General features: G+C 43.5%; 57 protein-coding genes (2 of these 57 only partly in view). 42 read left to right on the plus strand and 15 right to left on the minus strand.

Annotated elements, in window-relative coordinates; translation table 11 throughout:
• Both ACIQXV_RS07750 and ACIQXV_RS07755 read left to right on the plus strand, forming a co-directional pair.
• Window positions 1–1259, plus strand: partial view of an alpha-mannosidase gene (locus ACIQXV_RS07750; protein WP_402957528.1) — the final stretch only. Its footprint begins 1873 nt before the window's first position; the window shows 1259 of its 3132 coding nt (coding positions 1874–3132); the start codon falls outside the window, past its left edge; the stop codon is at window positions 1257–1259.
• 97 nt (window positions 1260–1356) lie between these two features.
• Window positions 1357–2100 carry a basic secretory protein-like protein gene (locus ACIQXV_RS07755; RefSeq protein WP_402957530.1) on the plus strand — a complete coding sequence of 248 codons (744 nt, stop codon included), beginning with the start codon at window positions 1357–1359 and terminating at the stop codon, window positions 2098–2100.
• A 50-nt stretch (window positions 2101–2150) separates the two neighbouring features.
• Here the strand turns inward: ACIQXV_RS07755 and ACIQXV_RS07760 are convergent, their stop codons facing one another.
• The gene (locus tag ACIQXV_RS07760) at window positions 2151–2450 is read right to left on the minus strand and encodes a hypothetical protein (protein WP_402957532.1); all 300 of its coding nucleotides are present in this window, start codon (window positions 2448–2450) and stop codon (window positions 2151–2153) included.
• A gap of 139 nt (window positions 2451–2589) precedes the next feature.
• Between ACIQXV_RS07760 and ACIQXV_RS07765 the strand changes: the two genes are divergently transcribed.
• The 6 genes from ACIQXV_RS07765 (at window position 2590) to ACIQXV_RS07790 (ending at window position 9961) form a co-directional block, all read left to right on the plus strand.
• Window positions 2590–4080, plus strand: a complete 1491-nt coding sequence (locus ACIQXV_RS07765) for a mechanosensitive ion channel (protein WP_402957534.1) — start codon at window positions 2590–2592, stop codon at window positions 4078–4080.
• Window positions 4081–4190: 110 nt separating this feature from the next.
• On the plus strand, window positions 4191–5504 hold the full coding sequence (locus tag ACIQXV_RS07770) for a hemolysin family protein (protein ID WP_402957535.1): 1314 nt from the start codon (window positions 4191–4193) through the stop codon (window positions 5502–5504).
• 329 nt (window positions 5505–5833) lie between these two features.
• Window positions 5834–7411: a spore germination protein gene (locus ACIQXV_RS07775; RefSeq protein ID WP_402957537.1), complete on the plus strand. Its 1578-nt coding sequence runs from the start codon at window positions 5834–5836 to the stop codon at window positions 7409–7411.
• Between the two features lie 5 nt (window positions 7412–7416).
• Window positions 7417–8604, plus strand: coding sequence for a Ger(x)C family spore germination protein (locus ACIQXV_RS07780; RefSeq protein ID WP_402957539.1), 1188 nt, complete (start codon window positions 7417–7419; stop codon window positions 8602–8604).
• A complete protein-coding gene (locus tag ACIQXV_RS07785; RefSeq protein WP_402957541.1) occupies window positions 8601–8822 on the plus strand; it encodes a hypothetical protein in 222 nt (73 codons plus the stop codon). The genes ACIQXV_RS07780 and ACIQXV_RS07785 overlap by 4 nt, the downstream gene beginning before the upstream one ends.
• A 32-nt stretch (window positions 8823–8854) precedes the next feature.
• Entirely contained in the window at window positions 8855–9961 is a 1107-nt protein-coding gene (locus ACIQXV_RS07790) for a GerAB/ArcD/ProY family transporter (protein ID WP_402957543.1), read from the plus strand.
• Between the two features lie 50 nt (window positions 9962–10011).
• On the opposite strand, the gene ACIQXV_RS07795 is transcribed toward ACIQXV_RS07790, so the two are convergent.
• Window positions 10012–10731: a hypothetical protein gene (locus ACIQXV_RS07795; protein WP_402957545.1), complete on the minus strand. Its 720-nt coding sequence runs from the start codon at window positions 10729–10731 to the stop codon at window positions 10012–10014.
• 47 nt (window positions 10732–10778) lie between these two features.
• On the minus strand, window positions 10779–11045 hold the full coding sequence (locus tag ACIQXV_RS07800; protein ID WP_402957547.1) for a hypothetical protein: 267 nt from the start codon (window positions 11043–11045) through the stop codon (window positions 10779–10781).
• A gap of 106 nt (window positions 11046–11151) precedes the next feature.
• Between ACIQXV_RS07800 and ACIQXV_RS07805 the strand changes: the two genes are divergently transcribed.
• Together ACIQXV_RS07805 and ACIQXV_RS07810 are read left to right on the plus strand one after the other, a co-directional pair.
• Window positions 11152–12081, plus strand: a complete 930-nt coding sequence (locus ACIQXV_RS07805; protein WP_402957549.1) for a magnesium transporter CorA family protein — start codon at window positions 11152–11154, stop codon at window positions 12079–12081.
• Window positions 12082–12256: 175 nt separating this feature from the next.
• A complete protein-coding gene (locus tag ACIQXV_RS07810; RefSeq protein WP_402957551.1) occupies window positions 12257–12649 on the plus strand; it encodes a hypothetical protein in 393 nt (130 codons plus the stop codon).
• A gap of 287 nt (window positions 12650–12936) precedes the next feature.
• Here ACIQXV_RS07810 and ACIQXV_RS07815 read toward each other — a convergent pair whose 3' ends face one another.
• Window positions 12937–13392: an SRPBCC family protein gene (locus ACIQXV_RS07815; protein WP_402957553.1), complete on the minus strand. Its 456-nt coding sequence runs from the start codon at window positions 13390–13392 to the stop codon at window positions 12937–12939.
• A gap of 285 nt (window positions 13393–13677) precedes the next feature.
• On the opposite strand from ACIQXV_RS07815, the gene ACIQXV_RS07820 reads away from it, so the two are divergent.
• The 5 genes from ACIQXV_RS07820 to ACIQXV_RS07840 all read left to right on the plus strand — a co-directional run bounded on the left by ACIQXV_RS07820 (window position 13678) and on the right by ACIQXV_RS07840 (window position 19684).
• Window positions 13678–14913: an MDR family MFS transporter gene (locus tag ACIQXV_RS07820; protein ID WP_402957555.1), complete on the plus strand. Its 1236-nt coding sequence runs from the start codon at window positions 13678–13680 to the stop codon at window positions 14911–14913.
• Window positions 14914–15113: 200 nt separating this feature from the next.
• Window positions 15114–15437 carry an ArsR/SmtB family transcription factor gene (locus tag ACIQXV_RS07825; protein ID WP_402957557.1) on the plus strand — a complete coding sequence of 108 codons (324 nt, stop codon included), beginning with the start codon at window positions 15114–15116 and terminating at the stop codon, window positions 15435–15437.
• Window positions 15438–15440: 3 nt separating this feature from the next.
• Window positions 15441–15830, plus strand: coding sequence for an SRPBCC family protein (locus ACIQXV_RS07830; RefSeq protein ID WP_402957558.1), 390 nt, complete (start codon window positions 15441–15443; stop codon window positions 15828–15830).
• 100 nt (window positions 15831–15930) lie between these two features.
• Complete coding sequence (locus tag ACIQXV_RS07835) at window positions 15931–16398, plus strand: phage tail protein (protein ID WP_402957560.1); 468 nt, start codon at window positions 15931–15933, stop codon at window positions 16396–16398.
• 115 nt (window positions 16399–16513) lie between these two features.
• Window positions 16514–19684, plus strand: coding sequence for an ATP-binding cassette domain-containing protein (locus tag ACIQXV_RS07840; protein ID WP_402957561.1), 3171 nt, complete (start codon window positions 16514–16516; stop codon window positions 19682–19684).
• Between the two features lie 75 nt (window positions 19685–19759).
• Here the strand turns inward: ACIQXV_RS07840 and ACIQXV_RS07845 are convergent, their stop codons facing one another.
• On the minus strand, window positions 19760–19912 hold the full coding sequence (locus ACIQXV_RS07845; protein ID WP_402957563.1) for a hypothetical protein: 153 nt from the start codon (window positions 19910–19912) through the stop codon (window positions 19760–19762).
• 271 nt (window positions 19913–20183) lie between these two features.
• On the opposite strand from ACIQXV_RS07845, the gene ACIQXV_RS07850 reads away from it, so the two are divergent.
• The 5 genes from ACIQXV_RS07850 to ACIQXV_RS07870 all read left to right on the plus strand — a co-directional run bounded on the left by ACIQXV_RS07850 (window position 20184) and on the right by ACIQXV_RS07870 (window position 23173).
• Window positions 20184–20516 (plus strand): anti-sigma factor antagonist, encoded by a 333-nt coding sequence (locus ACIQXV_RS07850; protein ID WP_402957565.1) that lies wholly within the window; start codon window positions 20184–20186, stop codon window positions 20514–20516.
• Window positions 20513–21007 (plus strand): anti-sigma B factor RsbW, encoded by a 495-nt coding sequence (gene rsbW / locus ACIQXV_RS07855; RefSeq protein WP_402957567.1) that lies wholly within the window; start codon window positions 20513–20515, stop codon window positions 21005–21007. Before ACIQXV_RS07850 ends, rsbW begins: the two co-directional genes overlap by 4 nt.
• Window positions 20961–21752, plus strand: a complete 792-nt coding sequence (sigB, locus tag ACIQXV_RS07860) for an RNA polymerase sigma factor SigB (RefSeq protein ID WP_402957569.1) — start codon at window positions 20961–20963, stop codon at window positions 21750–21752. The genes rsbW and sigB overlap by 47 nt, the downstream gene beginning before the upstream one ends.
• A 50-nt stretch (window positions 21753–21802) precedes the next feature.
• Window positions 21803–22939: a PP2C family protein-serine/threonine phosphatase gene (locus tag ACIQXV_RS07865; RefSeq protein ID WP_402957728.1), complete on the plus strand. Its 1137-nt coding sequence runs from the start codon at window positions 21803–21805 to the stop codon at window positions 22937–22939.
• Between the two features lie 87 nt (window positions 22940–23026).
• Complete coding sequence (locus ACIQXV_RS07870) at window positions 23027–23173, plus strand: hypothetical protein (RefSeq protein ID WP_402957571.1); 147 nt, start codon at window positions 23027–23029, stop codon at window positions 23171–23173.
• A 52-nt stretch (window positions 23174–23225) separates the two neighbouring features.
• On the opposite strand, the gene ACIQXV_RS07875 is transcribed toward ACIQXV_RS07870, so the two are convergent.
• Complete coding sequence (locus tag ACIQXV_RS07875) at window positions 23226–23681, minus strand: Dps family protein (RefSeq protein ID WP_402957573.1); 456 nt, start codon at window positions 23679–23681, stop codon at window positions 23226–23228.
• Between the two features lie 202 nt (window positions 23682–23883).
• Here ACIQXV_RS07875 and ACIQXV_RS07880 point away from each other — a divergent pair, with 202 nt between their 5' ends.
• From ACIQXV_RS07880 to cls, 3 genes are all read left to right on the plus strand, one after another.
• On the plus strand, window positions 23884–26652 hold the full coding sequence (locus ACIQXV_RS07880) for a CHASE3 domain-containing protein (RefSeq protein WP_402957575.1): 2769 nt from the start codon (window positions 23884–23886) through the stop codon (window positions 26650–26652).
• Between the two features lie 4 nt (window positions 26653–26656).
• Window positions 26657–27499, plus strand: coding sequence for a CheR family methyltransferase (locus ACIQXV_RS07885; protein ID WP_402957730.1), 843 nt, complete (start codon window positions 26657–26659; stop codon window positions 27497–27499).
• A gap of 77 nt (window positions 27500–27576) precedes the next feature.
• Window positions 27577–29079: a cardiolipin synthase gene (gene cls, locus ACIQXV_RS07890; protein WP_402957577.1), complete on the plus strand. Its 1503-nt coding sequence runs from the start codon at window positions 27577–27579 to the stop codon at window positions 29077–29079.
• Window positions 29080–29172: 93 nt separating this feature from the next.
• Here the strand turns inward: cls and ACIQXV_RS07895 are convergent, their stop codons facing one another.
• Together ACIQXV_RS07895 and ACIQXV_RS07900 are read right to left on the minus strand one after the other, a co-directional pair.
• Window positions 29173–29427 (minus strand): GlsB/YeaQ/YmgE family stress response membrane protein, encoded by a 255-nt coding sequence (locus ACIQXV_RS07895; protein ID WP_402957579.1) that lies wholly within the window; start codon window positions 29425–29427, stop codon window positions 29173–29175.
• Window positions 29428–29496: 69 nt separating this feature from the next.
• Window positions 29497–29835 (minus strand): IDEAL domain-containing protein, encoded by a 339-nt coding sequence (locus ACIQXV_RS07900; RefSeq protein ID WP_402957581.1) that lies wholly within the window; start codon window positions 29833–29835, stop codon window positions 29497–29499.
• Between the two features lie 126 nt (window positions 29836–29961).
• Here ACIQXV_RS07900 and ACIQXV_RS07905 point away from each other — a divergent pair, with 126 nt between their 5' ends.
• The 7 genes from ACIQXV_RS07905 (at window position 29962) to ACIQXV_RS07935 (ending at window position 38662) form a co-directional block, all read left to right on the plus strand.
• Window positions 29962–30288 (plus strand): YflT domain-containing protein, encoded by a 327-nt coding sequence (locus tag ACIQXV_RS07905; RefSeq protein ID WP_402957583.1) that lies wholly within the window; start codon window positions 29962–29964, stop codon window positions 30286–30288.
• A 458-nt stretch (window positions 30289–30746) separates the two neighbouring features.
• Window positions 30747–30983 carry a DUF1146 family protein gene (locus ACIQXV_RS07910; RefSeq protein WP_402957584.1) on the plus strand — a complete coding sequence of 79 codons (237 nt, stop codon included), beginning with the start codon at window positions 30747–30749 and terminating at the stop codon, window positions 30981–30983.
• A 293-nt stretch (window positions 30984–31276) separates the two neighbouring features.
• On the plus strand, window positions 31277–32167 hold the full coding sequence (locus tag ACIQXV_RS07915) for a YwmB family TATA-box binding protein (protein WP_402957585.1): 891 nt from the start codon (window positions 31277–31279) through the stop codon (window positions 32165–32167).
• A gap of 32 nt (window positions 32168–32199) precedes the next feature.
• Window positions 32200–33510: a UDP-N-acetylglucosamine 1-carboxyvinyltransferase gene (gene murA / locus ACIQXV_RS07920; protein ID WP_402957587.1), complete on the plus strand. Its 1311-nt coding sequence runs from the start codon at window positions 32200–32202 to the stop codon at window positions 33508–33510.
• A 368-nt stretch (window positions 33511–33878) separates the two neighbouring features.
• On the plus strand, window positions 33879–34925 hold the full coding sequence (spoIID, locus tag ACIQXV_RS07925; protein ID WP_402957588.1) for a stage II sporulation protein D: 1047 nt from the start codon (window positions 33879–33881) through the stop codon (window positions 34923–34925).
• A gap of 620 nt (window positions 34926–35545) precedes the next feature.
• Window positions 35546–36382, plus strand: a complete 837-nt coding sequence (gene spoIIQ / locus ACIQXV_RS07930; RefSeq protein ID WP_402957590.1) for a stage II sporulation protein SpoIIQ — start codon at window positions 35546–35548, stop codon at window positions 36380–36382.
• Between the two features lie 237 nt (window positions 36383–36619).
• Window positions 36620–38662, plus strand: a complete 2043-nt coding sequence (locus ACIQXV_RS07935; protein ID WP_402957592.1) for a penicillin-binding transpeptidase domain-containing protein — start codon at window positions 36620–36622, stop codon at window positions 38660–38662.
• Window positions 38663–39027: 365 nt separating this feature from the next.
• Here the strand turns inward: ACIQXV_RS07935 and ACIQXV_RS07940 are convergent, their stop codons facing one another.
• A complete protein-coding gene (locus ACIQXV_RS07940; RefSeq protein WP_402957594.1) occupies window positions 39028–39354 on the minus strand; it encodes an MGMT family protein in 327 nt (108 codons plus the stop codon).
• A gap of 647 nt (window positions 39355–40001) precedes the next feature.
• Here ACIQXV_RS07940 and spoIIID point away from each other — a divergent pair.
• The 5 genes from spoIIID (at window position 40002) to ACIQXV_RS07965 (ending at window position 43267) form a co-directional block, all read left to right on the plus strand.
• Window positions 40002–40274: a sporulation transcriptional regulator SpoIIID gene (gene spoIIID / locus ACIQXV_RS07945; protein ID WP_402957596.1), complete on the plus strand. Its 273-nt coding sequence runs from the start codon at window positions 40002–40004 to the stop codon at window positions 40272–40274.
• A gap of 241 nt (window positions 40275–40515) precedes the next feature.
• Window positions 40516–41517 carry a rod shape-determining protein gene (mreB, locus tag ACIQXV_RS07950; RefSeq protein WP_402957598.1) on the plus strand — a complete coding sequence of 334 codons (1002 nt, stop codon included), beginning with the start codon at window positions 40516–40518 and terminating at the stop codon, window positions 41515–41517.
• Window positions 41518–41849: 332 nt separating this feature from the next.
• Window positions 41850–42173: a DNA-directed RNA polymerase subunit beta gene (locus tag ACIQXV_RS07955; protein WP_402957600.1), complete on the plus strand. Its 324-nt coding sequence runs from the start codon at window positions 41850–41852 to the stop codon at window positions 42171–42173.
• 91 nt (window positions 42174–42264) lie between these two features.
• A complete protein-coding gene (gene fabZ, locus ACIQXV_RS07960; protein ID WP_402957602.1) occupies window positions 42265–42699 on the plus strand; it encodes a 3-hydroxyacyl-ACP dehydratase FabZ in 435 nt (144 codons plus the stop codon).
• Window positions 42700–42910: 211 nt separating this feature from the next.
• Window positions 42911–43267: a hypothetical protein gene (locus ACIQXV_RS07965; protein ID WP_402957604.1), complete on the plus strand. Its 357-nt coding sequence runs from the start codon at window positions 42911–42913 to the stop codon at window positions 43265–43267.
• Between the two features lie 171 nt (window positions 43268–43438).
• Here ACIQXV_RS07965 and ACIQXV_RS07970 read toward each other — a convergent pair whose 3' ends face one another.
• Together ACIQXV_RS07970 and ACIQXV_RS07975 are read right to left on the minus strand one after the other, a co-directional pair.
• Window positions 43439–43702: a hypothetical protein gene (locus ACIQXV_RS07970; protein ID WP_402957732.1), complete on the minus strand. Its 264-nt coding sequence runs from the start codon at window positions 43700–43702 to the stop codon at window positions 43439–43441.
• 224 nt (window positions 43703–43926) lie between these two features.
• Window positions 43927–44358 (minus strand): YwpF-like family protein, encoded by a 432-nt coding sequence (locus tag ACIQXV_RS07975; RefSeq protein WP_402957606.1) that lies wholly within the window; start codon window positions 44356–44358, stop codon window positions 43927–43929.
• A 243-nt stretch (window positions 44359–44601) separates the two neighbouring features.
• On the opposite strand from ACIQXV_RS07975, the gene ssb reads away from it, so the two are divergent.
• Together ssb and ACIQXV_RS07985 are read left to right on the plus strand one after the other, a co-directional pair.
• Entirely contained in the window at window positions 44602–44973 is a 372-nt protein-coding gene (gene ssb / locus ACIQXV_RS07980; RefSeq protein WP_402957608.1) for a single-stranded DNA-binding protein, read from the plus strand.
• The gene (locus tag ACIQXV_RS07985; protein ID WP_402957610.1) at window positions 44963–45190 is read left to right on the plus strand and encodes a hypothetical protein; all 228 of its coding nucleotides are present in this window, start codon (window positions 44963–44965) and stop codon (window positions 45188–45190) included. The genes ssb and ACIQXV_RS07985 overlap by 11 nt, the downstream gene beginning before the upstream one ends.
• A 306-nt stretch (window positions 45191–45496) precedes the next feature.
• On the opposite strand, the gene ACIQXV_RS07990 is transcribed toward ACIQXV_RS07985, so the two are convergent.
• Entirely contained in the window at window positions 45497–45616 is a 120-nt protein-coding gene (locus ACIQXV_RS07990; RefSeq protein WP_402957612.1) for a helix-turn-helix domain-containing protein, read from the minus strand.
• Between the two features lie 279 nt (window positions 45617–45895).
• On the opposite strand from ACIQXV_RS07990, the gene ACIQXV_RS07995 reads away from it, so the two are divergent.
• From ACIQXV_RS07995 to ACIQXV_RS08010, 4 genes are all read left to right on the plus strand, one after another.
• The gene (locus tag ACIQXV_RS07995) at window positions 45896–46303 is read left to right on the plus strand and encodes a hypothetical protein (protein WP_402957614.1); all 408 of its coding nucleotides are present in this window, start codon (window positions 45896–45898) and stop codon (window positions 46301–46303) included.
• A 295-nt stretch (window positions 46304–46598) separates the two neighbouring features.
• The gene (locus ACIQXV_RS08000) at window positions 46599–47720 is read left to right on the plus strand and encodes a 3D domain-containing protein (protein ID WP_402957616.1); all 1122 of its coding nucleotides are present in this window, start codon (window positions 46599–46601) and stop codon (window positions 47718–47720) included.
• 218 nt (window positions 47721–47938) lie between these two features.
• Complete coding sequence (locus ACIQXV_RS08005; protein WP_402957618.1) at window positions 47939–48715, plus strand: class I SAM-dependent methyltransferase; 777 nt, start codon at window positions 47939–47941, stop codon at window positions 48713–48715.
• Window positions 48716–48824: 109 nt separating this feature from the next.
• A complete protein-coding gene (locus ACIQXV_RS08010; RefSeq protein WP_402957620.1) occupies window positions 48825–49892 on the plus strand; it encodes a hypothetical protein in 1068 nt (355 codons plus the stop codon).
• A gap of 247 nt (window positions 49893–50139) precedes the next feature.
• Here the strand turns inward: ACIQXV_RS08010 and ACIQXV_RS08015 are convergent, their stop codons facing one another.
• The gene (locus tag ACIQXV_RS08015; RefSeq protein WP_402957735.1) at window positions 50140–53217 is read right to left on the minus strand and encodes a DEAD/DEAH box helicase; all 3078 of its coding nucleotides are present in this window, start codon (window positions 53215–53217) and stop codon (window positions 50140–50142) included.
• 674 nt (window positions 53218–53891) lie between these two features.
• A complete protein-coding gene (locus tag ACIQXV_RS08020) occupies window positions 53892–56801 on the minus strand; it encodes an Ig-like domain-containing protein (RefSeq protein WP_402957622.1) in 2910 nt (969 codons plus the stop codon).
• A gap of 384 nt (window positions 56802–57185) precedes the next feature.
• Here ACIQXV_RS08020 and ACIQXV_RS08025 point away from each other — a divergent pair, with 384 nt between their 5' ends.
• Window positions 57186–57311 carry a hypothetical protein gene (locus tag ACIQXV_RS08025; protein ID WP_402957624.1) on the plus strand — a complete coding sequence of 42 codons (126 nt, stop codon included), beginning with the start codon at window positions 57186–57188 and terminating at the stop codon, window positions 57309–57311.
• Window positions 57312–57430: 119 nt separating this feature from the next.
• Here the strand turns inward: ACIQXV_RS08025 and ACIQXV_RS08030 are convergent, their stop codons facing one another.
• Window positions 57431–57671 carry the end of an SWIM zinc finger family protein gene (locus tag ACIQXV_RS08030; RefSeq protein WP_402957626.1) on the minus strand. Its footprint extends 1391 nt past the window's final position, so 241 of the gene's 1632 nt are visible here — the last part of the coding sequence; the start codon falls outside the window, past its right edge — the gene reads right to left on this strand; it ends in the stop codon at window positions 57431–57433.

Raw genomic sequence — 57671 nt, forward strand, 5'->3', positions numbered from 1 at the left:
CCGTGATAAACGGGGCCTCGTGGGAGCGGAATGACTTGGTTAAAATTCCTGTTGCCCCGGATTGCGAAAATGGGGTATGGCGTGGATCAAAGGGCGAAATATTGCTGGCCGAAAAGTCAGGTGATACCTGGCTAGTACAAACGAAGGTTCCGGGAACAGGGTTTACTTCCATTAACTTTGTGCCTAAGGCAGGGGATCGTGTACAAGATTCTGTATTCCGTATAGAAAACAATCAAATGATCACCCCTTATTATGAAATCGAGTGGAATGATTGCGGCCAATTATCCAGAATATATGACATTGAGGCAAAACGAGAGATTTTAAAAGGTAATATGTGCGGAAATGTCCTGCAGATATTTGAGGATAAGCCATTAAGATGGGATGCATGGGATATCGATATTTTTTATCAGGAAAAAATGAAAGAGATTTCTAGGTTGAAACATTTAGAGGTTTCTGAAATTAATTCCATTCGCGCGGTGATCCATTTTACTTGGGAATATAATCAATCCATAATCAATCAAGATATGATTGTTTATGCACACAGCAGGAGGATAGATTTTGAAACGAAGGTAGATTGGCATGAAAAACATCAATTACTGAAGGTGGCCTTTCCGGTTGAAATTCGTTCCAATGAGGCTACCTATGATATTCAGTTTGGGAATGTCAAAAGACCCACGCATTGGAATACGAGCTGGGACTATGCCAGATTTGAAACGGTTGGACACCAATGGGCGGATTTATCCGAACAAGGATATGGCATCAGTTTATTAAATGATTGTAAATACGGATACGATATCAAGGATTCAACGATCAGATTGTCCTTATTAAGAGCCTCCACCTACCCTGATCACTCTCAAGATCAAGGGGAACATACATTTACGTATTCACTGCTTCCGCATCAGGGGGATTGGATAGAAGGATCCACCGTTCAAGAAGCTTGGGATTTAAATCAGCCGCTGTCTTTCTTCCAAGGAAAAATCACGGATGAAGGTCTAAGTTTGTTCAAGATATCAGCAGATCATGTCATGGTGGATGCTATAAAAAAAGCTGAGGATTGTAAGCAAGTTATCCTGAGGTTACATGAATTCACGGGTCAACGTGGGGTAGTAGAAATAGATAGTCATGTTCACATTTCCTCATGGCAGGAAACAGACTTAATGGAAAGACCGATTGGGTTAGTAGAAGAGGCAGGAAAAATATCATTCCAGATAAAACCTTACGAAATTAAAACATTTCTTGTGGATTTGAAGAGGAAGTAATGGAGTTGAGTGTAAAAAAGAATGGGAAGACAACATTCATGAGAAGTGAACACTTTCGATTGAATTTTTGCTTAAAAAAATGAAGGAGGAAATGGGAATGAAAAAAGTGGTTACTAGTTTAGTTTGTACTGGGTTCTTATTAAGCGGGCTAGGTGGTTATGATAGTGTTAATGCAAGTGAAGTTGCCTATGAAACTCATAATCTTACCAAAACTACTACAAAATATGAGAAGCGGGGTTACCTGCTGGATGTAATCAATGGAACAGACGATCCAGTGCTGGATCCAATTATTGATGAATTTGTCAACCTATATTTTAAGGCTTACCCAAAATTAACCAAAAAATATGCACTCAATCCTAAAGAACACCTGAAAAATGTAACGTTAGAGTTTGACCCCTCTTATACTGGAGTTGCCTATGCTGATAATGGGAAGATTGTCGTAAGTCCCAATTGGATTCTAACACACCCTGATGATGTTGCACTTTTTACACACGAATTAACACATATTGCCCAAGCCTATCCAAGATATGATGATGAGACATGGTGGGTTACAGAGGGAATTGCTGATTATACGCGATATGTATACGGACCTCATAACGGAAGCTGGAGATTGCCAGAGGAAGTAAAAGGAACCGATAACTATAATAGCGGATACCGGGTCACGGCGCGTTTCTTTTTATGGCTTAATCAGCAAAAGAACCACTCCACAGTAGATATTATTAATCGGGAAATGCAGCATAATACGTTCGATCTTGATGTGTTTAAGAAAATAACCGGCAAAACAATAGATGAACTTTGGGCCGAATACCGTGCAAATCCTGATGTAAGAACACATTATTAATAGGAAGAACAAATGCCATCCAGAGAATGGATGGCATTTGTTCTATTCTATTAAGGCTGATCGACTTCATCCTTCTTTTCACCATCACTGACGCCGTTATCCTGATCGACGCCATCACCGATTCCTTCCTTTTTCAATTTTTCCTCAACATTATTCTTGGCATCTTCAATATTATCCTTAGCTTCCTTAAAGGTGTCGTTCGCTTCCTTCTTTGTATCAGTATCAACCGCATCTTTTTGCTCGCCATCATTGACACCATTATCCTGGTCGACCCCATCGCCGCAGCCGGCCAAACCGCCAAATGTTAGAATCGCCGCCAATCCGCCTGTTAAAAGTGTTTTCTTAGTCATCCTTGTCTCCTCCTTTTGTGATTCGAACTGATGATTGTATTCCCAGTGAACAAGGCAATGAAACATTATTCTGAAAATGTTTGAAACCATCCGGGCGGGGTACTACATTAACCAAATTACCGAAAAGGAGAGATGTTACATGACCGTAAAAAATATGATGGCCGGGTGGTACATATATACCGACCGAATTCCCCACGTGCTATTAGCGTTTCTCATCTTATTAATTGGATGGCTGGCGGCAAAAGCAATAGGCAAGGCAGTCGAAAAGGCTTTAACGAAAACAAACCTCGATAACAAGCTGTTTTCTAATTTTGGAAAAAGAAAATACGCTTCAGAAGTGATTATCGGAAAAATGGTTTACTATCTGTTATTGGTTGTCGTCTGGATTATTTTTTTCAATATGCTTCACCTCAGCCTAATTGCCGAACCACTGGTAATAATGGTGTCGACATTGACCGCAGCGATTCCTAATCTCTTAAAAGCAGCTCTCATTCTACTATTTGCTTGGGTCGCTGCCTATCTCGTCCGGATGCTCTTAAACAAAGTTCATGTAGAGCGCCTGCTTGTAAAATGGAACATGACCAATAGTGAAGCAGATGCTGCAGGCAAGGTGAACAGCATTGCTCAAGCGGCTTTCTATCTTGTGCTCCTGTTATTTTTACCAGCGGTATTGGGGGCGTTGCAGCTCGAAGGAATCTCAGAGCCATTCACACATGTGGTATCTACCATGCTAAGCCTGATTCCGAAGTTGTTTGCCGCCGCGCTGATTGTGTTCATCGGCTGGCTGATTGCGAAAATCGTCCGTGATATTTTAACAAACTTTTTAAAAAGCATCGGGACGGATCGGTTTGGAGAACGATTTGGCTTGATGAAAACTGCCGATGGAACAAGCCTGTCAATGATCATCGGAAATATTGCGTTTATTCTCATTTTAATTCCAACCATCATAACTGCCTTGGAAAAATTAGATTTAAAAGGCATTTCGGAGCCGGCGATTGCGATGCTCCATCAAATCGTAACCTTAATTCCAAACATCGTCGCTGCCGTCCTGCTGATTTTACTGGGAATCTGGCTTGGAAAATGGGTTGAAAAAGTCGTCGCACAAATGCTTTGGCGTTTACGATTCGATAACGTTTTTCACCACATGGGAATCGGCTCATTAACGCCGGAACAATCAAAGTACACGTTGTCGCAGCTAGTAGGCTTGCTGGCGAAAATCGTCGTGGTGTTGCTATTTACGGCGGAAGCCTTACAAATTGTACATTTAGACTTCTTAGTTACATTGGCAACAGGGGTTATTGCATATCTGCCAATGCTGTTAGCGGCACTAGTCATCTTAGGGATCGGCTTATATTTAGGCCATTTAGTTGAACGGGTGCTACAAAACATCCTCAAACAGCGCTACTCCCGTACCCTTGCAGAGATCGCAAAATATGCAATTTTTGCGATAACGCTTTTCATGGCATTGGACCAACTGGGTGTAGCCCATTCCATCGTAAATGCTGCCTTTATTCTCGTCCTAGGCGGGTTGGCGCTGGCATTTGGCCTGGCATTCGGCCTCGGCGGTAAAGAGTTCGCCGCCAAATATTTAGGGAAGCTGGACGATAAATTGGATGAGGAGAAATTGTAAACTGCTGCCTGCCACAGTCCGAGATCCATTGGATGATGGAAATGAATAAACAAGACAATCCGAAATCCCCATCGATTTCGGATTGTTATTTTTAGAAGGGAGGTTGTTTGATGCTTCTGATCAATGTATTTACGATTGCACTGCTGATTATATTAACGGGTTTCTTTGTCGCGATCGAATTTGCCATCGTCAAGGTACGGACATCCCGGATTGACCAATTGATTGCGGAAGGGAAGAAGAACGCCCTCGCGGCGAAAAGGGTCGTTACCCACCTTGATGAATACTTATCAGCCTGCCAACTTGGAATCACGGTGACGGCATTGGGACTTGGCTGGCTGGGGGAGCCTACGGTTGAGAGACTGTTCCACCCATTGCTGGCGGCTTTGAAATTGAATGAAGCTGTGACCGGTTTTTTTTCCTTTGTTCTTGCCTTTGCCGTCGTCACGTTTATCCACGTGGTCGCAGGGGAATTGGCGCCTAAAACAGTGGCCATCCAAAAAGCAGAGGTGATTACACTGCTGTTCGCCAAACCAATCATCTTTTTTTACAAAATCATGTATCCATTTATTTGGGCATTAAACAGTTCTGCCCGTTTGCTCACTGGCCTGTTTGGTTTAAAGCCGGCGTCCGAACATGAATTAGCGCATTCGGAAGAGGAATTACGGATTCTCCTGTCAGAAAGCCTCCAAAGCGGCGAAATTAATCAGAATGAATGGAAATATGTCAATAATATTTTTGAATTTGACGAGCGTGTAGCAAAAGAGGTCATGGTGCCGCGGACGGAAATGGTCTGCATCAAGGTTGACGATACCCTTGCTGAGGTGGTTCAAACGATGAGGGCGGAAAAATTTACCCGTTATCCGGTTATGGAGGGGGATAAAGATCATATTATTGGCGTAATGAACGTGAAAATGTTTATAACGGCTAAAATCATGAATCAAGGCCTTTATCAAAATTGGAAAATAAAATCCTATATTCAGCCTGTGATTCGCGTCATCGAAACGATCCCGATCCATGACTTATTGATCAGGATGCAAATGGAACGCACCCATATGGCGATTCTGCTGGATGAATATGGCGGGACCTCCGGTTTGGTGACGGTCGAAGATATCATCGAAGAGATTGTCGGCGAGGTGCGGGACGAATTTGATGCAGATGAAGTTCCTGATATTCGCAAGGTTTCCGGTGGGGCGATGGCGGCGGGAAAGCACTATATTGTTGATGCTAAAGTGGCAATTTCTGAAGTAAATCAGTTGATCGGTACCCACCTTACCGCTTTAGATGTCGATACGATTGGCGGCTGGTTCCTGACCCAAAACACTGCGGCCGAATTGGGTGCGGTAGTGGATGCGGAAGGATATTCGTTTCAAGTTCACGAAGCGGATGGCTATCACATTATGTATTTGGAGATTAAAAAGAATTGAAACAAGGAATCAAAGAGCCGGAATGGGATAGAGAAATCGATATAACAAAAGTTGACCTTACTCAGGTAGATGCGGTGGTTGCCGACAATAGCTATTCAAAAAGAGCTTGATGTACTGATTACTGTTTGTCAAGAAAGTTAACGCATTTTATTAAGATAAAAAAATACAAGTTATTCCACAATCGGGCGCAATCCTAGAATAAGAATTGTGCTCTTTTTTCGGTAAAGTGCCAGTTGGTGTAGATATTTACCAACGTATTGGAGCAATCGCATAATCATCATTGGATGTGCAAAGAATAGTCGTAAAACCATACCAAGGGGAACCAGTTGATGAAATTTATGGGGAATGGGAAAAAGAAATTTGATTTTCAAACTATACAAATGAATGAGTCGTTGCATGCATTACCTGAAATCCCTTTAGATCCGGAGTTAAATAAAAATATCGACATATTAAAATCAGCTTATAAAGATTGCTCTGATGTGGTATTTCGTGAATTTCGTATCGGCAGCAGTGTCAATGCCGCTCTTGTTTACATTGATGGTCTTTCGAATACGGAAGAAGTCGACCAGCATGTGCTAATGCCGCTTATCCGGAAGAAAGACCTTGATTGTGATGCGGTATTTGAGAGCACGAAAGAGGAAATATCCATTTCGGATCTTAAGGAAATTTATTCTATTCCTGATGTCTTTAAACATATTTCCATTGGTAACCCGATTATTCTGATTGAAAAACAAACAAAGGGAATTTCGATTGGGCTGCCCAAGTGGGAAAAGCGCAGTATTATGGAACCAGAGGCGGAATCAGTCATTCGCGGTCCTAGAGAGGGTTTTATTGAAACATTAAGAGTAAATACCTCCCTTTTACGCAGGAAAATTCGTCATCCATTATTAAAAATGAAACAAATGACTATTGGCCGTTATACAGAAACACAAGTCATCGTTGCATATATTGAAGGAATTGCTGACAGCACTCTAGTTAATGAAGTGACCAGCAGGCTAAAGCGCATCAAGATTGATGGTATTTTAGAAAGCGGATATATTGAAGAAATGATCATTGATTACCCGTTTTCTCCATTCGCACAGGTTTTACAAACGGAACGTCCGGATGTAGCTGCAGCCTGTCTGTTGGAAGGGCGTGTTGTGATCTTGATTGACGGCACCCCTATCACGCTCATTGCGCCATGTACGTTTGCCACTCTCTTACAGGCACCAGAAGATTATTATAATCAGTTTTACATCAGTATCTTTATCCGTTGGCTGCGCTATGTATTCTTTTTCATTGCCTTGCTTGGACCATCAGCGTATGTGGCGATCTTAACGTTTCATCAAGAAATGCTACCAACCTCGCTGCTCTTAACAATCGCTGAAAACCGTGAACAAATTCCTTTTCCAGCATTGGTTGAAGCGTTTATCATGGAAATCACGTTTGAGGCCTTGCGGGAAGCAGGTGTGAGATTGCCAAAACAAGTGGGTGCTGCTGTTAGCATTGTCGGGGCCCTGGTCATTGGACAAGCCGCAACTGCGGCAGGATTGGTTTCATCACCGATGGTCATGGTGGTCGCAATTACGGGAGTCGCCTCGTTTTTAATGCCAAGATATGCGACCGGCATATCGATTCGAATCCTGCGCTTTCCGATCATGATTTTAGCGGGAATATTAGGATTATTAGGCGTTATGGTCGGAATTACCGCTATTGTCGCACATTTGTGTACCCTAAAATCCTTTGGTGTACCCTATTTCAATTCGACGGCACCGCTCAAGCTTCACAATTTGAAGGATGTCTTGATTCGAGCCCCTTGGTGGGCAATGGATACGCGTCCTGACTTTTTTTCACAAGATTCGAGTTTATTAAGTCGTCAGTCCAGTAACCAAAAGCCTGGTCCAAGTAAAGGTGGCGACGGAAGTTGAGTTGTATGAGTGGATCTGTTAAGAAAACCTTTACTTTCATCTTTCTATTATGCTTGACTTCGTTTTTCCTTACAGGATGTTGGGACCGAGCCGAAGTGAATGATTTAGCGCTCATTTTGGCAGCCGGTATTGATAAGGGTAAAAAAAATAATATCGAACTCTCAGCTCAAATATATATCCCGGGCGCCTCCCAAGGAGGACAACAATCTGGGATGTCTAGCGGAAGCAGCAGTGGCCAGTCATTTGTCAGGTCAGCTGAAGGGGAAACCATTGCGGATGCGATGGCACGACTCCAGGAAGAACTCACGCGGGAAATTTTCTGGGGGCAAAACGAGGTGCTTATTATTGGCGAAAAGTTAGCAGAGGAAGGGATAAGTGACCAAATTGATTTTTGGATGCGGCACTCGGAACCTCGTATACGTGCCGACGTGTTTGTGTCGAAAGGAAGGTCCAAGACTGCTTTGAAGGCAATGCCGGAATTGGAAAGAAATACCTCCAAACAACTTCGCAAAATGGTCAAAACACATATAGGTGTGAAAGTAACGGTGAAGGATTTGTCGCAGATGCTATCAGGTGAATCTAATGCCGCTATACTCCCTTGGGTCGAAAACCTGGACCCATCCCAGATGGATTCAAAAAAGGCCATTCCCATCATTAGTGGGTCCGCTATTTTCAAAGAAGGAAAAATGGTAGGAAGATTAGATGATAAAGAAACACGGGGGATTCTTTGGCCAAGAAATGAGATTCATTCAGGTGTGATTACGATTTCTTTTAAAAACGAAAAAGGCTACATCTCCTTCAATCTATTAAGAAGCAATAATGAATTGATACCTTCCATAAAGAATGGCAAATGGAGCATGCGCATGAAAACAAACGTAGATCTGGAAGTCATTCAAAATACGACAACACTCAATTTATTCGATCCCAAGGTCATAAAAAAGGCCGAGCAGAAAGTTGCTTTTGAAATTGAACAAAGAGAACGGTTAGCTTTTTCAATCGTACAGAAAAAATTAAAGGCGGATACTTTCGGATTTGCAGATGAATTCCAGAGGAAATATCCGCAAATTTGGAAACGACAAAAAGAGGATTGGAATGAAATTTTCCCAAAAGTGTCCATTTCGTTTAAAACGAAGGTAAATCTCGAACGAACCGGTTTGGCCACTGAAAAACGTAAAAGAGGTGTTGAACAATGAAGATTGGAGGAATAGCAGGGATCACGATTATTCTAGTGTTGATCTTCTTCTCCGAATGGCCTAGGGTGAAGAAAAATAAGGGGAAAATGAAATGGACCTTTATTTCGTTGATGGTAGTTAATTGGGTTCTCGCTGTTTTACTTGTTATGTTTCCAGAAATGCCCGGACCTGGCCAATTAATTGATTTCATCTATAAGTCATTTGAACCGTTTTGGTAAATAGACTCCTGTTAGTAAAGGAATGAACCATCATGATTGAAAAAGGCAGAATCTCGTACTTGCAGTTAGCACTCATTATGTATGCGACCGTCGTGGCAACGGCCATTCTTTACATTCCATATGTCACAGCACAGCATGCAAAGCGCGATTTGTGGCTGTCTCCGATATGGGGTGCTTTGAGCGGCTTTCTTATCGTTATAATCATTGTGAAGCTCTCTAGGCTTTTTCCGGGGAAAACGCTAATCGAATATGGTGAACTTATTCTAGGCAGGACCATGGGCAAAATCATTGCGTTTATTTACTTGTTTTTTCTATTACATGATACGGCGATCGCCTTTAGGGAATACGGTGAGTTCATTGAAAGTGCTTTTTTGCATAAAACACCTATACTTTTTGTTACCGGAAGTATTGCCCTTTCTTGCGCGATTGCTGTTCATGGGGGGATTGAAACGATTGGACGATGTGCTATGATTTTTTTGCCGATTGTTTTGGCCCTTTACATCCTGATTTATGTTTTTCTCATTCCTGACTTGAATGTAAAAAATATTTTCCCCATCATGCAAGATGGGGTGATGCCCTCCATTAAAGGTTCCCTTGCACCACACGCCTGGTTGAGTCAATTTTCATTGATGTCGTTCCTCATACCTTTATTAAGGAAACAACAAAAGGTCATGAAATGGGGAATGTTTTCGGTCATTGCCAGTGTCTTAACCATGGTATTTATAAATCTTGGAAATCTTTTTTTATTTGGTGGAATTATTTCCAACATCCATTTCCCTGTATTTGAGGCGGCAAGGTTTATAAGTATCGGATCCTTTTTTGAACATATTGAGTCAATCGTCATCGCCGTTTGGGTTCTTGGTGGTTTCGTACAGCTTTCTGTCTTTTTTTATATGCTTGTGCTTGGTACTTCACAATGGCTGACACTGCCCAGTTATAAACCGTTTGTCTTACCAATTGGTTTTTTAATTATTCTATTTTCGGTCTGGTCCATCCCCTCGTTTGCGGACATGATTCGAGGAATGGGTACAACTGTGCCCTTTTATTTCTTAACGGTTCAGCTGCTCATTCCAATTTTACTCCTTTGTATTGCGCTAATAAGGAGAAAATGGGCAAATGAACACCTTAAAAAGCGATGACATCGCTCGCCATCGCTTTTGGTTCGTGTGCATTAAAATAATGGGTCCAACTACGGTATTTTCTCCGCTGCTGGCTGCAGCTTTTTTTGTTTTTTCTCCATTAGCTGAATATCATGCACAAACGTTGTGGAAATGACTTTTTCTACACCAAACAACAAGATCTGATCGCCTTCCTGGATGGAGGTGTCATAGATTTGTTTCACAATCCGCACTTCACCGCGCTGGATAAACAAAGCGACAAATTCCAGGTCGTCGTGATCCCCAGCAGCCTCATTTAACGTACGATTAGCAAGCTGTGAATCTTGATAAATACGCAAATCGACTAATGTATCTTCTATATTTTTCAAAAAAACATCCCTTATTGGCATGTCAGCAAGCTCGATCTTTTGCGTCACTTTTCCTGTAAAAACACGCTCTAGCAGCCGCTGTAAGCCCTCTAGCTTCAAAATGCCCAAAATAATGACAATGATGGCTGCCACCAGCAAAATTTCCTTCGTCCGCAGACCGCTTGAGAGGAACTCACTAATAGAGGAGATGATCACGGCGAGGGAAAAGGCACCAAACAGAATGAGGAAGCTGGCCAGCCGCCGGCGAACCGGGTGGCCTAAAATCAGCTCGGATTCTCCGGTCGTAAAGCCAACTCCGGTCATCATCGAAATGACCTGAAACCGGGAAACTTCCACTTTAAGCCCCGTTAAGCGAAATAAGATGACAAAGATTTCAATAACAGCCCAAATGATGACCGAGTAGATGAACAAAAATAGCAGCATTTTTTCACCTCTTCACAAAAATAGTTGGGGCATGATCGCCCCAACCATTACTGCATTTTCTCATTATAAAATTGAACGGAATACCCTGCGCCTTCGCTGACCATGTTGTTGTCTTCTAAATCGTGCGGGTGGGGATGGCCGCCTTTTTCAATCGGGAGTTCCTCGCTTTTTTCAAAAACAGTCGGTTTCACTTTCCGTTTCAAGTCTCTTAAAAAACTTTCCGCCTTGATGCGATTCGGTTTATTGGATAACCACAATGCTGCCGATGCGCCAACTCCTACAGCCAACAGGGTATTCATACTTAAAACTCTCATCACAATCCCTCCTTAACACCATAAGTACCCTCTAAATAGAATTATGAAACGTTTCATTTCAATTTTTTTGGGGGAAGTAGCTAGTAAACAATAGGGAGAGATTGCTATGGAAAAATTAATCGGTTCGAACAAGTGGAAATGGGTGGAGCTGCACCCAAATGAAATTGACCGCGTGAAACAAGCAGTCGAGCGGGAGGACGATACAAATGCCTGGGTGGAGCAGGTTTGGGAGAATAAAAACAATTGCCTGCGGGTGGATTGCTTGGAGAATGGGGAAAAGGTCGTAAAAGGCTCGATAATTTATAAACAAAATTTCTCAAAGGAAAAGGATAATAAGATCTTTCACTTTTATTTGACAACTGACAAATTGATTACCATAAACCTTGAATTGCAAACGGAGCCGCAAGTGCTTTTTCGGCAATTACAACAGACGAGAAATGCCGTGGGTGGCTTTTTATTTTTCCTCGGTGAGCTGATGAATGAGATGTTAGTGGAGATTGATCAGTTTGAGGAGGCGCTGAAAACCTTGATTTGGAGTGTGCGGAAGCGCAATGAAACACAGATTCTGGAGCTTGTTTATACACGAAGGCATGAACTTTTGGTTTGTAAAAATCTCCTGATTCCCATCAATGAAGTCAAGATGGCGATTGAGGAAGTCAATCTGCATAAGAGCAGCAGCGAAGACATTTTTTTCTGTACTTGCAAGCGGATTGAACGGGCGATGGTGCTGTTGAATGAGTATGAGCATGAGCTCGATTCGATGATTAATTTAGAGGAAGTCATCTCCTCTCATCGAGGAAACGAGATCATGAAAACCTTGACGGTGATGACGACGATTTTTACCCCGGTTATGGCCTTTGGGGCGTTATGGGGGATGAATTTCAAGCATATGCCGGAGATTGAGTGGCGGTTCGGCTATATTTTTTCCATTCTACTTATCATTATTTCTACGGTGCTTTTATATGGCTATTTAAAAATTAAAGGCTGGACAGGCGACCTTTTAAAGGGGAAAAAGAAAGGTTCATTTTTCGAATAGAGGTTTTAGACTCCTGATTTGGTGGTACAACACTATCAAGGTTACAAACTAGTTAACCTGACTTAAGAATCCAGCTTGAATCGGAAGAGGGTGGTGTAAATATGTGGTTGCAGGTTCGGTAAACCCGTCGGGATGAAAGACAGCAATCTTGAAAAATAAAAAGGAGGAAAAGGACATGGCTAAAAATGTTGCGGATCAGAAGGATATGGAAGAACAGTTAAAAAAGGAAGCACCATTTTCTAAGAAGAACGAACACCAAGGTGATGGAGATCAGCAACAGGATGGACACAGATACGGTGACAATATTTCTGAGCAGGGTGATGATGCCCTTCAGGAAAAATACAGGGATGGCACTTCCATGCAAGGTGATATAGAGCTTCAACAACAGGAAGAGGGCGCGGCGATAAATCATGATGATGAGCTGCAACAAAAGTATGGACATCGAGACGAAGCTTCCCCTTCGATGAAGGACAATCGAGAATTTCAACAAAGAGGGGACATGAATCGTAATAAAGACCAGCATGACGAGGAACACGAGTCACGCGATAATCAGCGGCAAATGAGGTAACAAAGTAGCTTGGATAAAAAAAACAAACAACAACGCCCAGAGGACTATTAGCTCTCTGGGCGTTGGTTGTTTTTTTAATGTGGGAGGTTGAACTGCCATATTTTACTGTTTGTTTTGTGAACTGAGCTATCATTTTGTGATAATTAAGTCTTTCTTCCATAAATCTAATAGTTTTTTTACAATCTTCGTATGTCATTCCCATTGATATCCTCAACTCCTGCAACCCTTTAACGAGTGAACATTCTACTTCTTATTGTCCTTCCAAGACTGGTTGAATGCCATATGCTCTATTCGGTGTTTTCCGCAATTCTCTTTAGTTCTGTTGCTCGAGAAATGATAAATTGCCTCATATATTTTTCCAAAAACAATTTGTCAGCCATCACACCAAGCAGGCCCAAAGGGGACTTATATTCAAATGTATCTATCATTTTGGTTCCGCCTGCTTCTGCTGCAAATTGATGTGTATGGGTGAAGGAATGGAAGGCTCCTTTTATCATAATATCTACAAATTCATTTGGCATTTCCATATGAGTCACTTTTGCTGTCAATCTTTGTTTAATGCCAAAATGAATGGCTTCCCAAGTAACCGTATCCCCTTCTTCCAATAACCCTTTCAGAACCCCATCGACAGCTTTTTCTTTTGTCTTAGCAGTAGTTTTAGTATGTATATCAACGTTTCTGGCAAGGTCAAAGCAAACATTTAGAGGAGCTTGTATAAATAGTTCGTGTTTAATAATGGGCATATACAAATCACTTCACTACTATTAGGATACAATACAAATTCGCTACTATATAATAAAATCCTTCTCTGATATGTGCACAAAAAAAGACGCCACCATTAGGAGCGTCTTTATCATATTGGAACAAATGTTCGTTTTGTAGGACAATTAAAATAAACGGGTCTATACTCGACCTTCATAATATTAGTATAAACTATTCGTAATTATAAGTCTATAATTTTCCAAGAAAATGCATTATATTTTGTATACCCGGCCGGGGAACAAGCGTAGTGAAAAAGGGGAAATTTTATGCAAATACGTTTATGGGATAGCAATTTGAAAGTGCGGTTAATTGGCGAAGGTCTTTTTAACATGCTGTTTTGGATGTACTTTCCGTTTATCACGGTTTATTTTAGTGGGGCGTTGGGCAATCGAATTGCCGGTATCTTGATGACAATCCCGCCGATTTTCAGCATGATTGGCAGTCTGCTCGGAGGGGCGTTAACGGACAAGTTAGGCCGGCGGCCCGTGATGTTAATGGGTGCTTCGCTCCAGACGTTGATGTTTGTGATGTTTGCCGTGTCGCCGTCCCCGTGGATGGATTACGCCGCATTTATCGGTATTGGGCTGGGTGGCGCCATCTACCGGCCGGCAAGCTCCGCAATGGTGGCTGACCTGGTGCCGGCAGAAAACCTTCGCCAGGTATTCGCCACCTTTACGACGGCCAATAACATTGGTGCCGTGCTGGGGCCGGCACTGGGAGCGATTTTCTTTTTCCATTACCGGCAAGAGTTGTTGTGGACCTGTGCGTTGGTCTTGCTCGTCTATTTTGTCGCCATTTATTTCATGGTTCATGAAACGTTGCCGCAGACGGCGAAACATTCATCTATAAAAATTACCCGTGTGTTGAAGGAACAGTGGAAGGGCTATGGGATTATTTTTCGTGATAAAGTGTTTTTGGTGTACATTTTAGCGGGCATCTGTGCGCTCATCCCGATTATGCAGTTGGATCTCTATTTGCCGGTATACGTGATCAATCATGTCCCCGCCCAGGCGCTATTCACATGGAATGGTGCTCCCATTATGCTATCGAGTAAAGAGGTATTTGGCTGGCTTGTGGGATTTAACGGTCTTTTGTTTGTCCTGTTTATTTTGCCCGTTACAAAATGGTTCGGCAAATGGAAAGAGCGGAATGTATTTATTCTATCCTCGCTACTGGCCGGATTCGGCACATTCTTCGTCGGATTGAACACGAATATATGGTACTTGTTTTTCGTTACAATCATCTTCACTTTTGGTGAAATGGTTCGCTCGCCAGTGACACAGAGCTTCATCAGCCGCTATGCCCCGGCACATGCAAGAGGGCAGTACATGGGGGCCGACAGTTTGCAGTACACGATCGGGAAATTTTTGGCGCCAATGATGGTTTTCCTGGCAAGCTGGGTGCCGCCTATGGGGATATTCAGTATCATTTTGGTATTCGCATTCATCAGTATCGGGTTGTACATTCAGTTATTTAGAATGTATGCGGAGCATCCGGGATGACGGTTCTCGTGTTTAAAATAACGGGGCGAATGAGGCCACAAGAACCGTCCCCGTGGTTTTTTGAGGACAAATGAATAGAATGGTTGCCTTATGACTAAAATGAAATTTGACAGGATACCAAATGGTGTCGTATGCTAAAAAGCAGATGAGACACCATTAAGTGTCCTATATGAATCGCGAAGATCAGGAGGAGAGTGATATTGAACGGGACAAAACCAATCAGAGATGTTTATGACGCGATTGCCGATCCAACTCGGCGTAAACTGCTTCGTTTGTTGGCCGATGCCGAAGAATTGCCTCTCAATGAGTTAACGGTTCATTTTCAAATGGGGCGTACGGCAGTTTCGAAGCATTTGGCGATCCTGAAAGAGGCTGGTCTCGTAACCAACCGCAAGGTCGGCAGGGAAACACGTTATCGGCTGAATGCAGCACCACTGAAAGAAATTGAGGATTGGGTATCCTTTTACAGGAAATTTTGGAATGAAAGAGTGTTACTTTTAAAAAATTTATTAGAGGAGGAATAAATAATGGCAGATGTATCATTAGATTTTCAGTTTACAAGTTCAATCAATAAGGTGTGGGACGCATTAACAGATTCGGATACGCTTGCAAAATGGATCATGGAAAATGACTTTAAACCAATCGTAGGACATAAATGTCAATTCCGAAATCCTCAGTGGAATTTAATCGTAGATTGTGAAGTATTAGTAGTGGAAGAGCCTAATTCGTTATCTTACACATGGGTTGGTGGTCCGATAAACACTACAGTCACATGGACATTGAAGGAAGAGGATGGAACCACCACCTTACATCTTGAACAAACAGGATTCGAAAAAGAAGATCAAGCGTTCAATGGTGCAAAATATGGTTGGGCGAATATGGCCGGAGAACTTAAAAAAGTGTTAGGGGAAATGTAAGACCAAATGCAACGGATGAGATGGGGCTGCGAAACAGCCTAGTTTCTGGTGAAGTGTCGATTCCTGCTGTTGGAAATAATGAAAAATAAGGAGGGCGAAAATGTCCTATATCGTTGATTTTAAAAATGTGTCTACGGTTGGTTTAGAGTCTTCACCTGTTGCAGAAGCGCTTGCTGGTTTACGTGCTAATGAAGCCCGTTACTTTATGAACAAATACAAGCATGAATTTACGGTTGTACCAGCTAGCGAGTCCAGCGAGACCCTTGATTATGTGAACCGAATTTTGAAAGAAGAACGTGATATTGAGTTTGCGGCAAAACCTTTAGAAACGTCGCGTTTTCAAGTGGAAAATATCAAAATTGCCTACGTCTTTTATGAGGATGGTCTTTCGGTCAACGTCATGTATACAGTTGATGATCCTAAGCCGAAGCGAGCTGTTGGTTTTAAGCTTTCTGAGGGGATGGAGGTACCAAAGGAGTTAGAAGGGAAGTTTAAGTTTGCTAGGCAGAAGTCTAAACTAGCTGGAACCATTCGAGGCTCGTATTTTGTCATTAAAGGAGAATATTAAGTAAACGGCTCAGTAAGGGACTGAGCCGTTTGTTTTTTCAAAAATCACATGACAAATTCATTTGAAGTTGTGCTAACATGGCAATACTAGATTTAGAGAATGGGGAGGATATCAGATGAAAATAAATCAATTAATTGCTAACAATATTAACCGTTTAGATGCCGTCTTGCCGGAAAATCAGTCGTTAGGCATTGCCGGTTTGTCCGGATCTGGGAAAACAACTTTTTGCCAGACCATTGGTGAAGAGTCTAAGAAACGTCTCGTTTCATTATTGCCTAAGGCTGATTATCAGTATTTATTTCCTAACATAATGGAAACCAATTTTAGTGCGATCAAGATGGAAGAAATGCCACTTGTACTTTTTCTAGGAAGATCATCCATTTCTTCTAATCCACGTTCAACAATTGGCACGCATACTGGCGTGTTTACCGAAATTCGTGTTACTCTTGCTGAAAAATTTAATCTTTCTCCAGAAGTTTTTTCTTTTAATAATCCGTTGGGCTGGTGTCCAGATTGTAAAGGCCGCGGAACTACTAAAAATGTCGAATGTAAAAAGTGTAGGGGCAAGCGCTATAATCAAGAAATTGAACAATATAAATTCGAATTATTTGATCAACCACAGAGTATTTCCGATATTAACAACTTGAGCATTGAAACCATTTTTTCACTAGCAGAAGTTTTAAACATTAGTGAAGGTAAACAACAAATTCTAAAAAATATAATCAATATGAATATTGGTTACTTAACATTAAATCGAATTATGGGTACATTGTCTGGTGGAGAATTAACGCGACTTTACCTCGCAGAATTCATGGCTGTAAGTGAAAATACGGTCATTATCATTGATGAAATATCAGTCGGTATTGATCACGAAACATTACTGAAAATTTTAGAGCAAATTAAACAATTAGGCTATAAGAATCAAATATGGCTTATTGACCATTCTGACACAGTGCTCGATACAACGGATGAACAAGTATTCTTTGGACCTGGCAGTGGTAAATATGGCGGAAAAATCGTGGATGAATCACCGCGCCCACAACCAGTATACTCAAAACAGAATGAGGAAGAGCCAACAGATTCCTATCATTTTCATGATTTATACTGCCGTAATATTCAAATGGCTGAAATTAACATACCAAAAAATAGACTTGTAACCATTACCGGAGAGTCTGGATGTGGTAAATCAACACTTGTCAACGAATGTATGGCCCAAGATTTTCAGAACCGGTACAAAAAAGATAAACTCGTTATGGTTGGACAAGATCGAAACCAATCGATTACGAGTCTGTCAACCGTTGCGACTTTCCTTGATATTAAAAAGAAGCTTACAAAATATAGTGAAGATATTGATGATATTTTCGATCGCTCCATTGAAGATATCATTGATGAACTTCCAAATGAAGATATCGCACATAAACGTTTGAGTTTATTGATTAAGCTTGGATTAGGTTATTTGACGTTAAATAGAAAAACGCAAACATTATCGACTGGTGAATTTCAATGTGTGCATTTAGTCTCGGAGCTGTTTGCAAATTCTAGAAACCCTCATACACTTTTCATTTTTGACGAACCTTCAAAAGGTTTATCACAAAATATTTTAAATCAATTTATTGATAGCATCAGGGGCATCCTCCAAGATGAATCCGTATCAATCATGATGATTGAACATAATGCCTATATGATGGAAAGTTCTGATTTTATCATTGATTTTGGTAAAAGAAAGAATGAACCTGTCACACATCTTGAAGTTGTTAGTCATCATGAATATTATGAGACTAAGAATAGGGAAGAGATCGCGCTGCCATCGACTATTTCGTCAACACTCAAATCACAACATGGTATTACGTATTTAAAAGAAAATCATATCGACTATTTTAAACATGCAGAAAATGTCTATAAGGGCGGTATTTTAAAAAGCTTATCATCAATGGCCCGCTTGATTTATGGTGAATACGATTCGAATAAAATTGCACCTGTCATTGCCATTGATTTTGAAAGACATTTGTATAGTCAATATAGTTTCCTTTATGAAATGGGAGGCCTGATTAATCATATTGTGGCGGCGCATCCGACTAATAAAGATACGAGAAGCTTTGATTTCTTTTCTCCGGACAACCATTGTCCATCATGCTCGGGACGTCTTAAGATTGGAATATTTGATAAAGATCTTGTGATTCAAGACAAAAATCTTCCATTCTGGGATGGTCTATTCTATCCGGAAATAATGGAAGTATTAAAATTTTATCAATACCCAAAATTAGAATTTCTATTTGAAGAAATTAAGAATGAGCTCGGGTTGGACCTGACGAAAAGCTATAATGAGATGTCTGAAGAAGAAAAGCATACCTTTTGGTACGGGTATTTTGAAAAGTCATTTTATGATAAGGAAAGCAAGGCACGTAGAACATGGGTAGGGTTTAATACCATCCTTGGTATGTATATAGTCGTTTCAAAATCAATTATTAAAGAGCAAATGAAAGCTTCTAAAGAAAAGATTACATGTCCAATTTGTGAGGGTACTGTTTTAAACCACCATAAACCGCTTAAATTTGGAGACACAGATATTCGTGAAATGATCAAACAGCCACTTGATCAAGTGTTACAAATAGTAGGTGAGTTACCTGCACTCGTCAAACTGAAATCGATTGTCGGCGGCGATACGATTTTGACAGAAGATGTCTCACTAATGCCTAGGGAAACACAAGTCGCGCTGAAAATGTTTGAATTAGAACAAGCAAGCTTTACGGGTTATGAAATGGTATTACAAAATGTCTTACCATTCTGGGACACAATTAAGGGCAGTATCGAATCCATCAGCAACAATAATCAGGTTAGCATCTGTGATTTCTCTACGATAAATGAAACAAGAGAAACGATCATTGATAAGTATTTCACAAATGGGAAATACAAAAAACTAACATATGTTTATGAAGCATTTGGTTACAAAAAATTAGTTACCCAAATTAATACCATTAAAAAAAGCCATCCATGCCCGTTCTGTAAAGGAAAGAAAGTAATCTCAGAAGATAATCTGCATGATGGCGTGTTTAAATTAACCATTCCATGTGTAAGTTGTCATGCTAGTGGCATCAATGATGAGGGCCTTAAGGAACTTGTTGAAGGCATACCAGTAAAAACATGGTTAACTGGAACAGTAAGTGATGTTGTGGATGAAAGCTTATATACAGAAGATGTCGCTGATATTCCCATTTTTAATCGGATTCGTGAGTTAAATAAACGAGATATGATGGCGGTTTATCAATGCCTTGAGCAAAATAATTAATTAAAACAAGCAATATTTAAAAAACAAAGCTAGACAAAACAAAAACAGCGGCCCCTCCAAAGGGCCGCTGTTCCGCTATTGCAGCGGATCTTGCGTTTTGTTTCGTTCTTCCTTCAGCTCGGTGCCGGTTTTGGCCTTCTTCATTTGCTTGCCGAGTTCCTTCACTTCGTCAAAATTTTGGGCCATCGAGCTGTTGTTAGCTGACTTGAGCTTCTCATTTTTTTTCATAGTGACTTCACTCCTTTCTTTTTAACTACCCTATTTTAAAAAAATAAAACCTAGTATAGTAGAACAATTGCGGCTGGGACATATGGTCTATTCGGAAAACTAGCATATTTTGGTATAATTTGAAGAAGAGTGACGGTTCTTTTGTTATAAAAAACAGGGTGAATGTGGCCACAAGAACCGTCCCCGTGGTTTTTCGTGGTTTTTCAAAAAAAGAGGTTTAAGTTTCTCGTATTCGGGTATGTACAAACTAAAATGTCAAAGGTGTGAGGGTATGAATATTCGCATAGATAAGCAACAGAATGACAATGGTATCGTGGTGATGGTGACGGGCGAGATTGATGCGTTTACGGCGCCGAAGTTGAGAGAGGAATTATTGCCGCTTGCCGAGGAGAAGAATCAATTGATAACAGTCAATCTTAAGGATGTGTCCTATTTAGACAGTACCGGGCTCGGAGTTTTTGTTGGCTTGTTCAAGCAGCTAAAGAAAAATGATGGCGAATTAAAGCTGGTGGAGTTATCGGAACGGCTGAAACGGCTCTTCAAAATTACTGGGTTAAGTCACATCATGAATATTTCTGCAAATTCAGAGGGTGGGGGAAGATGAACGAAGTGATGGATTATATTGAAATGAAGATTCCGGCAAAGCCGGAGTATGTTGGGGTCATTCGTTTGACGTTATCGGGCATTGCCAGCCGCATGGGATATACATATGAGGAAATTGAGGATATGAAAATCGCCGTAAGTGAGGCGTGTACGAACGCTGTCCAGCACGCATACCACAAGGACGAGGGTGGCGAAGTGATTATCGGCTTCGGGATCTATCAGGACAAGTTAGAAATCGTCGTTGCTGATAGCGGAAAAAGTTTCAATTTTTTACGAATAAAGGAAGAACTAGGCCCTTATACGGAATCAAGTACAGTGGACCAGCTTTCAGAGGGAGGGTTAGGTCTATATTTGATAGAAACGTTAATGGATGAAGTCCGGGTGTTGAATCATTCCGGAGTAACAGTCTTCATGGTGAAGAACCGAAGTGGGGAGCGTGAAAATCATGACACAACCATCTCAAACCGGGAGACGAACGAAGGAAGAAATTGATGCCCTGATCTTAGCGTTCCAGCAGGATGAGAGTGCGGAGGCCCAAACGATTTTAGTAGAATATTACACAGCCCTGGTCGGTAGCCTGGCACGAAAATATTCAAAGGGGAAGAATTTTCACGAGGATATCATGCAGGTGGCAATGATTGGCTTATTGTCCGCAATTAGACGATATGAAGCCGACATCGGGAAATCGTTCGAGTCCTATTTAATTCCGACTGTAATCGGGGAAATTAAGCGATTTTTACGGGATAAAACGTGGAGTGTCCATGTCCCAAGGCGGATCAAAGAAACTTGGCCAAAAATCAAAACGGTTGTGGATGAGCTGACCAATCAATATCAACGGTCACCAATGATTCACGAAATCGCTGAGTACATGGAGATTTCCGAAGAGGAAGTTTTAGAAGCGATGGAAATGGGGAAAAGCTACCAAGCCGCCTCGGTTGATCAATCGATTGAAACAGGGACCGAGGGCAGCACGGTGACAACCTTAGATATAGTCGGAACGCACGATGAAGGTTTTGAAAAAGTGGATCAAAGGCTATTGTTGGAGAGCGCGTTTCATGTGCTGTCGGATCGAGAAAGGGAAATTATCTATTGCACGTTTGTCGCGAATAAAAGTCAAAAGGAAACCGGAGAGCAATTAGGAATTTCACAAATGCATGTATCAAGGCTGCAAAAAAAGGCCATTGAAAAATTGCGTAAAGCACTTCGGGGTCAGACCCCCGATGCGTTAATGCGTTAACACGGCGGGGGTCTGACCCCTCGATAAAGAGGGGATGCTATAGGATGGCTATGAAAATTGTCATTGTAGATGATAATAAAACGAATCTGATGATTGTCGAAAAAATCTTGCAAATGGCCGGGTATAAACGATTGGTGCTGTTGTCATCGGCAATGGAGCTATACGACTTTTTGCAGCTCGATGCGCCCGATCCTGCTGAAGTAGAGGTCGATTTAATTTTAATGGATTTAATGATGCCGGAAATTGATGGCATTGAGGCCTGCCGCAAGATTTTAGCGACTGAGCGGTTCACCGATCTTCCGATTATCTTTGTCACGGCAATGGGCGACTCCAATAAAATGGCCGAGGCAATGGATGCGGGCGCCCTTGATTACGTCATGAAGCCAATCAATAAAGTCGAGCTGCTGGCGCGGATTCGCTCGGTGCTGCGGTTAAAGCAGGAGAAGGATCTGCGTAAGGAACGGGATAAGCGGATTCAATATGAGTTGGATTTGGCCAAGCAAGTCCAGCTTAGCATGCTTTCAGGTCCGATCCAGGAGGAGGATGTGGTTATTTCGGCGGTCTACAAGCCTTCCTTTGAGCTTGCCGGTGACTTGTATGCCTGGTACCAGATCAGCCTGCACCGCTATGGTGTGATTTTGCTCGATATGATGGGCCACGGGATTTCGTCATCGCTCGTGTGTATGTACATATATTCAGCCTTAAAGGATTCAATTACCAGTTTGTGCGATCCGGAGGCCGTCATGATAGAACTGAACCGGCGCATGAATCAGCTCCACAATGATAGTTTAATAAACTATTATTTCACAGCGATTTACTTTGTACTGGATACGGAAAAGCAGACGATCGAATACGTGAATGCCGGGCATCCGGCGGGGATTGCGATAGTCGATGATGAAGTGAAGCTGCTCGAGGAAGGCTGCTGCGCGCTGGGATTTTTTGATGAGATAGAAGTAACTAAAGGGGTCATATCGTATGAGCGGGGAGCGCGGATTTTGCTCTTTACCGATGGCTTGTCGGAATGGCTGGAGGAGGAGTATGAGGACGCGAAGGTTAAGCTAATCAGCTGCTTGCAAGAGGATGGTATGGACGATCCGGCGGCGCTGCTTCAACATTTGCAGCCAAGTTGCGAGCTCATGAACACTCAAAAGGACGATATTTGTTTGGTGATGATTGCGACGATGTGACGGAGGTGTGCTTGATTTTGTGGGCGAAACCTGGCGGATAGTGCGGTGTAATTGGCGGATAGTGCGGTGTAATCGGCGGATAGCGCGGTGTCATCGGCGGATAATGATGATCAATCAGCGGATAATGGTGTGCAATCAGCGGATAGCGTAGTTCAATCAGCGATTGTGCTTCACATTTCGCGGAAAGTTGATGGAGAGGGGTTCTACGAGCCCGATTTCATCAGGAATCCATGAAAAAGGTAACATAGAAAAGGTACCAGCATCACCGCTGACACCTTTTCCAAGCTTACTCCTCCAAATACGCTCCCAGCATCCATCTGTGCTTTTCTAATGAGGTCCGAATCGCAATAAACAAATCGGCGGTCGGCTGATCGTCGTTGTCTTCGGCTGCGGTTATTCCTTCTGTAAGCTCGGTGCAAATAGTGTCAAAGTCATCAGCCAAGCTCCGTACCATCTCGCCCGCACTCTCGCCGCCACTAGCCTCTTCAATCGTAGCCATCTCCAACTGCTCCTTTAAGTTTGCCGTCGGTAAAGCCCCGATTGACAGCATTCGTTCGGCGATCGTATCAAGATGTAACCCCGCCTCCGTATACCACTCTCCGAATTTTACATGCAGCGTGAAAAAATTTTCCCCTTTTACATACCAATGATAATGATGCAGCTTCATATACAGAACCGAGAAATTTGCCACCTGCTTGTCGAGCACATCTGATGATAAAACTTTTTCCTTTGTTTTTGCCATTTTTTTATACCTCCATACCGTTGATAGTTATTTTTGTACCCGTCCCCAATCCAGTTGAAACCACTAATTAAATTTTTCAAAAAGAAGGTTTCAAGAAAAAGAGAAGTGGGTAATTAGTAGGTAAAAGTGTGCCCTTCATTCAAAAGGGCACGTGGTATGGTAGAATAAGGTATATTTTAATAGTCTACTATACCGGGGGGCGATGACGATAAAAGGTTGGAATTACAACATCCACGCCAAAATTATTACAGGCTACTTAACGATATTGGTCTGCTTGGTGCTATCCTTGCTGATCGTGATTAATAGAATGACAGCTTTGCAGAATGAGGTTGATTTCATATCCAAACACGATATTGAAGTTCACGACTTGGCGAATCAAATTCAAAAGAATATCCTCGATATGGAAACGGGGATGAGAGGGTATGTGATCACGGGCAATGTGGAGTATCTTGAGCCTTATAATCTGGGGAGTCGAAGCTGGCTCGATAATTACAATAAACTGCATTCCATGCTAAGTGATAACAGCAGACAGCAGCGGAATTTGGAAGAAATTAAACCGCTGATCATGAACTGGCAGACGAATTCCGGTGAGTATATGATCAATTCAAAAAAGGCGAACAACGAAACCGCAATAAACCAGCATTTTGAAAAAAACACCGGAAAGAAAGTAACCGATCAGCTGCGTACGCAGTTGGATTCCTTTCTTGCTAATGAAAAAAAATTGACTGCTGAACGGATTGTACAGCTGAGTCAAAATAATACAAATTTAAAAATAACTTTGTATGCCATTATCGTTTTGGTGTCGGTGATTACGATTGCAACCGCCATTTTCCTGTCTAATTCCATTGTTAAAACGATTAAACAGGTGATTAAAACGATCAAAAGTATTACCGATTCAGAGGTCGATTTGACAACAAGGATCAATGTCAACACGCATGACGAGACCCGGGAATTGGCTGAGGTGATGAATAACCTCTTGAGCAGTCTCGAGAAACAGAGCTGGGTGCAAAAAAGTATGACGGATATTTCGATGATAAATCAAGGCGTTACGGACATTACCGAACTGGCGCAATCATTTGTGACGAAGCTCGCTCCGCTGCTTGACGCTGCTTACGGGGTCGTCTATCTGCGCAGGAATCAGGGCGGTGTGGTTGACTACGTCAAGGTCGCCGGCTATGCGATTGCGGATGAAGAACGTGCCGCATCCAGCTTTTGCTTGGGTGAAGGGCTAATCGGTCAGGCCGCCCTTGATCAAAGAATCTTTCTGATTGATCATTTGCCGGAGGAGCATTTTAAGGTGACCTCAGGATTAGGCACTTCATCACCGACGAATTTATTAATTGCCCCGATTCTTTTTGAGGGCAGGGTAGAAGCAGTTGTCGAATTCGCAGCGCTTCAGCCGTTCCTTTCCCAGCACCTGACACTGCTTGACCAGCTTCAGGACAAGTTCGGTTCGGCCATTTCTAGTGTGAATGGAAGGATGGAAGTGGAGAGGCTGCTCGGGGAATCGCAAATATTAACCGAGGAACTGCAGGCGCAATCAGAAGAACTCCAGGCACAATCGGAAGAATTGCAAATGCAGCAAGAGCAGCTCAGGATTTCCAACGACTTTTTAGAAGAGCAGAAGCAATTTGCTGAGCAACGAGCGTTTGATCTCAAAAAAGCGAAGGATGAACTCGAAAACTATTCGCTGAAACTGAAAGCGAGCTCGCAATACAAGACTGATTTTCTTGCGAATATGTCACATGAACTGCGGACGCCGTTGAACAGTATTCTCATTCTTTCACAAATGATGATGGAGAATAATGCGGAAATGGACATGGCAGAGATCGGCGAATACGCACGTGTCATTAATACGTCGGGTGGTGATTTGCTGCGGCTAATTGATGATATTCTCGATTTATCGAAAATCGAAGCGGGAAAAATTGAAATTTTAACAGATGAAGTGAACGTGACAGAAATTCCGCAGATGATGAGGAATATGTTTAACCCTGTCGCGGCCAAAAAGAATTTGACGTTTGATATATTTATCGATCCGGGACTACCGGCGGTCATCGCAACGGACGGCCAAAGATTGCAGCAAATTTGGAAAAATCTTTTGTCGAATGCCTTTAAATTTACCGAAAAGGGCTCCGTAACTGTCCGAATTGAAATGGCTGACCCTGAAAAAGTGCCCGGGATTTCGGCAGAGGGAGCGGTGCTGGCGATTTCCGTCACCGATACCGGTATTGGGATTCCACGTGATAAGCAGCAAATTATTTTCGAAGCCTTTCAACAGGTGGACGGCACTACCAACCGACAATATGGCGGGACAGGATTGGGGTTATCTATTTGCCGTGAATTTACCCGGTTGCTTGGAGGGACCCTTGAGGTGGAAAGTGAAGTGGATAAGGGCAGTACGTTCACTTTATATATTCCGAGCCAGTTGGAATTTGAGCATTATGGCCGTGTCGACGATCATGAGCTGGCGCTGGCAGAAGTGGCCGTGAGCGTCATAACGGTGGAAGATGAATGGATGAATGAAGAAGCAGCCGAATCTCTGGCGGTCGAACTTGTCGAAAGTTCCGGAGATCAGTTATTTTACAGGAAAAAAGTGCTGCTTGTAGAGGACGATGGCCGCAATGTATTCGCACTGGTAACAGCTCTTGAGAGAAAAGGGGTTGCCGTAGAAGTAGCGGAAAACGGGAAGCGTGCAATCGAAATGCTCCAAGAACAAGCAGATTTTGACCTGATTTTTATGGACATTATGATGCCGGTGATGGGAGGCTACGAGGCGATGGAGACAATCCGCCATGACCTGAAATTGGAAAACCTTCCGATCATTGCGTTAACGGCCAAGGCGATGAAGGGCGAACGCGACAAGTGTATGGAAGCAGGCGCATCAGATTATATTATGAAGCCATTAAATATTGACCAGTTATTCTCATTGATGCGAGTGTGGCTGACAGAGCAGGTGGAACACAGTGAATAAGACAATGACCCATGAAACAGAAGCACCGGCCCTGAATGAGTTGCAGGAAATCGAAATCAATTTGCTGCTCGAGGGCTTATACCAAAAGTATGGCTATGACTTTCGTGGCTATGTAAGGGCATCCTTAAGCAGACGGGTTTTAAACCGCATGAAGGCGGAGCGCCTGCCGACGATTACGGCTTTATTGGAAAAGGTGCTCCATGAACAAGGCTATTTGGAGCGTTTATTGAATGACCTGTCGATTCGAATGACGGAAATGTATCGCGACCCGGATTTCTTCGCTGTTTTTCGCAACAAAGTAGTGCCTTTGTTGAGGGAACTGCCGGAAATCCGAATTTGGCATGCCGGCTGCGCGACCGGGGAGGAGGTCTATTCCATGGCCATCCTGATGCATGAGGAAGGGCTGGCGGACCGGACGACGATTTATGCAACCGATATGAACGAAAAGGCATTGGCTGCAGCACAAAAGCGAGCGTTTCCGCTTAAAAAAATGCAGCAATATACGAAAAATTACTTGAAGGCCGGCGGCAAAAAGGCCTTTTCCGAGTACTACACGACCGACCATCGGTTTGCCTATTTTCACCCAATCTTGGATGAGAACCTCATTTTCGCCCAGCATAACTTGGTGACGGACGGATCGTTTAACGAATTCCATGTCATTCTCTGCCGCAACGTCATGATCTATTTTGCCAACGACCTGCAGCAGCAGGTCCATCGCTTAATATACAACAGCCTAGCTGACGGCGGCTTCATCGGCCTCGGCAGCAAGGAATCCATCCTGTTTATGCCAAAAGGGATGCAATACGAGGAATTCCATCCGCATGAGAGAATTTATCGCAAAAAATAAAAGGGGTCAGGCGCTTTTGTTTCATCATGTAAAAAAAGGGTATTTCATCTTAAAAAAGATGTAGGGAGAACGTCGTGATGAAACTTAAACGCTTAGAATTTTTCTTTGTCATCGTGATGCTTATTTTATGCTACTTGGTTTTGTTTACCGGCCTGCCGTTTAAGTGGAAAGGACTGTTTATCGTGCTTTATGGCTTGATTATTCTCTCCACTGTGCAGGCATTATGGCTCGAGAACCGACCGCCGCAAAACACGTTACTATGGACCTATATTTTAGTGTTATTGCCGCTAGTAGGCTATATTTTCTATGTCTACTCCGGTCAGCTGCTCGTGAAAGGGGAATTGTTCAAATCAAAGCGGATGAGTGACCGGGAATTATTCGAGGCCCTCAGTATAAAACAGCGAGCGCTGGATGTGTCGCAGCTAAATGACCACCAGCGCTGTTTTGCCGCTTATTTAGACCGGGTGACCTTAACCGATCAAAATCAGAACACGATGACCACAGTGTTACATAACGGCACGGAAACCTTTGAGGAAATTAAACGGCGCCTGATGGACGCGAAAGATTTTATTCATTTGGAATATTATACTTTCCGCTCTGACCGCCTTGGGCAGGAGGTAATTGACATTTTAATTGCCAAGGTACAGGAAGGCGTCGAGGTTCGGCTAATGGTGGATGCGGTCGGCAGTTATTCTTTTTCAAGTGCCGTCACGAAAAAAATGGTGGCATCAGGCATTCAGGTTTACCCCTTTTTACCACTCAAAACCGCTTGGTATAATCAGAAATTTAACTTCCGCAATCATCGAAAAATTATTATTATTGATGGCAAAGTGGGGTTTGTCGGCGGCCTCAATGTGGGGATTGAATATCTAGGGGAAGATGATGACATCGGCTTTTGGTGTGATACCCATGTCGTTCTTGAAGGGGAAGCGGTGCAGACCCTCCATGCGGTACTTTTATTAGATTGGAAGTATGTGAGCGGCGAGACATTGTTTGACCAGGACCGCTACATGAAGGAACATCCGACTGCCGGTGATGGTTTGGTTCATGTGGTGGCGACAGGCCCGGAAACAAGGGATAACATGAGTGACCATTATTATGCAATGATGACCTGTGCCACAAAGTCGATTTGGATTGCTACCCCCTATTTTATCCCAGATCAAGCGATTCAAACGGCACTCAGGATTGCTGCCCAAAAAGGAATTCAAGTTCGTCTGATGGTGCCTGATACCAATGATGGCTTTCTCACCCAATATGCCACCCAGTCCTATTTTCCTGAACTGCTGCGGGCCGGAATCGAAATCTATTTGTATCAAAAGGGCTTTTTGCATAAAAAGATCATCATTGTGGATAGCGATCTTGCGTCGATTGGTACTGCAAATGTCGATATGCGCAGTTTTCAATTGAACTTTGAAGTCAATTTGTTTTTAACAGCCACCGATTCAATCGCTGACCTAGTTGCCTCTTTTGAAGAGGACCTGAAAGAATGCCGCCGGATTCGCCCCGTCGAATTCTATAAACGAAGCATGACCGTCAAATGGAAGGAATCCTTTGCCCGCTTGTTTTCGGGCATTTTATAATAATGAAGGCTGGCATTTGCAAGGGCAAATGCCTTGTTTTTTTGCCGAATAAAAAGAGACTGCTCAAGGCAGTCTCTTCTTATATATAGGTAGTTATGCGGTGCGTTTGACGCCTTTCAGGATAAGGCTCAAAATGAAGACAAGGGCAATCGCACCGATAAGTGCCGGAATGAAGTAAAATCCACCGATGACAGGACCCCAGCCTCCTAATAGCAATGACCCGAGCCATGCCCCGATAAATCCGGCGATAATGTTGCCGATGACACCACCCGGTACATCACGTCCAAGAATGAGTCCCGCTAACCAACCAATAATTCCTCCGATAATTAACGACCAAATAAATCCCATGAATGATCTCTCCTTTCAATTTTTCAATGAGCTATTGTATGAAGTACCCGGATTTTTGAAAAATAAACCTTAAATATCAGCTGCAAGTTTTCCGATGTGATTGAGTCGTTCCTTAAAACGTGTTTTCGGGTCATTCAAATATAGTTGGCAGGCCCTTAATTCGTAGGTTAACTTTTTAAATCGTTCTTGATCGCGTTCATCAAGGCACTTGTCAATTTCCCTTTTTAATAAACTGATTTTTGAAATGACTTCTGCTTGCCGTTTTTGGTCACCGCGCCATTTTGGCGAATCCTCGCTAAGATAGTCGCTCAGTTTGGTTAAGCGAACCCCGCATTTACAAAGCGTTTCATTCACATTTAGCACATAAAATTCCGCGTTTCTACAATATTTACATACCAGTTTCCTCATATAAACACCTCCAATAATAATTTTTTATATACCCACGGTTGGGGAGTTAGTAACCTCTAAAAAATATGTTTTATTTTTTCAAGAAGCGGTTATATACCCAATAGAACACAATAAGGAGGAATGAAAATGGAAAATGTAAAAGTGGTGGAAAATGGTTTGGAAGCAAAAAGGGAGATTGAGCAATTCATCATGCAGGGGTTTACCAAGGATGAAATTTATTTATTGGCACATGACAAAAATCGCTCTGAGGATTTAACGGATTCGCTGGACATTGAGGATATCGGGGTTTCTGAACAAGGTGTTTTTGACTCAATCGCAAATGTGTTTCGGACGCGGGGCGATGAACTTCGCTCGAAGCTGGAGTCATTGGGGCTATCTAAGGTAGAAGCAGAGCAGTATGAAGAGGAATTGGATCAAGGCAGGGTCGTCGTCGTTGCCTCAAAATCGGCATAACTTAGAATGCATCAGCTGGGCTCCCTTTTGGGGGCTCGCTGAATAAATTGGAGAGGAGAATGATTATGAAGTATTCAAAACTTAGCCTGGAAAAATTATTAGGAGTCCATCATCGTGCGCGACATAAGCTGAGCGGAAACCCATGCCTGGAGTCATATTTCGAGGATCCAATTATCCACCGGGAGATCCAAGGGAACAGGGTGTATGTTCCACTTAATTTAAATAGGGTCTGGAATGAGGCATAAATTCCTTAAAGTTAACTGCCTAAACACCGTTTAATTGGTTGTGAACGGTGTTTAGGCAGTTAATGCGTGATGAAAGCCCTTGCATCATTTTGAATTATCCAAAAATTACCCAAAAAGGAAACTTTCAGGACTTTCATCCGTCAATATGGTAGAATGGTCTTTGGGTTAGAGCAGAGGGACGGCGCGTCCCGTGCTTCAAAAGGAGGAATCAGAATGATAAATGATTTTGGGCAAATAGCTATGTTAAGCATCCTGTCACATTTGGTGTTTATTGCGATTTCTTGGTGGGCACTGCAAGCGATTCGCTTGGATAAGTTGCTGCGGCCAAACCATGTGTTTCAAGCACGATTACTCTACATATTATTAGCCATTTTCATCGGATCATCTGTTAGTAACTTTTTCCTTGATTACCTTCAATGGTCGAGACAACTGCCATTGATGTTTGATTAAAAACAATTTGGAGCCACCAGAACCGTCCCTATGGTTCCAAAATTGGAAAAAATTTAGTTCTTCGTACATGTTCCCATTTACGGTTATTTTGAGTACAATCGAGTTTATGTGGAAAGCTAAGTATGTCCCAAATTTGGAACTGATGTAAGAGTATGTTTGATTTTCTCATTTTCACATTGCTTTTGGACTTGACCCAAAATGCGCGGTTTTGAAACTTGTCTAAAAGTGACGACATTTCCCAAGTATTGCTCTCTCTCTGCCTGGCAACAATGGTAGTAAGGGGGAGTGGAGAGATGAAGAGAAATGGTAAGCTGTTTTTATATATGATTTCGATTTTGAGTGTGATCCTGGTTGTTATTGGGAACCGAACGACTGAAGCAAAGAGCGGTCTGGATTTTTTTCGACCTGAACCAAGCATCGAAGCCGGCAAAGAACTTTTTCTTAATGCGGATATGGGCGCCGTTGGTGCAAACTCCGTTAATGCGAAAAACAATGCGGGCGGCAGCTTGTCGATTTTTCCAGAAGGCACGGGTGACTTAACGAAAATTGGTGCTGTTTTACAAGCCGATGATATTTTGCTCACGGATTGGTCTTTTTATGCACGGGAGCATGTGACCGGCATGGAGAGTGTGCAGGAGGTTAAGGCGTATGCCCGCAAGCTTCAGGATAAGTTTCCCGATTGGGAATGGTCTGTGACGAACACCAGCCAGAAATGGGAAGTGACAGCAGTATCTCCAACTAAACACCACAAAGAAATGCTTCAAATGATGGCAACCCACACAAAACAACCTGTTAATGCGTATATAGTATATAGTGTCAGCGGTAAAGAGTGGAACGAGGCTGATGAGGCATATTTCACTAGTGATGTATTGAAAAATAGGCTATCCGACATATTTCGAGGAAAACCAACAGTTTTCTCTTGTATGATGGGCATTTTCAATGATAAGATTGATACAGCTTTACCTGTAGTTGTAAACAATTTACTGTCTAGTTTTGATGCAAAAGAAATCGAAGCGTTAAAAGAGGAGACTTTCATGTCTGTATCGGCCACGGCGCCGATATTTTCAGGCTTCATAGATCAACCGAAAAATAACATGAATTTACAAATTGGCGTACGCTCCGAAGGATTGGGCGCAAGGACTACCGTTGTAGTTGGCACACCAATCATTACGATTGAATATTAATATAGAGAAAATGGACGCGGAGGGGAATACTCTTGGAAAAGATCATCGTCCGCGGCGGACAAAGGCTTTATGGAACGGTAAAAGTGGAAGGTGCAAAAAATGCCGTGCTGCCTGTTATCGCTGCAACATTATTAGCAAGTGATGGAAAAAGTGTAATTCGTGATGTACCTACACTCTCCGATGTATATACAATAAATGAAGTTTTACGCAACTTAAATGCTGAAGTGGTATTTGAAGATAATACAGTTGTTGTTAATGCATCCAGAGAGTTAAAAGATGAAGCGCCATTCGAATACGTTCGAAAAATGCGTGCGTCTGTTCTTGTCATGGGATCATTATTGGCGCGTAATGGCCGGGCTCGTGTCGCTCTGCCTGGCGGCTGTGCGATTGGATCCCGTCCTATTGACCAGCACTTAAAGGGCTTTGAGGCCATGGGTGCGTCGGTGAAGGTAGGAAATGGCTTTATTGAAGCGGAGGTAGATGGCCGCTTAAAGGGAGCAAAGATTTACTTGGATTTCCCAAGTGTTGGTGCAACTGAAAACATTATGATGGCGGCGACCCTTGCACAGGGGACGACGATCATTGAAAACGTCGCAAAAGAACCAGAGATTGTAGATTTGGCGAATTTCTTGAATAAAATGGGAGCTCGAGTGAAAGGTGCCGGCACGGGCACTCTCCGGATTGAGGGCGTTGATGTGTTATTTGGCGCAGATCATGCGATTATTCCTGACCGTATCGAAGCAGGTACCTTTATGGTGGCTGCGGCGCTTACCTGCGGAAATGTATTGGTGCAGGGCGCGGTTCCGGAACACTTATCTTCTTTGATTGCGAAAATGGAAGAGATGGGTGTCGAGATTTTTGAGGAAGAGGATGGCGTTCGTGTCATCGGTCCTGAGCGGTTGAAGGCGGTCGACATTAAAACGATGCCGCATCCAGGCTTCCCAACGGATATGCAGTCGCAAATGATGGCGTTGCTGCTTCGTGCACAGGGTACTTCGATGATTACGGAAACGGTGTTTGAGAACCGTTTCATGCACGTCGAGGAATTCCGCCGCATGAATGCGGAGATTAAAATTGAAGGACGCTCTGTTATCTTAAATGGCCCTTCGAATTTGCAAGGTGCTGAAGTGTCAGCAACGGATTTACGTGCAGCGGCAGCGTTGATTTTGACTGGTTTGGTTTCAGAAGGTGTGACACGCGTGACGGAGTTGAAGCACTTAGACCGCGGTTATGTCGACTTCCACGGCAAGCTTGCAGGCTTAGGCGCTGACATCGAACGTGTGAAAGAAGCAGACGAAATCTTCGTTGAAGCCGATACGTATATTTCTGATATGAATGCGTAGTTAAATAAGTTAGCTTGGTAAGTGAAATCCCGAAGAGTGTGCGGTTAGAAGTGGTCTGATATCAGACCAGACCCGCGCATCCTTCGGGATTTTTTGGTTGGGATAGTGCAAAGGGTGTCAGGCACCGTTTACTGCGTGTATGTAGTAGTAATGGTGTCAGGCACCTTTTACTATGTCTATGTAGTGAAATGGGTGCCTGACACCCTTTTCCTTTTTGGCACTGTGTTTACCCCGTTAACGGTGCCTGACACCGCGCTCAGTTTTAGAAAAAATCTGTAATAAATGCTTGTCCGCCTCCATATGTATGAAGGGAGACGCATCCCGGCCAGTTGGTGTCGGCTGCGAATTTACAAACTGGAGGCACAATCATGAAAAAAATCAAGCCACTCATCGTACTAGCATCACTCCTTATTGCCCTAACCCTTATCATTCCGGCCGTGCTCGTGTTACCGTTTTCGGGTGAGCGTCATGCAAGCGGAAAATTAGGGGAAGATTTAACGAAGAAGGGGGGCTCCCAGGCGAAAGAGGCGAAAGCCACATCCTCCGCGGCAGATGCTGCGGTCGAGGTAGCAGTATTTCGTTCGGCAAAATCAAAAATTGAGAATGTACAATTAGAAGATTATCTTGTTGGCGTTGTGGCTGCAGAAATGAACGCAGATTTTAAAGAAGAAGCCCTCAAGGCGCAGGCGCTTGCGGCAAGAACCTATATCGTAAACAGATTAATTAGCAAGGATACGCTGGGTGTACCGAAAGGGGCTCAGGTTACTGATACCCAAGTCCACCAGGTATACAAAAATGATGATGAATTAAGGAAGCAATGGGGCGCGGATTACGATTTGAAAAGAAAAAAGATTCTGGACGCTGTCCGGGCAACCGGCGGGCAAATTTTGACCTTCGAGGGAAAGCCGATCGATGCATTGTTCTTCTCCACAGGTAATGGTTATACGGAGAACTCGGAGGATTATTGGGGTGGAAGCTTTCCTTATTTAAGAAGTGTTTCGAGCCCATGGGATAAAAAGTCACCGAAGTTTTCAAATCAAAAGGTGTTGACGGTGAAAGAGTTTGAAGCAAAGCTGGGTGTTAAAGTTGGCTCGGGGTCGACAATTGGAAAAATTGTTGAGCGTACCACTGGCAAGCGGGTCGGGAAAGTGGATTTTAGCGGAAAAGTTTTGACTGGAAGGGATATCCGGGAAAAACTTGACCTGAAATCGTCTGACTTTGTCTGGGAGCGTAAGGGTGACAATATTGTGATCACGACCAAAGGCTTCGGCCACGGTGTCGGCATGAGCCAGTACGGTGCGAATGGTATGGCAGAGGAAGGTTCTGATTATCAGGCGATTGTGAAGCACTATTATCAAGGTGTGGAGATTACTTCGGCAGAGCCGATGATGGCGACGATTACGGCGCAGAAATAGAGTTGAGCCAGGCTTTTGGAGCCTGGCTTTTCGTCTGGTTTGAGGGTGGATTTTATGGAGTGGAAAGTAAAATGGGAAAAGTGGAAAGTGAATTACCAAAAGTGGACAGTAAAATGTCAAAAGCGGAAAGTAAATCCTGGAATCCGGAAAGTAAAAAGTTCAAAGTGGAAAGTAAATAGAATAGTCCCTTAAAAAAGGTCATTTAAATGGAACGTGAGAAGGGGATTGACCATGAAAAGGGGCGTGATATTAGATAATAGCAAGAAATGTTACCTGAGCCAGGCTGCCCGCCTGGCTTTTCATCCAGCACGAGCAATATATACAAAATGGCGAACTCTATTAAATGCAGGGATTCTTTGATCGTGTGGTCGATAGAGGAATCAGGCAGCTTGACAAAATAATCCGAGGGCAGGCTCGACTGGCACCAAATCGCCGCCATATACAGCAGCGGCAGGACTCGCAGCAGCCATTATATCAGTACCTCCGATAAATTTGAAAAATTTTTCCCACCATTATGCATAAAATCATTCTCACTGTCGAAAAATAAGTTTTAAAAAATTTTTTTGACTAGTGTATATAATTCTACTTATCTGTTCAGAATGATTGCTGAGGTGATGAAAATGAGAGAGGAAGAAAACAAGCGATCTTCTCAAAGTTCCAGCGTAAAACGCTTTTTCAAAAAGCGTTGGGTATTTCCAGCCATTTATATTGCAAGTGCAGCAATCATTTTAACCGGGGTTCTATGGTATCAAGCGAGCAGCAGCGACACAGATAAGTACGATTACAAGTCGACTGACCTTGCCGGTAAAAAGAACCAAACTCCAGCAGTTGAAGTGAACAAAGGATTCGAAGACTTCAAAATGCCGGTGGCCAAAGCCGATGAGGCTGTCGTAAAAGTGAAATTCTATGATTTCCAAGGCAAAGCAGAAGACCAGGAAGCGGCATTAGTATTCTATAACAATAGATACGAACCGAACCAAGGGATCGACATCACGATGAAAAACGGCGAAACGTTTGATGTTACTGCATCACTAAGCGGCACCGTTACACGTGTTGAAGAAGATGCAACCCTAGGTAATGTCATTGAAATCGAACACGACAAGGGTATTGTAACACAATATCAATCCGTTAAAGACATAAAAGTTAAGGTTGGCGAAGAAGTAAAACAGAACCAAGTCCTTGCCAAGGCTGGGCAAAGCTTGTTCAATGAAAAAGCTGGAACACATGTACATTTTGAAATTCGCAAAGACGGCGTGGCTGTTAACCCAACAAGCTTCTTTGAAAAACCGTTGAGCACATTACAAGAAGAAAAAGTTACTGAAGATAAAAAGTCTACTGAAGCTCCAAGCCAAAAAGAGCAACAAAAGCTTGAAGACCAAGAAAAGTCTACAGACGACGCACCGTCCTCTGATAAACAAGACGAATCGTCAAAATCCAAAGAAAATAAAAACTCTTAATATCGTAACAAAGGGGAAGGGGAATACTTTTCCTCTTTTTTTTTGTGGCTGAAAAAAAGATCCGGCACTGTGCCGGATCTTTAAAAGGGGGTTAAAAGTGTGAATATGTTCATAGTTTACCCCATAGTTATGAACAAAATATGACTAAACGATTAATGTTTTTATGCGGGCGCAAAGGAGGAATGGGATGCTTTATTAGCGAAAGTATTCTTATAGGATAAAAAGGAGGGGGCTTTTTTGAAAAAATTAATAGGAATTTTGTTCTTGCTAGTAGTGGCGGCTGCGCTTGCAGGATGCAGTAAGGAACCGACGCCGGAGGAGCGATTTTCCGACTACATTGCACTTTGGAACAGGCAAAAGTTTGATAAGATGTATGATTACCTTTCAAAAGATGCAAAACAGGATATCACCAAAGAGGATTTTACTAGCCGCTATCAAAAAATCTACGAAGACCTTCAGATTTCAGACCTCAAGATTGACTTCAAAAAGCCAAAAAAGGATAAAAAGGTTGAAAAAGAAGCCAGCTATTCTTTTACCGCAAACATGAGCAGCATCGCAGGAACGATTCATTTCACCCATAAGGCTAAGTTGCAAGAGGAGGAAAGAGACGATAAGAAGAACTGGTATGTAGACTGGGATACTGAGTATATTTTTCCAAAATTGAAGGAAGGCGACACGATTGGATTGAGTACGGTTGCGCCGAAACGGGGGGAGATTGTCGACCGTGATGGGGACGGGCTGGCGGTGAATGGCCAGGTGTATGAGGTTGGCGTGGTGGCCGGGAAGGAGGATGCGGCTGTACTGGAGTCGCTTTCTTCGCTGCTGAAGATGTCGAAGGAGCAGATTATTAAGGCGCTCGGGGCGAGCTGGGTGAAGCCGGGGTTGTTTGTGCCGCTGAAGAAGGTGTCGATGGACGATCAGGAGCGGATTGACCAGCTGGTGGCGCTCGAGCCGGTGCAGACGCGAAAGGTCGGGGCGCGGGTGTATCCGTATGGTCAGGCGGCGGCGCAGCTTGTGGGCTATGTCGGGGCGATTACGGCGGACGAGCTGGTGAAGCGGAAGGAAAAGGGGTACACGAGCGGGGATGTGATTGGGAAGCGCGGGCTTGAGCAGGTGCTGGATGAGCAGCTGAAGGGCACGAGTGGCGTGAAGATTGTGATTAAGAAGAAGGCGGGTGCGGGTTCGGGCGATGCTGGCGGTGCGGATTCGGCGGCGGCGTCGAAGGATGTGGTGCTCGCGGAAAAGCCGGTGGTTGATGGGAAGAACGTCAAGCTGACGATTGATGCCGATGTGCAGGCGGCGGTGTTTGCGGAGCTTGCGGGTGAGGCCGGGACGGCGGCAGCGATAAATCCTGTGACCGGCGAGACGCTGGCGCTCGTCAGCAGCCCGTCGTTTGACCCGAATCAGGCGATGCTCGGATTCTCAGCGGAAGAGTGGAAGGCGTTGCAGGAGGATAAGCAGCAGCCATTGACGACGCGGTTTAAACAGGCCTACGCGCCGGGATCGGTGATGAAGCCGCTGACCGCCGCTGTGGGGCTTTCCGGCGGGGCGATTACTCCTGGCGAGGCGGTGCCAATTCTAGGGCCGCAATGGCAAAAGGATAAGTCGTGGGGCAACTACTTTGTGACGCGGGTGCATGCGGGGACGGACCCGGTCAATTTGGAAAAAGCCCTCGTGTTTTCCGATAATATTTATTTTGCCCAGGCCGCGTTGAAAATAGGGAAAGAGGGATTTGCAGATGGGCTGAAGAAGTTCGGCTTTGAGGAGGAGCTTGGGTACACGTTCCCGCTGGAGAAATCTGTGGTTGGGACCCTTGGGAGTGAGATTGCGCTCGCGGATTCGGGTTACGGGCAGGGGCAAGTCCAGATGAGTATCGTGCACTTGCTGGCTTCTTATACACCGTTTGTGAGTGGCAATAGTGGAAATATGATCAAGCCGGTGCTGCTGGCGGATGAGGCGCAGGGGCAGGTGCTGAAGGAAGCGGTGGTTTCTGGGGAGAATGCTGGACTGATTGAGGCAGATTTACGGAAGGTCGTGGGCGACGCGGCTGGAACGGCCCATGCCGCGGAAATGGCTGACTATCCGTTGGCGGGCAAGACGGGCACGGCGGAGATCAAACAGAAGCAGGGCGAAACCGGGGTGGAAAATGGCTGGTTCATCGCCTACAACACTAATGAGCCGCGCCTGATGGTCGCCATGATGGTTGAGGACGTCCAAGGCCGCGGTGGCTCCGGCATCCCCGTTAAACTCGTCAAAAACATCTATATGAAAATCAAATAGGATTCGATGAGGGGCTTTGGTTTGGTGTCAAACACACCAATATCAAGGCCCTTTTTTGGGCATGTTTATTTACTTTCCACTTTGAACAAATTACTGTCCGGTTTTGACAAATTACTGTCCGGTTTCGCGAGTTTACTTTCCGGTTTCACCAATTTAATTTCCACTTCACCTAATTTACTCTCCACTTCAAAAATCCACCCTTAAACCAGCTGAAAAGCCAGGTGGACAGCCTGGCTCAGGTAATTTTCCTTACAATTATCAAAATTCCGGCCCCTTTACAAGGTCAATCCCATTGCGAAGAACGATTTAAATGACCTTTTTTAAAGAAGCTTTCTCATTACTTTGTGCTCCTTGGGACACACCAACTATTCTTCGATAAAATTCGGTTCGGGCCTCCACTGAAACCGCCCTAGATCAATAACCCCATTCAAACCTACCTGAACACCTTCCGCTTCGAGCGACATCCACTGCTCATTGTAGGATTCATCCTCCTGGAGGGCGATTTGCCCCTTAGCGTTTATGACGCGCCACCAAGGAAGGCGGTGCTTTCTGCTCATGGAATGGAGGATGCGTACGACTTGCCTTGCGGCGCGGGGGCTTCCAGCGAGCCCGGCGATCTGGCCATAGGTCATGACCTTTCCTTCCGGTATATTTTGAATAATTTCAACCACAGTTACAGTAAATGGTGTCATAATGATGATCCTTTCAGAATAACGAATGTCATGTCCATTATAATTGAAAAAAGATTATCGGGGAAACAGGTTGAATTTGAATCGGAAACCCTTGGAAGGAGAAATTTTGAATGAAATTTAGACCAGTTCGACTCTAAATAATGGTTTTCAGTGTTTTGAAATAATTTTTTCTCTCGACAAATTTCTTGGGAAATAACGACAGGCACCGAGTATTTCCAAGTGCAATCCCTTGGGGCATCTGCTTTTCTGCGAATGTCGAAAATAGCGAAATTGTCCTATTTTCAAAATACTTTGGAATTGACTTGTCCCGAATGTGGATTTTGTGCATAAACCCGTATCCAAGCTAATAAAATGATTACAAACCTTTACAAAGAGAGTGTTTGAGGTGAAGAGTCGTTTGAAATTAACGGGCATTCAGTCGGGGACATGATTATTCATTGTATTGTCAGAAGGTAAATACTTTCTGCCGCATAGTGTTAATGGTGTTAATGGTGACAGGCACCATTTAGGAGTCAGCCGTAGTGCAAAGGGTGACAGGCACCATTTGCATTACTTCCACTGTTGATATGTGCGGAAGCAGAATTCGTCGAAGTGATAAGCGGGTCTCATTTCACACTACTCACATCCATATTAGGGAGGGCGAGAGTGTGCACGATTACATCAAAGAGAGAACTATCAAGATTGGAAAGTATATCGTGGAGACGAGGAAAACGGTTCGCGTGATTGCGAAGGAGTTTGGCGTATCCAAAAGTACAGTCCATAAGGATTTGACAGAGAGACTACCTGAAATTAATCCAGAGCTGGCAAACGTGGTTAAAGAGATTTTAGATTATCATAAATCGATCCGTCACCTCAGGGGCGGCGAGGCGACAAAAATGAAATATCAAAAAGAAGAAAAGGAAGGTGAGGCTGTTAAATAAACAGCCTTTTCTTCTACAGAGGGCGAATTGCGGAAAAAGTCCTTGGGCCTGAACAAATCACGAAGCGGAAATTTTTAAAGCGAAAAGCAAGTCAATCTCTTGGAATCCCTCAAATCCGACACAATTCCACAAAAGTCTACGTATTTTTTATGAAAACGTTATGGAAATTTTAAGGATTATGATACAATAGACAATTAGGAAAAGTATGTGGATTTTGTTTCCAAGGAGGAAAGAAAAGAGAATGTTTGCAAGGGATATTGGAATTGATTTAGGAACGGCTAACGTGCTAATTCACGTAAAAGGCCGTGGAATTGTGCTGAATGAACCTTCCGTCGTGGCAATAGACAAAAATACAAATCGTGTTCTAGCTGTAGGTGAAGAGGCCCGCCGCATGGTCGGCCGTACTCCAGGAAATATCGTTGCAATCCGCCCGCTGAAAGATGGCGTGATCGCAGACTTTGATGTAACAGAAGCAATGTTAAAGCATTTTATTAATAAGTTAAACGTTAAGGGCTTTTTATCGAAGCCGCGCATCTTGATCTGCTGCCCAACGAACATCACAAGCGTTGAGCAAAAGGCCATCAAGGAAGCTGCTGAAAAAAGCGGCGGCAAAAAGATTTACCTCGAAGAAGAACCAAAAGTTGCGGCAATTGGCGCTGGAATGGACATCTTCCAGCCAAGCGGGAACATGGTAGTGGACATCGGGGGAGGAACGACAGATGTTGCAGTGCTTTCTATGGGCGATATCGTGACTTCTTCCTCCATCAAAATGGCCGGAGACAAGTTCGACATGGAAATCCTCAACTATATCAAGCGCGAGTACAAGCTGTTGATTGGTGAGCGCACGTCTGAAAATATTAAAATCAATATCGGTACGGTATTCCCTGCTTCCCGTTCGGAGGAAATGGAAATCCGCGGCCGTGACATGGTGAGCGGTTTGCCTCGCACGATTACAGTTCGTTCAGAAGAAATAGAAGGTGCATTGCGCGAATCGGTTGCCGTTATTGTGCAAGCTGCAAAAAGTGTTCTCGAACGTACACCACCTGAGCTTTCTGCTGATATCATTGACCGCGGCGTGATTTTGACCGGCGGTGGGGCGTTGCTTCACGGTATCGACATGCTGCTTGCAGACGAATTGAAGGTACCGGTTTTAGTTGCAGAAAACCCAATGGATTGCGTGGCGATTGGCACAGGCATCATGCTCGATAACATCGACCGAATTCCAAATCGGAAATTTGGATGATTTGATTCCTTCGGGAAAAAATATTTAAGGTGGTATGACATCCTACCATGCAAAAAGTCTAATGAAGCAGGCTGGACAGGCCTATGTCATTGGGCTTTTTATTTTGTATTTTTTTCCTTTGACTCCTCTAGAAAACCCAGTAGTATTCGGCAAATTCTGAGCCCTTTTTGCAAGAATTTACTTTTTTCTGTAAAAAATTAATGTGCATTTATGAATAATTTTTTATAATAGAGATAATGAGCGTCAAGAAATGCAATTTTTATATAATAAATCGGTTATAATATTTAGTAACTAGTGGCATGAACGGAATCCGGTTAAAGGAGAATTAATGAATGTCTGTAAATAATCTGAACCAGCAGCAAGCAAGAACGAGAGAAGAATACAAAAAGGCTAAGCACGATGCGGAGCATAAGGGTATCGACGTTAAGAAGCAGGTGAAAGAGGAAAAGACGGATGCCGCACCACATCAATACAAGCGGGTCCGAATTCGCTTGATTCCAATTTGGCTTCGTCTTCTTCTTTTGGTTGTCCTAATCTTTGTCTGTGTGGTGGCTGGTGCCGCTGTGGGATATGGAATGCTTGGCGGCGGGAAAATGGCAGATGTTTTTAAAGAGTCGACCTGGACACATATAATTGATTTAGTCGATAAGAAATAAGCGGGAAGGGTGTAATGGCCCTTCCCTTTTGTGTACGATTAATAGTAGAATAGATAATAAATATCTGTTACTAGTAGGAGGTACTAAAACAATGCTCGATATCGAACAAATCAAAGAAATTATTCCACATCGCTATCCATTTTTATTGGTAGACCGCATTTTGGAAGTGGAAGAAGGAAAAAGAGCCGTCGGCATTAAAAATGTTTCCGCCAACGAAGAATTTTTCAATGGGCATTTTCCGGACTATCCTGTGATGCCTGGCGTATTAATCGTGGAAGCACTTGCGCAGGTTGGGGCTGTCGCTGTTTTGAAAAAAGAGGAAAACCGCGGCCGCTTAGCATTTTTTGCAGGAATCGACAGTTGCCGCTTTAAAAAGCAAGTCAAGCCTGGCGACCAGCTTCGCCTTGAGGTCGAAATAGTGCGGCTCCGCGGACCAATCGGAAAGGGGAAAGCTGTTGCGACTGTTGACGGCGAGATTGCCTGCGAGGCAGAAATTACCTTTGCATTAGGAGAAAAAAAGGAATAAATAGGGAGTTTCGGTGAAAAACGGCTGGGAGCAATCTCAGTCGTTTTTGTGTTGAAAAGGGGCGGAGTGGCGAAAAAGCAAATCAGGATACCAAAGTTTGGTGTGGGGATATTGGATATAATTTCTTGTAAACATTTTTCTTACGGTGGAGAAGCTAAAAAAAGACCACCATTGTGTAATAGGTCAATTAATAGGTAAAGGGGCTTTTCGCTTGAAGAAAAAGTTATTTTTATTACTCGCAGGTTCCGTCCTATCTGCGGTGCTGTTGGTTGGCTGTAACAAAGATAATAATCAAAATCCTCCGCCGCCAACAAATAATAATATGAACACACCGGCGGACAATAATTTAAATGATAACTTGAATCGCAACAACAATTTGAGGGACAACAACCTGAATCGCAACAACAATTTGAGAGACAACAACCTGAACAACAATGGCCACTACCCAGAGTCAGAGGACAAAAACACCAATACAGACAAAGACCCTGGCAAGGACAACAATACCCCTAAAGAAGATATCATCGAGGATGACATCGACCGGAAAGACGCAGACAATAAAGACGAATAAAAAAGCCAGGCACCCTAAATCGGGTGCCTGACACTTTTCTAACATAATGAAGGTGGCAATTGCTTAAATGGTGCCTGACACCCTTTCTAATATAAAGAAGGTGACAATTCCTTAATTGGTGCCTGACACCTTATTCAGGACACGCCATTCATGTAATCTTATTCAGGTCCGTTAAAAACCGCCGCCGGTTGAGAATAGGACTGCCGCAATCACTACGAGGAAAATAATTAAAATATAAAGCAATATTGCTACTATGGTAATAATCCAGCCGAGTACCTTGCGTCCGGTTTGAATTAAGTATATCCCCAACGCAATCGGACCGAAAATAAACCCTAAAATTGCCCAAAGCCAACGACTTTTATTATGCTTAGGCGCGTCTACATATAAATAAATCGCAATAATAATACCGACTATAAGTCCGAATGATCCTTTCATCATGCTCCCCCTTAAACAAATTTCGACTAATAGTATTAGTATCGCTAGGAATTGCCAAAAAATCAACAGAAATGTAAAATCCCCCTCTTTTTTGTCGAAATAAAAACCAGCCGGGGACTGGTTTAAGTAATAGAGTATGAGGATAGATAGTGCATACAACTGGGATTGCCGGCCACGATCACGCAGCCCAATTTAACCGCTTGCGCATCCGCACATGATATAAATTAAGGGTTTTTGACCTTTATTTTTGGCTTGCTTTTCATTTTCTCCTTAAATTCCTTAAGCAGTTCTTCACCTTCCAGGCCTTTCTGCATCAAACTGTCGAGCAAGAGCTCGGAATAGTCACTTTTATTACGGCGCAAATGGCCTTCAAACAAAACGCTAATATATTTTTCAAATTTAAGCAGCGAGGAAATCTTCGTTTGGAAATAGGCCGGGGCGTTCTCCTTCTTCGTAATAACCGCCTCAACAATAATATCGCGGTTTTGTTCGGAAATTTTTTTAAAATAATCATAGAGGGACAGGTCTGTATAAGCCTCAAGCAGCCAGGTGGAGCGATCGTCTTCCTTATTTAAAATCAAGCCATCCACTAAAGGCACTTCAACTGAAGTGTCATCTTCCACGACATCCAATGAGTATAACTTAAATGATTTCATGCGAACCTCCTGTTTATTTTTCCTAAATTATAACATACGCCCGACAAAAGCAAATGTCGAAAAATATTTGCCGAAATATAGATAATCTGCTTTATGAGAAAAAGGCACCTGTTTATTGACAAGAACTACAGGAAAAACGAGGTTTTTTGACAAAAACCCCCCTGATAAACGGTTTATCGCGATTTTACAACAATCGAACTTAAAAGCTATGATAAAACCATCACATAAAAAGGAGTTGAAAATATGATCAACCAGGTTACGCTTGTGGGTCGGCTGACTCGGGATCCGGAATTAAAAAAAACGACTGATGGGACGGCTGTGACACAAATAACGCTGGCGGTAAATCGTCACTTTCGCAACCATAATGGTGAAATTGAGGCCGATTTCGTTCAATGCACACTTTGGCGAAAGGCTGCGGAAAATACTTGCCAATATTGTCGAAAGGGGGCGGTTATTGGGATTACCGGCAGACTGCAAACACGCCATTACGACAACAAAGAGGGTAAAAGGGTGTACGTCACAGAGGTAGTCGCTGATTCCGTTCGCTTCCTTAGTGCCAAACCGCATGATGTTCTGCCAGAGCAAAAAAAGGAGGAAATACCAATTGGAAATTAATGATGACGCTGCCAGTAACCTAGAGCAGCTGCTGGAAAGCTTAATAAAAATGGTGGGGAAAGCAAACAAAAATGTCGACAGTTTGCAAAAACGCGTCAGCCAATTGGAATGGCTCATAAGGGAGCAGCAGCTAGAAATTAAGGAACGAGGCCCCATTCAATTTTACTCCAGACACCCACACGAATCTGCTAACAAATTTCCAATACACCTTGAATAGTGAAATATTCGAAAAAATACGCCACAGATCTACTTCACGAGTTGCTTTTTTTTGAAAAAGTTTCCCCGCAACGGTTCCGGTTGTTAGAGAAAATCAAACATCCCTCCGTCATCATCTCCGACTTTCCGGCAGCTACTTGCCGGAATTTTTTTATAAGGATTTTCCCGAAATTCCACGTATAAAAATCAGCAAGCGGGAGAAACTAATAGAAAAACCCCCCTGTTTTTTTTAAAAAGAGGCCGCTGAACTCAAGTTCAGCGGCTTCTTCGATGTTACATTTTTTCTTTATGCCTCTTATCTAACTTACTAAAGCCGACAATACCGTCCACAAAAAAATACTTCCGCTAACCGAATAACGGTTTGGTAATTGGGAATAGCTTTTCCGTTTTCATATCGACTAACCGTCGATCGGTGCATGTTCATCATGTTCCCAAGTGTTTCCTGCGACTAGGTTTTGCTTGTCACGCAGTTCCTTTAATTTTTCCGATAAAGTCATCTTTTTCACCGCCGTCATAACATTGATGTTTTTAAATTAACGGTTTAAAAGTGTGCAGTGCCCAAATGTGTCAGTTGTGTTACAGTTACAGTTGTGAAAATTGCGCACATGGTAAAAAAATAGCATTTTTGGAAATGAGATGGCAGGAAAGTGGAAATTATTGTCGAATAATAATCGTCGATAAATGTAATAAATTGGAGGGATGTTATTTGAAAAATAAGTGGTCCGTCATCCTAATTGGAGAAAAAATCGACAAAAAAGAATTACAACTTACAGGAAAACCAAGCTTTCATGATGCAATCCAACTTACAAAAGAGTCACCCACACCAACTAAGAACTCTCCTTATCAATCCATACCACTAGCAGATGACAAAAATATTTCCTTTATTTACGATGGTTGGAGCGTTCAGGTTGACCATGAAAAGCGAGTCCTAAGTATTAAAGAACGCGAAAGTAAGCTAACAGAAAAAGAAGCGTATGATGTGTTATCCCATTTTGCCATTAAAGAAGGAAAAAGGGTTTCCTTTCTGGCATTTCCCCCGCATCGAAATACTTGTCCAAATAAGCGGGAGAAAGTGCGGGTGTTAGCGGAAGGGAAGGAGCTGGGGGAGGAGTAAGCACAAACTGAGAAAATTTTTTAAAAATGGCTCCGGAAACCCAACCGGAGTCCTTTTCATTTTACCTAGAGATAAATGTCCACCCTATACGGACACTGTCCACGAATGGTGCCTGTCACCATAAGTGCTATTTGCACCGTGCTTTTGGAACTATTCCAAAAGTAGACACTGTTATGCCACAGAATTGACACTTTCCATTTAATTAAGACAAATTGTGATACACTTTTAATATTTTTGTAACATAACTGATATTTTGTTCTGTTATAAATAGAGTACTAAGGAAAGGAGAAAGTGTATGCAAACGACAAGAAAGCGTATCATTCTCGCGTTACTTACAATGATGTTATGTGTATCAGGATCAATGGTTACATATGCACAAACAAACAGCGATGCCCTACATAATGCTAATCAGCAGCTCGAGCAAAAAAAGAGACTAGTAGAGCAAAAGGAACAAGAACAACAATCTGTAAATAAAGAAATAGAAAATATTCAACAAGAATTAGAATCAATTTATAATGAGATTACTAAGAACAAAAATGAAATGGCTAAAACTCAAGCGAAAATCGATGAAACAAACAAACTGATTGAACAGAAAAAAGAAGAGATTGTGGCGCTTGAGGACAAAATGCTGGCCCGTCAAGATATTATGAAAAAGCGGGCAGTGGCCATGCAGCAAAATAGTAATGCCAATCTCATTATTAATCTATTCTTTGAATCTGACAGTATCTCCGATTTCATCCAGCGGGCAAGTGCTGCGTCGACGCTTATGGATGCAGATAAGGATATTTTGACTGCACAAAAGGCAGACCTTAAACAGATTGAAAAAGATAAAGCAGAGATTGACCGGCAAGAACAAATTTTAGAAGAGGGTCAAAAGGCGCTTGCGAAACAGCAGGCAGATCTTGATCAAAACATGCAAAAAAGACAACAAAACCTAACCGTTATGCAAGAAAAATATAATCAAATTTCCCAAGAAGTGGCACTAGCTGAGAAGGAAAAGGCCGGTATTGAAAGCCAGATGAAAGATATCCAGGCAAAAATCAGCCAGGAGGCAGAAGCGGCAAAAGCACGGACTGCCTCATCGGGGTCATCCGCTTCTTCTTCGGACGATAATGCTGGAGTCGCTTTAAACGGCAAAGAGATGTATGTCACTGCGACTGCCTACACGCCGTTTGATGGCGGAACCATTACGTCTGCAGGCTACGATATTGCAGCCAATCCGAATATGAAATTGATCGCAGTGGATCCATCCGTTATCCCAATGGGCAGTAAAGTATGGGTCGAAGGCTATGGTGTCGCCATTGCCGGTGATACAGGCGGAGCAATCAAAGGCCACAAGATTGACGTGTTATTGCCAACAAAGGCTGCCGCTTTATCATGGGGCAGAAAAACAGTGAAAATCAAAATATTGGAATAGTAACGCAACAAATAAACTAGTAAAATCACAAACTACCCAACACCAAAAGAGACCTAACACCTTAAACAAGTTAGGTCTCTTTTTTATCTTTTTTTTAGTACAATACTTAGAAATGGTGCCTGTCACCAATTCTAACATTTTGATGGTGGAAAGGTTTAGGGGCATTTTGAGACTATTTCCTCTTTAATGATTTTTGGGGAATGGGAGGGGTTCAAAACATGGCTAATGCAGGTAAGAATGATCGCTGGAATGCTAATTTATATGATGAAAAGCATTCGTTTGTTTCCCACTTTGGTGAGGATTTAGTGGAATTACTAGCTCCAAAGAAAGATGAAAAAATTCTTGATCTCGGTTGTGGAACAGGGGACCTCGCCAGCAGACTCCACCAAATGGGCGTCAAGATCCTTGGGATTGATAAATCGGAGAATATGGTGCGCCAAGCACAAATAAAGTACCCAGGCATTCCTTTTCAGGTACAGGACGCAATGACCATGAGTATCCAAGACGAGTTCGACGCAGTATTTTCCAATGCCACCCTGCACTGGGTTAAGAGCCCGAAACAGGCGATACAAGGAATTTATGACGCCTTAATCAAAGGCGGAAGATTCGTTGCAGAATTCGGCGGGAAAGGTAACGTTCAGATTATAACAGATGAGATCATACACCAATTGGGGGAGTTTGGGATTGCGTTTAAACCGGAACAATTCCCATGGTACTACCCAAGCATCGGCGAATATTCAACATTAATGGAACAAGTAGGATTTAGAGTAACCTTTGCCCGGCATTTTGATAGACCAACGCCATTAATCGGTGAGAATGGGTTGAGAAATTGGATTGAGATGTTCGCCGTCAGTTTGTTTGAAGGCGTAACAACGGAAATACAAGAATTAGTGATAAACAAGGTGGAGGAAACCTTAAAATCCGTTTTATTCAAAAAAAGTGGTGAATGGACCGCCGACTATAAACGAATTCGCGTAGTGGGGATCAAGGAGTAAACGCAAGGGCCTTTTAAGGGTCCTTTTTTGATGCTTTTAAAATTCCTTGAATTGGATATTTATATTAAAATTAATCTATAAGCACCGCTGTTGAGATAGGAGGAGGAAAATGGTAACTTTTTCGAAAAATAAGTGGTTGTGGTTCGGTTTATTACTCTCCTTAGTGATTTGCTCAAATGTATTAGTTTATCGTGCCGAGTGGGCTGGACCACTTCCATCAGGAATGGCTCTGGGCTCTTTATTTGACTTCATGATTACCATCCCATTGCTCGTATACTTTTTTATCATAAGAAAGAGATTTTCGCTCAAATATTTGCTTCCCGTCATGATTGCGGGATATGGCGCAGCGGTACTGATTATTCCGCAAGGCTACCTTTCGGGATATTCCTTTGTAAAATATATTTTATTAGCTGGTGAGGGAGCTTTTTTCCTGATTGAGCTTTATGTTGTGTATAAGCTGATGGTGAAAATTCCAGCCATCATTAAGAGTTTCCGCACGAACGTAACCGAAATCGAAGCTCCAACCTTCCAAAATCGAATGGAACACGCGTGGGGCCAGCATTTGGAACCTTCCCGGATGCGAAATATCTTTTTATCCGAAATGACGATGTATTATTACAGTTTATTTTCTTGGAGGAAAAAACCTTTAACTGGCGAGCGGAATTTTTCCTATCATAAAAAAACAGGTGCCATTGCACTATACGTGATGCTGATCCACGCGCTTGTGCTGGAATCGATCGGGTTTCATTTTCTGCTGCATTCGTGGAATCCCACTATAGCCATCATTGCGTTAGTATTAAATGGATATACGTTAGTTTTTTTCATAGCACAAATACAGGCAATTCGTCTATGTCCAATTACGATCACCGACCGACATTTGTACCTTCAGGTCGGCATCATGAAACAGTTGATCGTTCCTCTTGCGGAAATTAAAAGTTTTCACTATTATCAAGGACCAGAAAAATTATCAAAAGAGGAAGCAAGACACGTTTTCGATGCAACTTTAGCGGATTTTATTAAGGAAAAACCGACATTTGAATTGGAATTCCATCAACCGTTGGAAGCCAAGTTCTTGTACGGGGTGAAGAAAAAAGTAATCAAAGCACATCTCCGCCTTGATGAACCGCAACAATTTTACAATGCTGTCTCCGCAAAAATGAACGAGGAGCGCAAATGAGGGCGCAAGTAAGTTGAAAAAAATAGCATCCATCGGCTTGGAAGGAGATACACATCGTTAACGATGACCGCCATGCATGGCAATGCCAAAAAGGGGTAGGATTCATGAATCCTACCCCTTTGTAATTCTTTGGTGCCTGACACCGTTGGCAACCCCATCACGGTGGGAATATACCAAACGGTGCCTGACACCAATAACAACTCTTCCACCTTTAGCATCATCTTAAGTATACTATCTCCTAAGTACACTATCCTAAGTACACTAAGTCCTTGAGTTCGTCGGTGGATAGTTCGGTGATCCAGTTTTCGCTTGTGATGATTTGGTCGTTGAGGAATTGTTTCTTTTCGAGCATGGCGTCGATCTTCTCCTCGAGTGTCCCGGTGCAAATCAGCTTGTGCACGTGCACGAACCTGGATTGCCCAATTCGATAGGCACGGTCGGTGGCCTGGTTCTCGACGGCCGGATTCCACCAGCGGTCGTAGTGGATGACGTGATTCGCCGCAGTCAAGTTCAAACCTGTTCCGCCCGCCTTCAATGACAGCAGGAACACAGGAAACTCACCGTCCTGGAACCGCTCAATCATCGTATCACGCTGCGTCTTCGGTACACTGCCATTTAAAAACGGCACCTCGACCCCGAACTTCTTCTTCACTATCGCTCGGATCATTTCACCCATCTCAATATATTGCGTGAAAATCAGACAGCTTTCCCCCTGCTCCAAAACCGCATCCACCAGCTCGACAAGCTTCTCCATTTTATTCGAACGATCAAGCAGCTCGCGCCCCGCTGCCCGTTCTTTTAAATAAAGCGCTGGATGGTTGCAAAGCTGTTTTAAACGGCTGAGCATTTGTAAAATTAAGCCCTTGCGCTCAAAACCGGACAATTTTTCAATTTCGGCAAACGTGTCATGGATAAGCTGCTCGTACAACGAAGCCTGCTCAGCCGTAAGCGGGCAATATTCCTTTTGCTCCAGCTTGTCAGGTAAGTTGAGGGCGACCTCTTCATCTTTTTTCGTCCGACGGAGGAGGAAGGGGCGGATCAACGCTTGCAGCTGCTGCACTTTTTCCTTTTTCTCATCCTTTTCAATTGGAATGACGAATTTCTTCTGGAATTGGCCCATGCTGCCAAGATAGCCGTGATTGGTAAAATCAAAGATCGACCACAGCTCGGATAAGCGATTTTCCATCGGTGTTCCTGTCAATGCGATATGATGGCGGCCACGCAGCCTGCGCACCGCCTTCGATTGTTTCGTCTGTGCGTTCTTAATGTTCTGGGCTTCATCAATGGCAATCGTGCTCCAAATCAGCGATTCGAACTCCTCCGAATCTAAGTGGCTCAATCCGTACGAAGTCAACACCACATCAGCCGCCTGAACCGTCTCGGAAAAAGCCTCCGCTTTCAGGCGGTTTGACCCGTAATGCAAATACACCTTCATCTCCGGGGCAAAACGCTCAAGCTCCTTCTGCCAGTTCCCAAGCACAGACGTTGGACAAATAATCAGCGCCGCCTTCGTCGGAACCTTCGCTTTAGGGGCGGGTGTGGTTTCATCCTTTTTCTTGCGTTTGGTAGTGTTAAGGGTGTCAGGCACCATTTCTTGACCCTGGACCGTGTTAATAGTGTTATCGGTGTCAGGCACCACTTCGTCTTTTACTTTCAGGAGGTAGGAGATGAGCTGGACGGTTTTGCCGAGGCCCATGTCGTCGGCGAGGCAGGCGCCAAAGCCGTGCTGGCGCAGGAACCAGAGCCAGCTCATGCCTAGCTGCTGGTAGGGGCGGAGTTCGCCGTTGAGCCCGTCTGGAACCTTCTCCATCGGAATTTCATTTACCTCAGACAGCTGCTTGATCATCTGCTTCCATTGGCGGTTCAATTCAATTTGAATTTTCGCAAACGCCTTGGGATTTTCCAGCTCATCCTCAGCCGCATCGCCGCTATCCACCAGCTCCTGCTCAAGCAAATCGCGGACATGCAGGCCCTCTTTTTCCGCCCGTTTCATCAAATCTTGAATTTGGCGAATAAACTGGGGATCAAGCTTCACCCAGCGGCCGCGGATATAAACAAGCCTCCGCTTTTCCTCGACGAGCTGCCCAAACTCCTCTTCAGACAGGTCGACGCCGTTCATCGAAAACCGCCAGTTGAAATCCAGCATGGCCTGCAGCCCGACGAACGACGGACGGTGGCTCGACCCCTTCAGCGACGCCTTCACCTTCAAGTTGGCATTTTTCATCGCCTGCCACCAGGATGGGAGGAGGATTTCGACATCCAAGGCCACCAGCGTCTCACTGGCCTCTGTTAAAAACATCCACGCTTCTTCTTCGGTAAGATGGGTTTTGAGGCGTCCCTCCTCGGTGGCCAACCCAGCCGTATCTCCAATGTCCTCACTAAGCCATGGAATCAGTCGAACCCAGCGGGCCTGCTCACGATCAACCTTATCTAAAAATGGTCGCCACTTTGCCGGAATTTTCACAGCCCCTTCAACATCAACCATTTCATCGATATTTTTCTTCCCTCGTAAAAATACATCCAGACTCCAGGCACCTTCGCCATCGATAGGTTCATCCAGTCGCAGCCCAATCGTAAAAGGCGTATCGCTTTCTTTTATTCCGACCCACTCAAGCCAGCTTTCTTCATCAAAATAACGGGCCAGTTCGCCGCCGGAAATGTTTTGCTTTTTCAACAAATCAAGCTTCGGCCCAAATAACTCTTTCATCGCTGAATTCCTTGTTAAATAGGCATCAAGGGCACTGTTAAACAAATCAGAAATATAGCTTTTCGTTGTACCGAGATCCTCAACGGATGACTCAGTGCTCTCGTCATCTGCTAGACCGGAGTCTGCGGACGGCGCTGTAGCATGGCCACCGGCGGGTTCCGGAATCGTAAGCCGGGATTCATCTGCCACCTTTTGTTCCCAAAAAGACGGATCAAATTCATCCTTCACACGTTCCGGCAGCTTCCAACGGAAATCACCGTGCTCCCACACCGAAAAGTCCGGGAGCCAATCTTTTTCCAAAATACCTTCATAAAGCGACAAGGCGGCGGCAAGACAAATCTCGGATTGGTCATTCCAGTCCCATTCGATAAAGCGGTTGAACGACTCCTTGGCAAAAAGAGAAACCAGCTGCCAGCCGCTAACAGCCACGCCTTCGACCCCGTTTGCCGTTTCCGTCTCAAGGAGCGTTCCAAAGAAGCTTTCCTCATGGGTGCTAAAAACGAGGTTCTTCCACTTTGACGGATACAGATCGTAACCATGTTCATCCTGGGCCGTCAGTAGAAAGCGGCCATCCCCCAATTTAGTTGTCATCAATTTCATAAACCTAGTTTTCAGCATGATCAAACGTGCTCCTTCAATTGGAGCTGCTGGCTGGTAACAAAGCCGCAACCCGCGTTGTAAAAATTATGTAAAAAATGTCCGCCCAGCATGGATTGGTGTCCACGAAGGGTGTCAGGCACCATTTAAAAAAGTTCATATTCCTCTATTATACCCAAAAGTTTGTGGTTAGAGGAGGGGGGAGCATGAAGTGTTTAAATTTTACTTTGTGAGACAAGTTGTTTTTTTGTCTAAATCCGGCTTTTAGGGAAGTGGTTGATAAGTTTGGTAAAGTGGTTGATAAAAATAAAAAGCGGTCGATAAATTGCAGAAAGTGGTCGATAAAATTTCAAAGTGGTTGATAAAAGGTTCAAAGCGGTTGATACGGAGGAATCTTGGGTAAAACCAGAACGGTTCACGCCAAAAAACAGAAGAAGCCAGCTCCCGCCATATCATCAATGGCGTGCTGGCATTATTTTAACAATATATTTCAAACTGTAAAAACGGACTGCCAGGGGTAATCATCTTTCGGACCCCCAGCATGAATACAGGTCAAAACAGAATGAAAAAAGCCAGTCCGCTTTCAAGAGGGGACTGACTTAGTCGCAGAAGCCGCACAAAGTAGGGTTTCTTCAAGCCCATGTTTTTAAATGGAGATTGTGCAGTATGATATAAAGCAGAATGCCGTTGAATTACTATTTCCAAGCACCGCTTTGATCAAAGTAATAGGAATTTCCGTTAATTTTCTCCCAGCCGGTTACCATTGCGCCTTTGGCGTTTAAATAGTACCAGATAGTACCTAGTTTGACCCAACCAGTTTGCATAGCGCCATTAGCGTTTAAGTAATACCATGAAGCACCGTCTTTGACCCAACCAGTTTGCATAGCGCCATTAGCGTTTAAGTAATACCATGAAGCACCGTCTTTGACCCAACCAGTTTGCATAGCGCCACTGGTGTTTAAGTAATACCAAGTAGTACCGAGTTTAAGCCAGCCGGTTTGCATGGCACCGCTGGCATTTAGGTAATACCAGGTAGTGCCGAGTTTAAGCCAGCCGGTTTGCATGGCACCGCTGGCATTTAGGTAATACCAGGTAGTACCAAGTTTGATCCAGCCCGTTTGCATGGCCCCGGAGTTGTTGGCGTAATACCATGTGCCATTTACTTGGTACCATCCAGCTTTAATGACAAGTGTAGCTGGATCATAGTAATACCATGTACCATTATCCTGCACCCAGCCAGATAGGATTTTCGAAACGACCATGATTGTAACTTCACTCACATTACCAGCCACATCAGTGGCGGTTACCGTTAATTCCGTACCAGCGGCTTGTTTTGCAATCGCAACCGTAAATGTGCCATCAGCTCCAGCAACAGCTGATGCAAGCACGGAACCGTGTGCTTTCACTTCGACTTTAGCACCAGCTTCAGCGGAACCAGTGACAGTCAAATCTTTGTCAGTTACTTGATTGACAACCGGTTTAGCAGGAGCAGTTACGTCTTTCACAACAACAGAAGCAGCATCACTCACGTTGCCAGCCGCATCAGTAGCGGTAACCGTTAATTCTGTACCGGCAGCATGTTTTGTGATTGCAACCGTAAATGTGCCATCAGCTCCAGCAACGGTTGATCCAAGCACGGAACCGTGTGCTTTCACTTCAACTTTAGCACCAGCTTCAGCGGAACCAGTGACAGTCAAATCTTTGTCAGTTACTTGATTGACAACCGGTTTAGCAGGAGCAGTTACGTCCTTCACAATTACAGAAGCAGCATCACTCACGTTGCCAGCCGCATCAGTGGCGGTTACCGTTAATTCCGTACCAGCGGCTTGTTTTGCAATCGTAACCGTAAATGTGCCATCAGATCCAGCAACGGCTGATGCAAGTGCGGAACCGTGTGCTTTCACTTCAACTTTAGCACCAGCTTCAGCGGAACCAGTGACAGTCAAATCCTTGTCAGTTACTTGATTGACAACCGGTTTAGCAGGAGCAGTTACGTCCTTCACAATTACAGAAGCAGCATCACTCACGTTGCCAGCCGTATCAGTAGCGGTTACCGTTAATTCCGTACCGGCGGCTTGTTTTGTGATTGCAACCGTAAATGTGCCATCAGCTCCAGCAACGGTTGATCCAAGAACGGAACCGTGTGCTTTCACTTCGACTTTAGCACCAGCTTCAGCGGAACCAGTGACAGTCAAATCTTTGTCAGTTACTTGATTGACAACCGGTTTAGCAGGAGCAGTTACGTCCTTCACAATTACAGAAGCAGCATCACTCACGTTGCCAGCCGCATCGGTGGCGGTTACCGTTAATTCTGTACCAGCAGTTTGTTTTCCAATTGAAACCGTAAAGTTACCATCAGCTCCAACCACAGCAGAACCAATTACAGTCCCGTTCGCTGTCGCGTCGACTTTAGCCCCAACTTCTGCCGACCCATTCACTGCTAAATCTTGATCGGTAACTTGGTTCACAACCGGTTTTGCTGGAGGAGTAATATCTTTTACTGTGAAATTGCCTGTGCTTAAAGTTGCTTTACCCGCATTAATTACAGCAACATTATCATTTGTGTCAGCGATTTCAAGAGAATCTACTATCCAGTTTCCTTCTTCGGTAGTTCCAATAATAGAAAATGCACCGATGAAATGTGTGCCGTCAACCTGGAGCGGCACCGCTACTTTTGTTTGACTTTTAGGGGCCTTTACATACAAAGTTCCCGAAGCCAAACCTGTTTCATCCGTTGCGTCCACGGAAAAATGAACCGTATCTCCTGATGCTACTAAACTTTGATCAATCGATAGTTTGGTAAACACAGGAGGATTTAATTCGGACACTACTTTAAACGCCCCGCTAGCCAGCTTTTGAGATTCCGAATCAAGATTTACGTTCAGTGTATTCCCGGAAAGGTCCACTATGGAAAGATAGCTTACCGAATAAACACCAAGTGCTGCCTGATTGGATAGGGCAATTTTACCCTCAAATGCATTGGTTTCAGCATTATTAGTCAAAGATACTTGAATTTCCTTGTTTGCAGGAGTGCGATACTTCAACGAAATAAAGTTAATTCCTTTATTATCTGACGCTTTCACACTAATGTTAATCGTATTACCGGTAAGAATCTTTGCCTTATCGACACTGATGCCCTCAAATACCGGTTTTTGCAGGTCATTGACAATTGTGCCAATAGTCCCGCTAACCGTAAATTCACCGGCAGCCACTTTTTGAGGGTCTGTTGATGATTTTAAGGTGATGGTATTATTGCTAGTGTCTGTAATTGTAAGGGCATTGATTGTATAGCTACCCGAATCAAAATTATTTTGAATGGCAATCGTACCCTCATAGGCATTTGTTTGACTATTCAATTTTAGCGGAACCGGAATAGCCTTTTTTGTAACAGGGGTTAGATAACTCAATGATACAGTACCAATTCCTACATCATCCGACGCCTTCACACTCACTTTAACAGTATCGCCGGCAGTAGCATCTTTATGATCTACGCTAATGCTCTCGAATACCGGCTTGATGACATCTACAGCTGCAGATGCACGATACACCGGTGCGGTACTGATGACCAGGAGTATGGCTGAAAGAATGGAAAAAATTCTTTTCAAATGAAGTCCCTCTCTTTCTGTTCTCTCTCTAGTTTTTGTCTAAAAATGTAAAAAATAGTCTTTGATTCCTCCTTTTCTAGTTTTTTTGAAAGACTCTTACAAGTAAATAATAATACTAAATAGGGCTTTGGGATGATGGTAATTATGACAAATTAGAAAAATTTGGGAGATTAAACTATGCGCATAGTATTAACTTAGGTTATAATCTTTATTTCTAGTAAAAAGTCGCTAGTAAACCAGTTGGCTAAGGGAATAACCCGGACATATGACTAATCGTTAGCATTCGACAAAATTGTAGAATCCATCAAAATGGGGAGTCATTTTGATAGGTATCAAAAATATAGGGTGCTAAAATATTGATCCGCAGTAATGGAGGCCAATCCGATGGTTAAACAAAGAAATGAAGGTGTAAAGGCAAACAGGTTGATAAGACAAGTGATTTACACCCGGTTTTTTCGGGAAGTAGTTGATAAAAATAAAAAGTGGTCGATAAAAGTTCAAAGCGGTTAATAAGCGGCAAAACCAGACCTGCTCACTCCAAGAAACAGAAGATGCCAGCTCCCGCCATATCATCATTGGGGTGCTGGCAATATTTTAACACTATATTTCAAACTAGAGGCATCCTTCAATCACCCCTCAATCAACTTACTCCGCCGACACTCCTCATGAAAGGCCCGCAGCCGTTTCGTCCGCTCCATCAAGGTGTCCAAAAAGTACTGCCAGTCATCGACGCGTTTCAACTTCTTGTACAACGTCCGCAGCTTCTTCAAATGCCGAACCGCCAGTCGATAGCTTGCACGGTTTTTATGGTCAATCTCGCGCTGGGCGGTCTGGTGAAGCATCGCCAGCAGCACCTCGGGCCGCTCCTTC

Source organism: Neobacillus sp. NPDC097160 (assembly GCF_044762155.1).
Classification (GTDB): domain Bacteria; phylum Bacillota; class Bacilli; order Bacillales; family Cytobacillaceae; genus Neobacillus.

Coding starts and splice junctions, on each gene's coding strand:
- ACIQXV_RS07755 (WP_402957530.1), top strand. CDS start 1,357: ATGAAAAAAGTGGTTACTAGTTTAGTTTGTACTGGGTTCTTATTAAGC.
- ACIQXV_RS07760 (WP_402957532.1), bottom strand. CDS start 2,450: ATGACTAAGAAAACACTTTTAACAGGCGGATTGGCGGCGATTCTAACA.
- ACIQXV_RS07765 (WP_402957534.1), top strand. CDS start 2,590: ATGACCGTAAAAAATATGATGGCCGGGTGGTACATATATACCGACCGA.
- ACIQXV_RS07770 (WP_402957535.1), top strand. CDS start 4,191: ATGCTTCTGATCAATGTATTTACGATTGCACTGCTGATTATATTAACG.
- ACIQXV_RS07775 (WP_402957537.1), top strand. CDS start 5,834: ATGAAATTTATGGGGAATGGGAAAAAGAAATTTGATTTTCAAACTATA.
- ACIQXV_RS07780 (WP_402957539.1), top strand. CDS start 7,417: ATGAGTGGATCTGTTAAGAAAACCTTTACTTTCATCTTTCTATTATGC.
- ACIQXV_RS07785 (WP_402957541.1), top strand. CDS start 8,601: ATGAAGATTGGAGGAATAGCAGGGATCACGATTATTCTAGTGTTGATC.
- ACIQXV_RS07790 (WP_402957543.1), top strand. CDS start 8,855: ATGATTGAAAAAGGCAGAATCTCGTACTTGCAGTTAGCACTCATTATG.
- ACIQXV_RS07795 (WP_402957545.1), bottom strand. CDS start 10,731: ATGCTGCTATTTTTGTTCATCTACTCGGTCATCATTTGGGCTGTTATT.
- ACIQXV_RS07800 (WP_402957547.1), bottom strand. CDS start 11,045: ATGAGAGTTTTAAGTATGAATACCCTGTTGGCTGTAGGAGTTGGCGCA.
- ACIQXV_RS07805 (WP_402957549.1), top strand. CDS start 11,152: ATGGAAAAATTAATCGGTTCGAACAAGTGGAAATGGGTGGAGCTGCAC.
- ACIQXV_RS07810 (WP_402957551.1), top strand. CDS start 12,257: ATGGCTAAAAATGTTGCGGATCAGAAGGATATGGAAGAACAGTTAAAA.
- ACIQXV_RS07815 (WP_402957553.1), bottom strand. CDS start 13,392: ATGCCCATTATTAAACACGAACTATTTATACAAGCTCCTCTAAATGTT.
- ACIQXV_RS07820 (WP_402957555.1), top strand. CDS start 13,678: ATGCAAATACGTTTATGGGATAGCAATTTGAAAGTGCGGTTAATTGGC.
- ACIQXV_RS07830 (WP_402957558.1), top strand. CDS start 15,441: ATGGCAGATGTATCATTAGATTTTCAGTTTACAAGTTCAATCAATAAG.
- ACIQXV_RS07835 (WP_402957560.1), top strand. CDS start 15,931: ATGTCCTATATCGTTGATTTTAAAAATGTGTCTACGGTTGGTTTAGAG.
- ACIQXV_RS07840 (WP_402957561.1), top strand. CDS start 16,514: ATGAAAATAAATCAATTAATTGCTAACAATATTAACCGTTTAGATGCC.
- ACIQXV_RS07845 (WP_402957563.1), bottom strand. CDS start 19,912: ATGAAAAAAAATGAGAAGCTCAAGTCAGCTAACAACAGCTCGATGGCC.
- ACIQXV_RS07850 (WP_402957565.1), top strand. CDS start 20,184: ATGAATATTCGCATAGATAAGCAACAGAATGACAATGGTATCGTGGTG.
- rsbW (WP_402957567.1), top strand. CDS start 20,513: ATGAACGAAGTGATGGATTATATTGAAATGAAGATTCCGGCAAAGCCG.
- sigB (WP_402957569.1), top strand. CDS start 20,961: ATGACACAACCATCTCAAACCGGGAGACGAACGAAGGAAGAAATTGAT.
- ACIQXV_RS07865 (WP_402957728.1), top strand. CDS start 21,803: ATGAAAATTGTCATTGTAGATGATAATAAAACGAATCTGATGATTGTC.
- ACIQXV_RS07875 (WP_402957573.1), bottom strand. CDS start 23,681: ATGGCAAAAACAAAGGAAAAAGTTTTATCATCAGATGTGCTCGACAAG.
- ACIQXV_RS07880 (WP_402957575.1), top strand. CDS start 23,884: ATGACGATAAAAGGTTGGAATTACAACATCCACGCCAAAATTATTACA.
- ACIQXV_RS07885 (WP_402957730.1), top strand. CDS start 26,657: ATGACCCATGAAACAGAAGCACCGGCCCTGAATGAGTTGCAGGAAATC.
- cls (WP_402957577.1), top strand. CDS start 27,577: ATGAAACTTAAACGCTTAGAATTTTTCTTTGTCATCGTGATGCTTATT.
- ACIQXV_RS07895 (WP_402957579.1), bottom strand. CDS start 29,427: ATGGGATTTATTTGGTCGTTAATTATCGGAGGAATTATTGGTTGGTTA.
- ACIQXV_RS07900 (WP_402957581.1), bottom strand. CDS start 29,835: ATGAGGAAACTGGTATGTAAATATTGTAGAAACGCGGAATTTTATGTG.
- ACIQXV_RS07905 (WP_402957583.1), top strand. CDS start 29,962: ATGGAAAATGTAAAAGTGGTGGAAAATGGTTTGGAAGCAAAAAGGGAG.
- ACIQXV_RS07910 (WP_402957584.1), top strand. CDS start 30,747: ATGATAAATGATTTTGGGCAAATAGCTATGTTAAGCATCCTGTCACAT.
- ACIQXV_RS07915 (WP_402957585.1), top strand. CDS start 31,277: ATGAAGAGAAATGGTAAGCTGTTTTTATATATGATTTCGATTTTGAGT.
- spoIID (WP_402957588.1), top strand. CDS start 33,879: ATGAAAAAAATCAAGCCACTCATCGTACTAGCATCACTCCTTATTGCC.
- spoIIQ (WP_402957590.1), top strand. CDS start 35,546: ATGAGAGAGGAAGAAAACAAGCGATCTTCTCAAAGTTCCAGCGTAAAA.
- ACIQXV_RS07940 (WP_402957594.1), bottom strand. CDS start 39,354: ATGACACCATTTACTGTAACTGTGGTTGAAATTATTCAAAATATACCG.
- mreB (WP_402957598.1), top strand. CDS start 40,516: ATGTTTGCAAGGGATATTGGAATTGATTTAGGAACGGCTAACGTGCTA.
- ACIQXV_RS07955 (WP_402957600.1), top strand. CDS start 41,850: ATGTCTGTAAATAATCTGAACCAGCAGCAAGCAAGAACGAGAGAAGAA.
- fabZ (WP_402957602.1), top strand. CDS start 42,265: ATGCTCGATATCGAACAAATCAAAGAAATTATTCCACATCGCTATCCA.
- ACIQXV_RS07970 (WP_402957732.1), bottom strand. CDS start 43,702: ATGAAAGGATCATTCGGACTTATAGTCGGTATTATTATTGCGATTTAT.
- ACIQXV_RS07975 (WP_402957606.1), bottom strand. CDS start 44,358: ATGAAATCATTTAAGTTATACTCATTGGATGTCGTGGAAGATGACACT.
- ssb (WP_402957608.1), top strand. CDS start 44,602: ATGATCAACCAGGTTACGCTTGTGGGTCGGCTGACTCGGGATCCGGAA.
- ACIQXV_RS07990 (WP_402957612.1), bottom strand. CDS start 45,616: ATGATGAACATGCACCGATCGACGGTTAGTCGATATGAAAACGGAAAA.
- ACIQXV_RS08000 (WP_402957616.1), top strand. CDS start 46,599: ATGCAAACGACAAGAAAGCGTATCATTCTCGCGTTACTTACAATGATG.
- ACIQXV_RS08005 (WP_402957618.1), top strand. CDS start 47,939: ATGGCTAATGCAGGTAAGAATGATCGCTGGAATGCTAATTTATATGAT.
- ACIQXV_RS08010 (WP_402957620.1), top strand. CDS start 48,825: ATGGTAACTTTTTCGAAAAATAAGTGGTTGTGGTTCGGTTTATTACTC.
- ACIQXV_RS08015 (WP_402957735.1), bottom strand. CDS start 53,217: ATGCTGAAAACTAGGTTTATGAAATTGATGACAACTAAATTGGGGGAT.
- ACIQXV_RS08025 (WP_402957624.1), top strand. CDS start 57,186: ATGGTTAAACAAAGAAATGAAGGTGTAAAGGCAAACAGGTTGATAAGA.